The 56,387-nt window shown below is 60.7% G+C and carries 53 protein-coding genes, 2 tRNA genes and 1 pseudogene; 21 read left to right on the top strand and 35 right to left on the bottom strand.

All coding sequences use genetic code 11. The features are described 5' to 3' along the window. Positions 1 to 339 precede the first annotated feature (339 nt). Together trhP and PG879_RS14150 are read left to right on the top strand one after the other, a co-directional pair. On the top strand, positions 340 to 1,704 hold the full coding sequence (gene trhP / locus PG879_RS14155; protein ID WP_010675357.1) for a prephenate-dependent tRNA uridine(34) hydroxylase TrhP: 1,365 nt from the start codon (positions 340 to 342) through the stop codon (positions 1,702 to 1,704). Between the two features lies 1 nt (position 1,705). Then, a complete protein-coding gene (locus PG879_RS14150) occupies positions 1,706 to 1,954 on the top strand; it encodes a YfhL family 4Fe-4S dicluster ferredoxin (protein ID WP_010675358.1) in 249 nt (82 codons plus the stop codon). Between the two features lie 205 nt (positions 1,955 to 2,159). Here the strand turns inward: PG879_RS14150 and PG879_RS14145 are convergent, their stop codons facing one another. Further along, complete coding sequence (locus PG879_RS14145; protein ID WP_039041125.1) at positions 2,160 to 2,552, bottom strand: DUF1090 domain-containing protein; 393 nt, start codon at positions 2,550 to 2,552, stop codon at positions 2,160 to 2,162. 160 nt (positions 2,553 to 2,712) lie between these two features. Here PG879_RS14145 and PG879_RS14140 point away from each other — a divergent pair, with 160 nt between their 5' ends. After that, positions 2,713 to 3,066: a DsrE/DsrF/TusD sulfur relay family protein gene (locus PG879_RS14140; RefSeq protein ID WP_010675361.1), complete on the top strand. Its 354-nt coding sequence runs from the start codon at positions 2,713 to 2,715 to the stop codon at positions 3,064 to 3,066. 3 nt (positions 3,067 to 3,069) lie between these two features. Here PG879_RS14140 and PG879_RS14135 read toward each other — a convergent pair whose 3' ends face one another. The 16 genes from PG879_RS14135 to rlmE all read right to left on the bottom strand — a co-directional run bounded on the left by PG879_RS14135 (position 3,070) and on the right by rlmE (position 19,848). Then, positions 3,070 to 4,281 (bottom strand): MDR family MFS transporter, encoded by a 1,212-nt coding sequence (locus tag PG879_RS14135; protein ID WP_270830345.1) that lies wholly within the window; start codon positions 4,279 to 4,281, stop codon positions 3,070 to 3,072. 142 nt (positions 4,282 to 4,423) lie between these two features. Then, the gene (pnp, locus tag PG879_RS14130; RefSeq protein WP_270830344.1) at positions 4,424 to 6,562 is read right to left on the bottom strand and encodes a polyribonucleotide nucleotidyltransferase; all 2,139 of its coding nucleotides are present in this window, start codon (positions 6,560 to 6,562) and stop codon (positions 4,424 to 4,426) included. A gap of 180 nt (positions 6,563 to 6,742) precedes the next feature. Then, on the bottom strand, positions 6,743 to 7,012 hold the full coding sequence (gene rpsO, locus PG879_RS14125; RefSeq protein ID WP_010675364.1) for a 30S ribosomal protein S15: 270 nt from the start codon (positions 7,010 to 7,012) through the stop codon (positions 6,743 to 6,745). Positions 7,013 to 7,147: 135 nt separating this feature from the next. Beyond that, entirely contained in the window at positions 7,148 to 8,098 is a 951-nt protein-coding gene (gene truB, locus PG879_RS14120) for a tRNA pseudouridine(55) synthase TruB (RefSeq protein ID WP_010675365.1), read from the bottom strand. Position 8,099: 1 nt separating this feature from the next. Beyond that, positions 8,100 to 8,534 (bottom strand): 30S ribosome-binding factor RbfA, encoded by a 435-nt coding sequence (gene rbfA / locus PG879_RS14115; protein ID WP_010675366.1) that lies wholly within the window; start codon positions 8,532 to 8,534, stop codon positions 8,100 to 8,102. A 55-nt stretch (positions 8,535 to 8,589) separates the two neighbouring features. Next, complete coding sequence (gene infB, locus PG879_RS14110; protein ID WP_029314767.1) at positions 8,590 to 11,292, bottom strand: translation initiation factor IF-2; 2,703 nt, start codon at positions 11,290 to 11,292, stop codon at positions 8,590 to 8,592. 20 nt (positions 11,293 to 11,312) lie between these two features. Beyond that, on the bottom strand, positions 11,313 to 12,815 hold the full coding sequence (gene nusA, locus PG879_RS14105) for a transcription termination factor NusA (protein WP_010675369.1): 1,503 nt from the start codon (positions 12,813 to 12,815) through the stop codon (positions 11,313 to 11,315). 14 nt (positions 12,816 to 12,829) lie between these two features. Next, entirely contained in the window at positions 12,830 to 13,288 is a 459-nt protein-coding gene (rimP, locus tag PG879_RS14100; RefSeq protein WP_010675370.1) for a ribosome maturation factor RimP, read from the bottom strand. A 166-nt stretch (positions 13,289 to 13,454) separates the two neighbouring features. Next, a tRNA-Met gene (locus tag PG879_RS14095) sits at positions 13,455 to 13,531 on the bottom strand. 91 nt (positions 13,532 to 13,622) lie between these two features. Beyond that, positions 13,623 to 13,707: transfer RNA gene (locus PG879_RS14090), tRNA-Leu, on the bottom strand. Between the two features lie 7 nt (positions 13,708 to 13,714). Then, the gene (secG, locus tag PG879_RS14085) at positions 13,715 to 14,041 is read right to left on the bottom strand and encodes a preprotein translocase subunit SecG (RefSeq protein WP_010633113.1); all 327 of its coding nucleotides are present in this window, start codon (positions 14,039 to 14,041) and stop codon (positions 13,715 to 13,717) included. After that, positions 14,042 to 14,806, bottom strand: a complete 765-nt coding sequence (gene tpiA / locus PG879_RS14080) for a triose-phosphate isomerase (RefSeq protein ID WP_202040775.1) — start codon at positions 14,804 to 14,806, stop codon at positions 14,042 to 14,044. A gap of 131 nt (positions 14,807 to 14,937) precedes the next feature. Next, positions 14,938 to 16,272 carry a phosphoglucosamine mutase gene (glmM, locus tag PG879_RS14075; RefSeq protein ID WP_270830343.1) on the bottom strand — a complete coding sequence of 445 codons (1,335 nt, stop codon included), beginning with the start codon at positions 16,270 to 16,272 and terminating at the stop codon, positions 14,938 to 14,940. Between the two features lie 18 nt (positions 16,273 to 16,290). Further along, positions 16,291 to 17,136: a dihydropteroate synthase gene (gene folP / locus PG879_RS14070; RefSeq protein WP_113977507.1), complete on the bottom strand. Its 846-nt coding sequence runs from the start codon at positions 17,134 to 17,136 to the stop codon at positions 16,291 to 16,293. A gap of 84 nt (positions 17,137 to 17,220) precedes the next feature. Further along, positions 17,221 to 19,173, bottom strand: a complete 1,953-nt coding sequence (gene ftsH, locus PG879_RS14065; protein WP_104455437.1) for an ATP-dependent zinc metalloprotease FtsH — start codon at positions 19,171 to 19,173, stop codon at positions 17,221 to 17,223. 45 nt (positions 19,174 to 19,218) lie between these two features. Next, the gene (gene rlmE, locus PG879_RS14060; protein WP_010675375.1) at positions 19,219 to 19,848 is read right to left on the bottom strand and encodes a 23S rRNA (uridine(2552)-2'-O)-methyltransferase RlmE; all 630 of its coding nucleotides are present in this window, start codon (positions 19,846 to 19,848) and stop codon (positions 19,219 to 19,221) included. Positions 19,849 to 19,945: 97 nt separating this feature from the next. On the opposite strand from rlmE, the gene yhbY reads away from it, so the two are divergent. Together yhbY and PG879_RS14050 are read left to right on the top strand one after the other, a co-directional pair. Continuing rightward, positions 19,946 to 20,242: a ribosome assembly RNA-binding protein YhbY gene (gene yhbY, locus PG879_RS14055; protein WP_010675376.1), complete on the top strand. Its 297-nt coding sequence runs from the start codon at positions 19,946 to 19,948 to the stop codon at positions 20,240 to 20,242. A 105-nt stretch (positions 20,243 to 20,347) separates the two neighbouring features. Beyond that, entirely contained in the window at positions 20,348 to 20,941 is a 594-nt protein-coding gene (locus tag PG879_RS14050; RefSeq protein ID WP_113977459.1) for a PilZ domain-containing protein, read from the top strand. A 47-nt stretch (positions 20,942 to 20,988) separates the two neighbouring features. Here PG879_RS14050 and greA read toward each other — a convergent pair whose 3' ends face one another. The 3 genes from greA to pomA form a co-directional block, all read right to left on the bottom strand. Beyond that, the gene (gene greA / locus PG879_RS14045; RefSeq protein ID WP_010675378.1) at positions 20,989 to 21,465 is read right to left on the bottom strand and encodes a transcription elongation factor GreA; all 477 of its coding nucleotides are present in this window, start codon (positions 21,463 to 21,465) and stop codon (positions 20,989 to 20,991) included. A 145-nt stretch (positions 21,466 to 21,610) separates the two neighbouring features. Further along, positions 21,611 to 22,504 (bottom strand): flagellar motor protein MotB, encoded by an 894-nt coding sequence (locus tag PG879_RS14040; RefSeq protein ID WP_042878323.1) that lies wholly within the window; start codon positions 22,502 to 22,504, stop codon positions 21,611 to 21,613. A gap of 10 nt (positions 22,505 to 22,514) precedes the next feature. After that, a complete protein-coding gene (gene pomA, locus PG879_RS14035) occupies positions 22,515 to 23,273 on the bottom strand; it encodes a flagellar motor protein PomA (protein ID WP_029314770.1) in 759 nt (252 codons plus the stop codon). Positions 23,274 to 23,506: 233 nt separating this feature from the next. On the opposite strand from pomA, the gene xseB reads away from it, so the two are divergent. Genes xseB through dxs form a run of 3 tightly spaced genes read left to right on the top strand, consistent with a single transcriptional unit; the run spans position 23,507 to position 26,536 of the window. Then, on the top strand, positions 23,507 to 23,758 hold the full coding sequence (gene xseB / locus PG879_RS14030; RefSeq protein WP_010675381.1) for an exodeoxyribonuclease VII small subunit: 252 nt from the start codon (positions 23,507 to 23,509) through the stop codon (positions 23,756 to 23,758). Continuing rightward, positions 23,759 to 24,649, top strand: a complete 891-nt coding sequence (ispA, locus tag PG879_RS14025) for a (2E,6E)-farnesyl diphosphate synthase (protein ID WP_042014467.1) — start codon at positions 23,759 to 23,761, stop codon at positions 24,647 to 24,649. It abuts the gene before it with no gap. A gap of 21 nt (positions 24,650 to 24,670) precedes the next feature. Then, a complete protein-coding gene (gene dxs, locus PG879_RS14020; RefSeq protein WP_270830340.1) occupies positions 24,671 to 26,536 on the top strand; it encodes a 1-deoxy-D-xylulose-5-phosphate synthase in 1,866 nt (621 codons plus the stop codon). A gap of 220 nt (positions 26,537 to 26,756) precedes the next feature. Here dxs and PG879_RS14015 read toward each other — a convergent pair whose 3' ends face one another. From PG879_RS14015 to glyA, 14 genes and pseudogenes are all read right to left on the bottom strand, one after another. Beyond that, entirely contained in the window at positions 26,757 to 27,698 is a 942-nt protein-coding gene (locus PG879_RS14015; protein WP_043153239.1) for an ABC transporter permease, read from the bottom strand. A 4-nt stretch (positions 27,699 to 27,702) separates the two neighbouring features. Further along, positions 27,703 to 28,677 (bottom strand): ABC transporter permease, encoded by a 975-nt coding sequence (locus tag PG879_RS14010; protein WP_010675385.1) that lies wholly within the window; start codon positions 28,675 to 28,677, stop codon positions 27,703 to 27,705. A 96-nt stretch (positions 28,678 to 28,773) separates the two neighbouring features. Beyond that, the gene (locus tag PG879_RS14005; RefSeq protein WP_010675386.1) at positions 28,774 to 30,330 is read right to left on the bottom strand and encodes an ABC transporter substrate-binding protein; all 1,557 of its coding nucleotides are present in this window, start codon (positions 30,328 to 30,330) and stop codon (positions 28,774 to 28,776) included. A 58-nt stretch (positions 30,331 to 30,388) separates the two neighbouring features. Next, the gene (locus PG879_RS14000; RefSeq protein ID WP_010675387.1) at positions 30,389 to 32,113 is read right to left on the bottom strand and encodes a dipeptide ABC transporter ATP-binding protein; all 1,725 of its coding nucleotides are present in this window, start codon (positions 32,111 to 32,113) and stop codon (positions 30,389 to 30,391) included. Positions 32,114 to 32,760: 647 nt separating this feature from the next. Further along, a complete protein-coding gene (locus PG879_RS13995) occupies positions 32,761 to 33,249 on the bottom strand; it encodes a phosphatidylglycerophosphatase A family protein (protein WP_109112127.1) in 489 nt (162 codons plus the stop codon). Further along, entirely contained in the window at positions 33,246 to 34,205 is a 960-nt protein-coding gene (gene thiL, locus PG879_RS13990) for a thiamine-phosphate kinase (protein ID WP_109112126.1), read from the bottom strand. The genes PG879_RS13995 and thiL overlap by 4 nt, the downstream gene beginning before the upstream one ends. 57 nt (positions 34,206 to 34,262) lie before the next feature. Beyond that, the gene (gene nusB / locus PG879_RS13985) at positions 34,263 to 34,676 is read right to left on the bottom strand and encodes a transcription antitermination factor NusB (protein ID WP_010675390.1); all 414 of its coding nucleotides are present in this window, start codon (positions 34,674 to 34,676) and stop codon (positions 34,263 to 34,265) included. A gap of 14 nt (positions 34,677 to 34,690) precedes the next feature. Further along, positions 34,691 to 35,161, bottom strand: coding sequence for a 6,7-dimethyl-8-ribityllumazine synthase (gene ribH / locus PG879_RS13980; RefSeq protein WP_010675391.1), 471 nt, complete (start codon positions 35,159 to 35,161; stop codon positions 34,691 to 34,693). Between the two features lie 133 nt (positions 35,162 to 35,294). Further along, positions 35,295 to 36,404 (bottom strand): bifunctional 3,4-dihydroxy-2-butanone-4-phosphate synthase/GTP cyclohydrolase II, encoded by a 1,110-nt coding sequence (gene ribBA / locus PG879_RS13975; protein WP_039040299.1) that lies wholly within the window; start codon positions 36,402 to 36,404, stop codon positions 35,295 to 35,297. Between the two features lie 137 nt (positions 36,405 to 36,541). Beyond that, positions 36,542 to 37,195 carry a riboflavin synthase gene (locus PG879_RS13970; protein ID WP_039040359.1) on the bottom strand — a complete coding sequence of 218 codons (654 nt, stop codon included), beginning with the start codon at positions 37,193 to 37,195 and terminating at the stop codon, positions 36,542 to 36,544. A 55-nt stretch (positions 37,196 to 37,250) separates the two neighbouring features. Continuing rightward, positions 37,251 to 38,360, bottom strand: a complete 1,110-nt coding sequence (ribD, locus tag PG879_RS13965) for a bifunctional diaminohydroxyphosphoribosylaminopyrimidine deaminase/5-amino-6-(5-phosphoribosylamino)uracil reductase RibD (protein ID WP_139738039.1) — start codon at positions 38,358 to 38,360, stop codon at positions 37,251 to 37,253. Between the two features lie 277 nt (positions 38,361 to 38,637). Beyond that, positions 38,638 to 39,087 carry a transcriptional regulator NrdR gene (gene nrdR / locus PG879_RS13960; protein ID WP_010675395.1) on the bottom strand — a complete coding sequence of 150 codons (450 nt, stop codon included), beginning with the start codon at positions 39,085 to 39,087 and terminating at the stop codon, positions 38,638 to 38,640. Positions 39,088 to 39,221: 134 nt separating this feature from the next. Further along, positions 39,222 to 39,644 (bottom strand): annotated as a pseudogene (locus PG879_RS13955) (hypothetical protein). Positions 39,645 to 39,743: 99 nt separating this feature from the next. Then, entirely contained in the window at positions 39,744 to 40,997 is a 1,254-nt protein-coding gene (glyA, locus tag PG879_RS13950; RefSeq protein WP_010675397.1) for a serine hydroxymethyltransferase, read from the bottom strand. A gap of 341 nt (positions 40,998 to 41,338) precedes the next feature. On the opposite strand from glyA, the gene PG879_RS13945 reads away from it, so the two are divergent. The 11 genes from PG879_RS13945 (at position 41,339) to PG879_RS13895 (ending at position 52,901) form a co-directional block, all read left to right on the top strand. Next, entirely contained in the window at positions 41,339 to 41,626 is a 288-nt protein-coding gene (locus PG879_RS13945) for a hypothetical protein (RefSeq protein ID WP_041215679.1), read from the top strand. 150 nt (positions 41,627 to 41,776) lie between these two features. Next, entirely contained in the window at positions 41,777 to 42,445 is a 669-nt protein-coding gene (gene torD, locus PG879_RS13940; RefSeq protein WP_103857882.1) for a molecular chaperone TorD, read from the top strand. Between the two features lie 7 nt (positions 42,446 to 42,452). Continuing rightward, on the top strand, positions 42,453 to 42,821 hold the full coding sequence (locus tag PG879_RS13935) for a hypothetical protein (protein WP_257711284.1): 369 nt from the start codon (positions 42,453 to 42,455) through the stop codon (positions 42,819 to 42,821). Positions 42,822 to 42,927: 106 nt separating this feature from the next. After that, entirely contained in the window at positions 42,928 to 44,715 is a 1,788-nt protein-coding gene (locus PG879_RS13930) for an EAL domain-containing protein (RefSeq protein WP_270830337.1), read from the top strand. 175 nt (positions 44,716 to 44,890) lie between these two features. Beyond that, the gene (gene acs, locus PG879_RS13925; protein ID WP_039040306.1) at positions 44,891 to 46,837 is read left to right on the top strand and encodes an acetate--CoA ligase; all 1,947 of its coding nucleotides are present in this window, start codon (positions 44,891 to 44,893) and stop codon (positions 46,835 to 46,837) included. Between the two features lie 283 nt (positions 46,838 to 47,120). After that, a complete protein-coding gene (gene aroQ / locus PG879_RS13920; protein WP_039040307.1) occupies positions 47,121 to 47,570 on the top strand; it encodes a type II 3-dehydroquinate dehydratase in 450 nt (149 codons plus the stop codon). Positions 47,571 to 47,606: 36 nt separating this feature from the next. Next, positions 47,607 to 48,068, top strand: a complete 462-nt coding sequence (accB, locus tag PG879_RS13915) for an acetyl-CoA carboxylase biotin carboxyl carrier protein (RefSeq protein ID WP_201872017.1) — start codon at positions 47,607 to 47,609, stop codon at positions 48,066 to 48,068. Between the two features lie 15 nt (positions 48,069 to 48,083). Next, positions 48,084 to 49,424, top strand: coding sequence for an acetyl-CoA carboxylase biotin carboxylase subunit (gene accC, locus PG879_RS13910; RefSeq protein ID WP_010675406.1), 1,341 nt, complete (start codon positions 48,084 to 48,086; stop codon positions 49,422 to 49,424). Between the two features lie 269 nt (positions 49,425 to 49,693). Further along, positions 49,694 to 49,942 carry a YhdT family protein gene (locus PG879_RS13905; protein WP_270830336.1) on the top strand — a complete coding sequence of 83 codons (249 nt, stop codon included), beginning with the start codon at positions 49,694 to 49,696 and terminating at the stop codon, positions 49,940 to 49,942. After that, positions 49,932 to 51,389, top strand: coding sequence for a sodium/pantothenate symporter (gene panF / locus PG879_RS13900; protein WP_216987637.1), 1,458 nt, complete (start codon positions 49,932 to 49,934; stop codon positions 51,387 to 51,389). Before PG879_RS13905 ends, panF begins: the two co-directional genes overlap by 11 nt. Before the next feature lie 87 nt (positions 51,390 to 51,476). Then, complete coding sequence (locus PG879_RS13895; RefSeq protein WP_270830335.1) at positions 51,477 to 52,901, top strand: PTS transporter subunit EIIC; 1,425 nt, start codon at positions 51,477 to 51,479, stop codon at positions 52,899 to 52,901. Here the strand turns inward: PG879_RS13895 and PG879_RS13890 are convergent, their stop codons facing one another. After that, complete coding sequence (locus tag PG879_RS13890) at positions 52,902 to 53,774, bottom strand: LysR family transcriptional regulator (protein ID WP_042014452.1); 873 nt, start codon at positions 53,772 to 53,774, stop codon at positions 52,902 to 52,904. 100 nt (positions 53,775 to 53,874) lie between these two features. On the opposite strand from PG879_RS13890, the gene PG879_RS13885 reads away from it, so the two are divergent. After that, entirely contained in the window at positions 53,875 to 54,891 is a 1,017-nt protein-coding gene (locus PG879_RS13885) for a zinc-binding alcohol dehydrogenase family protein (protein ID WP_161469840.1), read from the top strand. Between the two features lie 531 nt (positions 54,892 to 55,422). Continuing rightward, positions 55,423 to 56,301: a 50S ribosomal protein L11 methyltransferase gene (prmA, locus tag PG879_RS13880; RefSeq protein WP_128273909.1), complete on the top strand. Its 879-nt coding sequence runs from the start codon at positions 55,423 to 55,425 to the stop codon at positions 56,299 to 56,301. Positions 56,302 to 56,387: the final 86 nt, after the last annotated feature.

Raw genomic sequence — 56,387 nt, 5'->3', positions numbered from 1 at the left:
GGATACCGTGTCTCCTTTCCCGGGGAATGGCTATGGCACAGCGAAGGTGTAGCACTATTGGGATCAGTTATTTAGTAGTTCCCTTCTAGCAAGCTCCGGATGAGTTCGACACAAGTCATATGTTGCGACCTACCGCTCTGCTAGCACGGATGCATCCGAAATCAACTCAGCCAAGCTGTGTGCGTGGCTGGCAGCTGGGTTTGGTGGTAAAATATTAGGGTGTTGGGAGATCCCAACTATACACGACTATACACACCAAAAAAATCAATGTAAGTCATTGATTATTCGGCGCTATTAGGTAGTGCCTTCCTGATTTGCAATCAGATAAAAGAGTCCAACATGTTCAGACCAGAATTGCTCTCCCCTGCCGGGACCCTCAAGAACATGCGCTACGCCTATGCCTATGGCGCAGACGCCGTCTATGCGGGCCAGCCGCGCTACAGCCTGCGGGTACGCAACAACGAATTCGATCACGAGAATCTGCAGCTCGGCATCAACGAGGCCCATGCCCTCGGCAAGCAGTTCTATGTGGTGGCCAACATTCAGCCCCACAACTCCAAGCTCAAGACCTTCATCCGCGACATGCGCCCTGTAGTGGATATGAAGCCGGATGCACTCATCATGTCCGATCCCGGTCTCATCATGATGATGCGCGAAGCCTTCCCCGACATGCCTATCCATCTCTCGGTGCAGGCCAACGCGGTCAACTGGGCCACGGTGAAGTTCTGGCATCAGATGGGACTGACCCGTGCCATCCTATCCCGCGAGCTGTCTCTCGACGAGATCGAGGAGATCCGCATGCAGGTGCCGGAGATGGAACTGGAAGTCTTCGTCCACGGGGCGCTGTGCATGGCCTACTCCGGCCGCTGCCTGCTCTCCGGCTACATCAACAAGCGTGACCCCAATCAGGGCACCTGCACCAACTCCTGCCGCTGGGAGTACAAGGTGCACGAGGGCAAGGAAGATGACGTGGGCCAGATCGTCCACCGCCAGGAGCCCATCGCCGTGCAAAAGGTGGATCCGACCCTGGGCGCAGGCAAGCCGACCGATGCCCTGGTGCTGCTGGAAGAGTCCAACCGCCCGGGCGAGTTCATGACTGCGTTTGAAGACGAGCACGGCACCTACATCATGAACTCCAAGGATCTGCGCGCCGTCGAGCACGTCGAGCGCCTGACCAAAATGGGCGTTCATTCGCTGAAAATCGAAGGCCGTACCAAGTCCTTCTACTACTGCGCCCGTACCGCCCAGGTCTATCGCAAGGCCATCGACGATGCGGTGGCTGGCCGTCCGTTCGATCCGACCCTGATGGGCACCCTCGAGAACCTGGCCCACCGCGGCTACACCGAGGGCTTCCTGCGCCGTCACAACCACAGCGAATACCAGAACTACGACTACGGTTACTCCGTCTCCGACACCCAGCAGTTCGTCGGCGAGATCACCGGTCGCAACGGTGACATGGTCGAAGTCGAGGTGAAGAACAAGTTCCTGCTGGGCAACAGCCTGGAGCTGATGACCCCCCAGGGCAACCTCAGCTTCAACCTGGAGCAGATGCAGAACCGCAAGGGCGAGCTCATCGACACCGCGCCGGGCAACGGCCACGTGGTCTACGTCCCGGTTCCCAAGGAGATCGACGTGAATTACGGCATCCTGCTGCGCAACCTCGGCGAGCGCGAAGATACCCGTCAACCTCACTCGGCGGCCTGAGATGGCACTGCTCATCACCGACAAGTGCATCAACTGTGACATGTGCGATCCGGAGTGTCCGAACCAGGCCATCACCCTGGGGAGCAAGATCTACGAGATAGACCCGGATCGCTGCACCGAATGCGTCGGCCACTATGAGAAGCCCACCTGCATCAGCGTCTGCCCCATCGACTGCATCATCTGGGATCCCGCCCATGTGGAGACCGAAGATCAGCTGATGGAAAAATTCGTGCGGATGCACAGGCAGTAGCTGTAGCACCTGCACCTGCATCAGCGTCTGCGCCCCATGGACGGCATCCTCCGGGATCCCATCCATCGGGTGGGAAACCGAAGATCAGCTGATGGAGAAATTCGTGCGGATGCACAGGCAGTCAGCGTCTGACACTCGCGGGTGCATTATCCAGAAATAGAAAAAGCCGGGCATGCCCGGCTTTTTCTATTGCGCTGCCCTTCCCTCAGGGTTTGACCAGTTTTTGCAGCGCCTCGAGTTCGCGCTGGGCTTCCAGCAACTCGGCCTGGGACTCCTCCAGCTTGGACTGCTTCTTGGCAATCTTGTCCGGCTTGCCCGATACCCGTGCGCTCTGCAACTCGGCCAGCCGCTCTTCCACTTCTTCCCTCTGCTTGACCACCTTGCGTTGCTGCTCCTCAAGGAGCCCGGCATCGGTACAATGGGCCTCCAGGTTGCGCAGTGCCCGCTCAAGACCGGCTACCTGCTCCTGGTTGTTGTGCGCCCTGGCGAACGCAAGCTGATCCGTCACGGCCTGCTGTCTGGCCTTGCAGCCGATGTTTTCACTACCATAGGCTTGTCCGGCCAACAACAATAAGCCTATTCCGGCGATCTTCCACATAACAACCTCTTTGTTCTGTCATACTGGATGGCCGTCCATGAGACCTGACTCCCTGTGTGAGGTCAAGACACACGGGGCCGGGCTACGACAGAGTGTGCTCTGCATCATGCCGGGCCGCTTTCGCCGAGGCTACAATGGCCCTTTCAATCAGGAGAGTCACATGACCCAACACATTCTCATCATTGCCAACGGCGCCCCCTATGGCAGCGAGTCCCTGTTCAATGCCCTGCGCCTCGGCATCGCCCTCAAAGAGGAGGGAAAGGTAGACCTCAACCTCTTCCTGATGTCAGATGCCGTCACTGCTGCTCTGGCCGGGCAGGCTCCGGCCGAGGGCTACAACCTGCGCCAGATGCTGGAGATACTGCTGGCTCAGGGCACCCGGATCCGGCTTTGCAAGAGTTGCACCGATGCGCGCGGCATCACCCCGCTACCCCTTGTCGAGGGCATAGAGATAGGCACCCTCCCCTTGCTGGCCCAATGGACTCTGGCCGCCGACAAGGTGCTGACCTTCTAGCCGTCAGGGCCCAGCCCGGACCAGCGCAGGGCGCGAGGTCCGGGTACTCAGACCATAGAGCATCAGGATCACCAGGCAGAGCAGCGCCATCAGAGCGTAAAGCCAGCTCCCGCCCCAGTGGGCCAGCACCCAGCCTCCCAGCAAGGCCCCCATGGCCACCCCGAGTCCGGAGATGGAGGCCGCCCCGAAATAGCTCCCCTTCAAATGACCAGGCGCCATCTGATCGATCAGCACATTGAGCAAGGGGAAGAGGATGCACTCCCCGACGCTCAGGAGGATCACCGCCACTATCCAGTGCCACCAGATGGCGGTATCCCCCAGCGCAAACTGCAACTGGGCGCCGAGAAAGAGCGCCACCCCGAGTTGCAGCTTGCGCCGCGTGGACCAGCGGGCAGTCAGGTGCAGCAGGGGGAACTGCAGCATCACTATGGTCAGCGCGTTGGTCGTCACCAGCCAGCCGATGAGCCGCTCCACCTCCGGCGTCCCCGCGCGGGTCAGATACTGGATGAGGGGCGACTCGAACTGTGCATAGACCAGCATAAGCAGCAGATTGGCCATGATCAGCAGCAGAAACCCCCTGTCCTGCCAGAGCACCCGCAGCACGGCACGCATGCCGGGCCCGGCCGCCTGGCTGGTGTGGCAACCCGCCAGCCTGAACCCGATGACAAAGACGATGCCAAGCAGCAGATAGCTGGCACTGAGCAACAGGAAGGTCTCCTGACGCGCGCTCAGGCCATAGGTGACGCCGAGCAGAGGACCGATGGCCGCCCCCAGGTTGAGCAGGAAATAACGCAGGTGCAGCGCCAGCTCACGGGCTTTGGGCTCGGCCAGATTGTCGGCCATCAGTGCCTTGCCCGGTGAGTCGATGAGTCCGTAGGAGAGTCCGCTGCCGATCACCCCGAGTGCCAGCCAGCCCACCTGGTGGGAGAGGCCGAGCAGGGCGACGCTCAGGGCGGACACCAGGCAGCCGAACAGCAGGATGTTGCGCCGCCCCCATTTGTCCGAGAGCCAGCCGCCATAGAAGCTGACAAGCGTGGAAAGCGCCGCCGTGGCCCCCAGGATCAGGCCTATCAGGGTCGCCGAAAGTCCGTAGTCACGGTAGAGCAGGATGGAGAGAAAGGGCCAGACCATGAAGAAGGTGGTACGCACCATGAAAGTGCCCAGGATGACGATCCAGACCAGGGAAGGAAACTGCCTGAGGTAGGCCCATGACATGCTGCAATTCCTTTTGCCAACGAAGCGGGGTCGTCCCTTATATCAAGGGGCGCCAAAAGGAACAAGGAGACAATCTGCGCCATGCCGGGCGACAGGCACAAAAAAGCCGACCCAAGGGTCGGCTCTTTCACATACGGCAGCCTTATTCGGCAGCCGGCTCTTCGACGGCAACGGCAGCAGGAGCAGCAGCCGCTTCGGTCGGTGCGTTCGCTTCCTTGATGGAGAGACGCACACGGCCCTGACGGTCCACTTCCAGTACCTTCACCTTCACCACGTCGCCGATTTTCAGGAAGTCGGCCACGTTCTGCACGCGGGCATCGGTGATCTGGGAGATGTGCACCAGACCGTCTTTACCCGGCAGGATGTTGACGAAGGCGCCGAAGTCAGCCAAGCGCACGACCTTGCCTTCGTAGATGCGGTTCACTTCGATCTCGGCGGTGATGGCCTCGATGCGGCGGATCGCTTCCATGGCGGCTTCGTTGGCCACAGCGGAGATGCGAACGGTACCGTCATCATCCAGCTCGATGTTGGTGCCGGTCTCTTCGGTCAGGGCACGGATCACGGAACCACCCTTGCCGATCACGTCCTTGATCTTCTCAGGATTGATCTTGATGGTATGGATGCGCGGGGCGAAATCGGAGATCTGGGCACGGGGAGCCTGGATAGCTTCGTCCATCACCTTCAGGATGTGCAGACGAGCGCCACGAGCTTGCTTCAGCGCAATCTCCATGATCTCTTTGGTGATGCCTTCGATCTTGATGTCCATCTGCAGCGCGGTCACACCTTCGCTGGTACCGGCTACCTTGAAGTCCATGTCGCCCAGGTGATCTTCGTCACCCAGGATGTCGGACAGCACGACGAAACCTTCTTCTTCCTTCACCAGACCCATGGCGATACCGGCAACGGAGGCCTTGATCGGCACACCGGCATCCATCAGCGCCAGGGAGGAACCACAGACAGACGCCATGGAGGAGGAACCGTTGGATTCGGTGATTTCAGAGACTACGCGCACCACGTACGGGAACTCGGCGGCGCTCGGCATCACGGCAGCAACGCCGCGCTTGGCCAGACGACCGTGACCGATTTCACGACGCTTCGGGCTGCCCATCATGCCGGTCTCGCCGACGCAGTAGGGCGGGAAGTTGTAGTGCAGCATGAAGCGATCGGCGCGGTTGCCGGTCAGCTCGTCGATGTTCTGGGCGTCACGCTCGGTACCCAGAGTGGCCACCACGATGGCCTGGGTTTCACCACGGGTGAACAGGGCAGAACCGTGGGCACGGGGCAGGATGCCGGTACCGACGGAGAGGGCGCGGATCATTTCCGGATCGCGACCGTCGATACGCGGCTCACCACGTACGACGCGACCACGGACGATGCGGCTCTCCAGGCTGTGGAACTCTTCGCCGATCTTCTTGGCATCTTCTTCCACGCCGGATGCGATGACTTGCTCGACCACGCGGCCCTTGATGGCAGCGATGGTTTCGTAACGAACAGCCTTCTCGGTGATACGGTAGGCTTCACCCAGTTCAGCTGTGGCCAGTTCGGCAACTTTGGCTTTCAGCGCTTCGTTGATGGCAGGCGGGGTCCAGTCCCAGGGCTTGGTACCGACGTCGGCAGCGAATTCATTGATGGCGTTGATCACGGTCTGCATCTGCTCGTGACCGTAGACCACGGCGCCCAGCATCACCTCTTCGGAGAGGATGGCCGCTTCGGATTCCACCATCAGCACCGCATTGGCAGTACCGGCAACCACCAGATCCAGATCGCTCTGGGGCAGTTCGGTGGTGGTCGGGTTCAGCACGTACTGGCCGTTCATGTAACCCACGCGGGCTGCACCGATCGGGCCGCCGAACGGGATGCCGGAGATGGCCAGGGCCGCGGAGGCACCGATCATGGCAACGATGTCGGGAGAAACGGCCGGGTTCACGGACATGACGGTGGCAACCACCTGAACCTCATTGAGGAAGCCTTCCGGGAACAGCGGACGGATGGGACGGTCGATCAGACGGGAGATGAGGGTCTCACCCTCGCTCGGACGGCCTTCACGACGGAAGAAACCACCCGGGATACGACCAGCAGCATAGGTACGCTCCTGATAGTTGACGGTCAGCGGGAAGAAATCACGGCCGTGATCGGCCTCTTTCTTGCCAACGACAGTCACGAAGACACAGGTATCGTCCATGCTGACCATGACGGCCGCAGTGGCTTGACGGGCCATCACACCGGTTTCCAGTGTGACGGTGTGTTGACCGTACTGGAATGACTTTACAATAGGATTCACGTGAATTTCCTTTTAACAATTTGGCGCTTTAAATTCGCGTGCAAGTATACTTGATTCGCATCAAAAGGTAAGCGCGGACGTCAATTCTGTGAGGCAGGCAACGGCCTGCATCCTGTTTGAAACGGGCAATAAAAAAGGGGAACCTCGCGGTTCCCCTTTTTTGCGAAATCTGATGGTCGATTAACGACGCAGACCCAGCTTGGCGATCAGAGCAGCGTAGCGCTGAACGTCTTTACGCTTCAGGTAGTCCAGCAGCTTACGACGCTGGGAAACCATGCGCAGCAGACCGCGACGACCGTGGTGATCCTTGGCGTGCTCCTTGAAGTGACCTTGCAGATGGTTGATCTGGGCAGTCAGCAGGGCAACTTGCACTTCGGGGGAACCGGTGTCGTTGGCACCACGAGCGTTGTCGGCAACGATTTGAGCTTTGATCTCAGCATTTAGAGACATGGTATTACTCCAGTAGAGTGTTTAAAGGTTCACAGCCAATCTCTAATTCAGCCGTGAAATGAGGGCGGTATCATAATCGTCCCGGCCCCTTTTCGCAACGGGAAAGACGCGTGACAGACCGATACCACCTGAGGATCACTCCTCGTCGTGGTAGCGAACCAGACGCTTGGGCGCCACGCGCCCCTCGTCATCGATCTCGCCAACCCCGATGAATTCGCGCTCCGGGCCAACCGTCATGCGGACCTGGCCACTTTGGGGGCTACCTGCCACCTGCACGGCCTGACCCTGGTTCACATAGGCGGCCACGGCGACCAGCATGTTCACCTCGGGCAGAGAGGCCACAGCGGTGTCCATCGGCAGCAACAGGGGATCCAGCTGCTCCCGTGGCGGAATGCTTTCGGCCTTGGCCTGCTCGAAGATACACTCGAGCTGCTCCAGGGTCAGCATCCGCTCGTAGGGGTAGCTCGCCACCTGGGTGCGACGCAGCTGGGTGACGTGAGCGCCACAGCCCAGCACTTCCCCCAGATCGTCCACCAGGGAGCGGATATAGGTACCCTTGCTGCAATGCACTTCCAGCTTCACCTCGTCCCCCTCGAAGCCGAGCAGCTTGAGTTCGAAGATGGTGATGGGACGGGCTTCCCGCTCGATCTCGATCCCTTCACGGGCATATTCGTAGAGCGGGCGGCCGTTGTGCTTGAGGGCGGAGTACATGGACGGCACCTGCATGATGGGGCCGCGGAACTGGTCCAGCGCCTCGATCAGGGTGCCCACCGCCACGTTCACCGGGCGGGTGGAAACCACCTCGCCGTCGGAGTCACTGGTATTGGTGCGCTCGCCCAGCTTGGCGGTCACCTCATAGCGCTTGTCCGCTTCCAGCAGATACTGGGAGAACTTGGTGGCCTCCCCGAGGCAGATCGGCAACATGCCGGTGGCCAGGGGGTCCAGGGCGCCGGTATGGCCAGCCTTGGCGGCGTTGTAGATCCGCTTGACCTTCTGCAACACATCGTTGGAAGTCAGGCCGGTCGGTTTGTCCAGCAGCAGGATGCCGTGTACGTCACGGCCTTTGAAACGACGTCTACGAGACATCTCAGGCGTTATCCTCAGTCGTGTCATCCGGTGCGGATTGCTCTTCGTCACGACCGGCTTCAGTCATGCGACGCTTGTCTTCACGCACAGTGTTGGTCACCAGGTTGGAGAGGCGCATCCCCTCGACCAGGGTCTGGTCGTAGTAGAAACGCAGCTCGGGCACCACCCGCAGACGCATGGCGCTGCCCAGCAGGCTGCGGATGTAACCGGCAGCCTCGGTCAGGCCCTTGAGCCCTTCCTTGATGCGCTCGGCGTCATTCTCCAGTTGCAAGAAGGTGACGTAAACCTTGGCATAGTTGAGGTCCTTGGAGACCTCCACGTCGGAGACGGTCACCATGCCGATGCGCGGGTCTTTCACCTCGCGCTGCAGGATCAGCGCGATTTCACGCTGGATCTGCTGCCCGACCCGACGGGTCCGGCTGAATTCTCTGGCCATATTCTATCCTGCGATAAAAGGGGGCCGCGGCCCCCTATTTTGTCTAACGCTCGGCTTACAGAGTCCGCTGGATTTCAACGGTCTCGTACACCTCGATCTGGTCGCCTTCACGCACGTCGTTGTAGTTCTTGACCGCGATACCACACTCGTAGCCGTTGCGAACTTCGTTGACGTCATCCTTGAAGCGGCGCAGGGATTCCAGCTCGCCTTCATAGATAACCACGTTGTCACGCAGAACGCGAATGCGGTTGGAACGCTTGACCACACCTTCGGTAACCATACAGCCGGCAACGGCGCCGAACTTCGGCGACTTGAAGACGCTACGCACTTCAGCCAGACCGATGATCTCCTGACGATACTCAGGAGCCAGCTTGCCGCTCATGGCCTGCTTCACTTCGTCGATCAGGTCATAGATGACGGAGTAGTAACGCAGATCCAGGCTCTCGGATTCGATGACCTTGCGCGCAGAAGCGTCGGCACGGACGTTGAAGCCCACCAGGATGGCGCTGGAAGCCGCGGCCAGGGTCGCGTCGGTTTCGGTGATGCCACCTACGCCGGAACCCACGATCTTCACCTTCACTTCGTCGGTGGAGAGTTTGACCAGCGCATCGCAGATCGCTTCCACAGAGCCTTGTACATCGGCCTTGATCACCACGTTCACTTCGGACACTTCGCCCTCAGTCATGTTGGCAAACATGTTTTCCAGCTTGGCCTTCTGCTGGCGAGCCAGCTTGACTTCGCGGAACTTGCCCTGACGGTAGAGCGCCACTTCACGGGCTTTCTTCTCGTCACGCACGACCGTGGCTTCGTCACCGGCAGAGGGAACGCCGGACAGACCCAGAATTTCCACTGGCAGAGAGGGACCTGCTTCCTTGATCTCGCGACCCAGTTCGTCACGCATGGCGCGAACCCGGCCGTACTCAAGACCACACAGCACAATGTCGCCCTGACGCAGAGTGCCTTCCTGTACCAGCACGGTGGCAACCGGACCACGACCTTTATCCAGGAAGGATTCGATCACGACGCCGTTGGCCATGCCGTCAACCACCGCTTTCAGCTCCAGGACTTCGGCCTGGATCAGGATGGCTTCCAGCAGGTCGTCGATGCCTTCGCCAGACTTGGCGGAGACGTGCACGAACTGGCAATCGCCACCCCACTCTTCGGACATGACGTTGTAACGGGCCAGCTCGGTCTTGACGCGATCCGGATCCGCTTCAGGCTTGTCGATCTTGTTCACCGCAACAACCAGCGGCACACCGGCCGCCTTGGCGTGCTGGATAGCTTCGATGGTTTGCGGCATCACGCCGTCGTCAGCTGCAACAACCAGCACAACGATGTCGGTCGCCTTGGCACCACGAGCACGCATGGAGGTAAACGCCGCGTGACCCGGGGTATCCAGGAAGGTGATCATGCCGCTGTCGGTCTGTACGTGGTACGCACCGATGTGCTGGGTAATGCCACCGGCTTCGCCTGCGGCGACCTTGGCTTTACGGATATAGTCCAGCAGCGAGGTCTTGCCGTGGTCGACGTGACCCATGATGGTCACGACCGGCGCACGCGGCTTGGCTTCGGAGGTCTCGTCACGATCGCTAAGTACCGCCTCTTCCAGCTCGTTCTCACGGCGCAGCACTACCTTGTGACCCATCTCCTCGGCGACCAGCTGAGCGGTCTCCTGGTCGATCACCTGGTTGATGGTGGCCATGGCACCCATCTTCATCATCACCTTGATGACTTCAACGCCCTTGACGGCCATCTTGTTGGCGAGCTCCGCCACTGTGATGGTCTCGCCGATGACGACGTCACGGTTGACCACGGCAGCCGGCTTGTTGAAGCCGTGTTTCATGGCGTTCGGCATGGCCATCTTGCCACGCTTGCCTTTGCGGGCACGGGGATCGCGGGAGTTGCGGTCATTGCGGTCGTCTTCGCGACGGCCGACCTTCTTCGGCGCCTTGGCAGCGGCAGCCGTGCGACGGCTGGTCTCTTCCTTACGATCCAACTCATCTTCGGCCGCTTGCGCGTGCTTGTTGGTGGTCAGATGGTAATCGCTGCTCTCTTTGGCGCGAGCCGCTTCTTCTTCAGCCCAGCGGGCCGCATTCTGTTCCGCCATGATGCGAGCCTCTTCGGCTTTCTTCGCGGCGAGTTCTTCAGCTTTTTGCAAAGCTGTCTGTTCCTGTTGGCGCTTCAGTTCTTCTGCTTCGCGCTTGGCCATCTTTTCTGCCTCTTGCTGAGCTGTGCTAACGGCTGCTTTGGCGGGCTGTTGAGCCTGTCGAGCCTTCTGTTGTGCCTCGATCCGCGCCTTTTCCTCAGCTTCACGACGAGCCTGCTCAGCCTCACGGCGAGCCTTCTCTTCAGCGTCGAGGCGGGCCTTCTCTTCGGCCTCGCGACGAGCTTTTTCTTCTGCTTCCAAACGCGCTGTTTCCTCGGCTTCCGCCTGGCGCTGTTCATCTTCCAGCGCCGAGCGTCTTACATAGGTGCGAGACTTGCGCACTTCTACCTGCACTTCCTTGTTCTTGCCACCAGTCCCCTGAACACTCAGGGTGCTCTTGGTCTTGCGCTGCAAGGTCATGCGAGCAGGTGCGGTGACCTCGTCACCTCCATGCTGTTTCTTCAGATGTGCCAGCAGAGTCTGTTTCTCAGACTCGCTGACCATGTCGTCGGCCTTGCTCTTCACGATGCCGGCATCGACAAACTGCTGGAGAAGACGATCAACCGGCGTGTCGATGTCAGTGGCAAGTTGCTTAACTGATACTTCTGCCATTCATTTTCCTCCGTTTGACCTTATTCAGACTGCTCTTCTCCGAACCAACAGATATTGCGAGCAGCCATAATGAGCTCACCTGCCTTCTCGGCGGTCAACTCTTCGATGTCGGCAAGGTCATCGATACCTTGCTCTGCCAAATCTTCCAGGGTGCCGACGCCGCGAGCGGCCAGGGCATAGGCCATTTCACGACCGAGGCCGGAGAGATTGAGCAGTTCTTCGGAAGGCTCGACGCCTTCAAAGGATTCTTCTTTGGCCAGGGCCTTGGTGGTCAGGGCATCCTTGGCACGCTTGCGCAGCTCTTCGACCATGTCTTCATCCAGACCGTCGATGGCCAGCAGCTCGTTGACCGGGACGAAGGCGATCTCTTCCAGGGTGGAGAAGCCCTCTTCCATCAGCAGGCCGGCGAAATCGTCGTCGATGTCGAGGGTGCTGGTGAACAGGTTCATGATGCGGTCGTTCTCGGCCTGGTGCTTGGCACGCATGTCCTCGACGGTCATCACGTTCAGTTCCCAACCGGTCAGCTGGGAGGCCAGACGCACGTTCTGACCGTTGCGGCCGATGGCCTGGGCCAGGTTGGCGGCTTCCACGGCGATGTCCATGGTGTGGTTGTCTTCATCGACGATGATGGAGGCCACATCGGCTGGCGCCATGGCGTTGATCACGTATTGGGCCGGGTTGTCATCGTACAGCACGATGTCGGCACGCTCACCGCTCAGCTCGGCGGAGACGGCCTGAACGCGGGCACCACGCATGCCGATACAGGCACCGATCGGGTCGATACGACGATCGTTGGTCTTGACCGCGATCTTGGCGCGGGAACCCGGATCACGGGCGGCGCCCATGATTTCAATCATCTCTTCGCCGATTTCCGGCACTTCGATGCGGAACAGCTCTTTCAGGAAGTCCGGGCTGGAGCGGCTGACGAACAGCTGGGAACCACGGGCTTCCGGACGCACGGCGTAGAGCAGGCCACGGATGCGGTCGCCGGGACGGAAGGTCTCACGGGGCAACATGTCGTCACGGAAGATCACGGCTTCGGCATTGCTGCCCAGATCCAGGATCACGTTGTCGCGGTTGCTCTTCTTGACCACGCCGCTGATGATGGTGCCTTCCTTGTCCTTGAACTGGTCAACGACCTGGGAACGCTCGGCCTCGCGCACTTTCTGCACGATGACCTGCTTGGCGGTCTGGGTGGTGATACGGTCGAAGGTCACAGAGTCAATCTGGTCTTCAACATAGTCGCCGATCTGGATATCCGGCTGCTCGATCTGAGCGGCTTCGAGAGTGATTTCCCCGTACGGGTTCTCCATGGAAGCCTGATCGGCCACCACGACCCAACGGCGATAGGTGTCATAGTCACCGGTCTTGCGATCGATCTCGACACGCACTTCAATCTCGCCTTCGTATTTTTTCTTGGTCGCAGTCGCCAGCGCAGTCTCCAGAGCCTGGAAAATCTTCTCGCGGGGGACAGCCTTCTCGTTGGACACAGCGTCAACGACCAGCAAAATCTCTTTATTCATATCCGATAGCCTCGTTAACCAAAGTTCGGCACTATGTTCGCTTTTTGGATATTGGTGAAAGCCAACACCTCGTCCTTACCATCTACCGTCAGAGTGATCATGTCCCCCTGCACGGCTTTGATTACGCCTTTGAACTTGCGGCGGTTGTTTGTTGCCATCCGAAGCGTTACCGCCGCCTCCTGGCCAACGTATTTTTCGAACTGGGCGACCTTGAACAGTGGACGATCCAGACCCGGGGAAGACACCTCAAGGTAGTACTCCTCGGTGATGGGATCTTCGACATCCATGATGGCGCCGACCTGGCGGCTCACCTCGGCACAGTCTTCCACCGTCACGCCTTGCTCCGAGTCGATGAAAACGCGCAAGGTCGAGTGCTTACCCGCACGGATAAACTCGATACCCCACAGTTCAAAACCCAAGGCAACGACCGGAGCCTCGAGCAGATCGGTCAAACGTTGTTCCAACGTAGCCAAAGTCACCCTCCGAAAAACGAAAAAAGGGCATATAGCCCAGATAGAAATAGATTCAGAGTAAATTGCACATAACAAAAAGCCCCGATGTCAAATCGGGGCTTGGCGCTTTACCCTGATTGTCGCCTCGCAGCGACCGCCTTCCTGAGCGTAGGAAATGCGTGAAATTTGGTTGCGGGGGCCGGATTTGAACCGACGACCTTCGGGTTATGAGCCCGACGAGCTACCATGCTGCTCCACCCCGCGTCCGAAATCGTGCGAGATTATAGCCACTTCACTCTCGTGAGACAAGACTCAGCGGCTATAACATCCCGGTTACCCGGGTTCACTGCTTAATTGGTGCCGTGGGCGGGACTCGAACCCGCACACCCTAGAGCACTACCCCCTCAAGATAGCGTGTCTACCAATTCCACCACCACGGCAAAACTCTTACTCTGGAACGTCAGTATCTTTCTTCACTGGTGCTTTGCTCTGCTCAACTTGTTGAGTCTGTTGCAGATTTTCCCATTCACTACCCTGTTTGACCTTGTTGCTGGACATGGAACCCAGAACCAGACTAATCAAGAAAAACAGAGTAGCCAAAATCGCTGTTGTGCGGGTCAGGAAACTTCCTGAACCACCGGAGCCGAACACTGTATTCGATGCCCCTGCGCCGAAGGAGGCGCCCATATCAGCCCCTTTACCTTGCTGAATCATTACCAGACCAATCAGAGCCAGCGATACCAGCAGATAAACGACCAAAAGAATCTCGTACATTTAACTTGCACCCTTTGCCGCTTCAACTATTCCTAAAAACGCCTCGCCATCAAGACTTGCCCTGCCTATCAGACCGCCATCAATATCGGGCTGCGCAAACAAATCTTGTGCATTGGCCGGTGTCACGCTCCCACCATAGATGATTCTGACTTTCTCACCTATTACCGGAGTATCCTCCGCCAAGCGACTGCGAATAAAGGAATGAACCTCTTGTGCCTGCTCGGGTGTGGCGCATTTACCTGTACCTACAGCCCAGATTGGCTCGTAGGCGATGATAGCATTATCGAAAGCCATCGCGCCATTTTTCTCTATGACGATGTCCAGTTCCTCGGCAATCACCTCAAAGGTTCTTCTTGCCTGCCTCGCCGCGCCTGACTCACCCAGACAAAGTATGGGTATCAGACCTGCTGCTCTGACTGCCGCAAACTTCTCTGCGACGATAAAACTGGTCTCACCAAATAGACGCCTGCGCTCGGAGTGGCCAACAAGTACATATCGGCAACCTACCTCGACCAGCATCTCACACGAGATTTCACCCGTATAAGCGCCATGTCTGTGCTGACTCACGTTCTGAGCCCCCAGCTTCACTCTTCCCTGCTCACCGAGCAGTTCTGCTGTGAAACCGAGATGCACATGGGATGGACACAAGACCACATCTACGTCTTCATCAATGCGCTCTGTGCACTGACTCGTAAAGTGCTCTAACTGCGACCTACTACCGTGTAACTTCCAGTTGGCTGCTACAAACGGCTTGCGATGTCCCATCGGCAACTCCCTTGCGAAAGCGGGGCTGATAATATCCAGAGGATGCTCAGCTGACAAGTGCTATTTTCAAATTTTCGAATCGTTTGAACAAGATACAACCAAGGCGACTAAAAAGCCGCCTTGGTTGTTCATTAAAACGCCGATTCGACCTGTTTGGCGATGCGCTCTGCCATATCGCGCACCTGCTGTTCGTGTTCACCTTCGACCATGACCCGGATCAGGGGCTCGGTGCCAGATTTGCGCAACAGCACCCGGCCACGGCCGGCCAGTTCCTGCTCCACTGCCGCCACTTCCTGCTGAACGGCACCGGAGGTCAGCGGATCCTTGCCTTCGGCGAAGCGCACATTGACCAGCACTTGCGGGAACTTGCTCATGCCCGAACGCAATTTGGCCAGCGGCATCTCGGCACTGCGCATGGCCGTCAGCACCTGCAGGGCGGCGACGATACCATCCCCCGTGGTGGTCTGATCCAGGCAGATGATATGACCGGAGTTTTCGCCCCCGATGCGCCAGCCCTTCTCGTTCATCATCTCAAGCACATAGCGGTCACCCACCTTGGCACGGGCAAAGGGGATGCCCAGGGTCTGAAGCGCCAGCTCCAGCCCCATGTTGGCCATCAGGGTGCCCACCACACCGCCCTTGAGGCGGCCATGGCGCAGGGCATCCCGGGCGATGATGTAGAGGATCTCATCCCCGTCGATGATGTAACCAGTGCTGTCCACCATCACCAGACGGTCGCCGTCACCGTCGAAGGCGACGCCGAGATCTGCCTTGCATTCCTGGACCTTGGCGGCCAGCGCCTCCGGTGCTGTGGAACCGACACCGTCATTGATGTTGAGCCCATCCGGGCTGCAGCCGATGGCGATGACTTCGGCACCCAGCTCGCGGAAGACGGAAGGGGCGATGTGGTAGGTGGCACCATGACCGCAATCCACCACCATTTTCAGCCCTTCCAGGCTCAGATTGGAGGGGAAGGTGCTCTTGCAGAATTCGATGTAGCGACCAGTCGCATCATCAATGCGCTGCGCCTTGCCAAGCTCCGCGGACTCCACGCACTTGAGTTCGTTGTCGAGCTCGGCTTCGATGGCCAGCTCGACATCATCGGGCAGCTTGGTGCCGTCGGCGGAGAAGAACTTGATGCCGTTGTCGTAATAGGGGTTGTGGGATGCACTGATGACGATGCCGGCTTCGGCACGGAAGGTGCGAGTCAGGTAGGCAACCGCCGGGGTGGGCATGGGTCCCATCAGTATGGCTTTGAGACCGGCGGCGGAGAGCCCCGCCTCCAGTGCCGACTCCAGCATGTAACCGGAGATACGGGTATCCTTGCCGATCAGCACCTTCTTGGTCCCTTTCTTGGAGAGCACCTTGCCGGCGGCCCAGCCGAGTTTCATGACGAAATCCGGGGTGATCGGGTATTCACCCACCTTGCCGCGCACGCCGTCGGTGCCGAAGTACTTTCTGGTCATTGTCTGTTTCTCGTTTTTCTATTTGGATATGAAATCTTGTCCCGTCATGGTCATCCAGCCTGTACGCAAGACATCCATGGTGGCCCGCACGTCGTGCACCCGGATGATCCTGGCGCCATGTTGCAACCCGATCAGGGCACAGGCCAGACTACCAGCCAACCGCTCGGCTACCGGGCGGTCAAGCAGGTTGCCTATCATAGACTTTCGTGACATGCCCACCAAGAGCGGAAGTTGGTAATCGAGCAGTGACGCCTGCTGTGCCAGCAGCTGATAGTTGTGCGCCAGCGTCTTGCCAAAGCCATAGCCTGGATCCAGTACCAGATGCTCACGCGGGATACCAGCCCCCAGACAAGCGGCAATCCGCTCGTCAAAGAAGGCTCTCACCTCCCCCAGCAAATCGTCATAGTGCGGCTCCACCTGCATGGTACGGGGCTGCCCCTGCATGTGCATGAGGCATACCGGTACGCCAGCCTCGGCCGCCGCGCCCAGCGCTCCCGGCTCTTGCAGAGCGCGGACATCATTGATGAGGTGACCACCTGCAGCACAACCCTCCCGCATGACAATAGCCTTGGAGGTATCGAGGGAGATCATCACATCCAGCTCGGAGACCATGCGCTCCACCACGGGGATGACCCTGTCCAGCTCCTCCTGCTCGCTCACGTCGGGGGCGCCCGGGCGGGTCGACTCGCCACCTATATCGATAAGGGTGGCCCCATCGGCCACCATGTCGCGGGCATGACCCAACGCCAGATCGATCTGCTTGAAGCGGCCACCATCTGAAAAGGAGTCCGGCGTCACATTGAGAATGCCCATGACATGGGGACGGTCGAGAGAAAGGGTACGTCCCTTGCTGATTAACTGCATTGCTTCAACTACCTCCAACAAGAGCGGCAAACTCTTCGTGCAAAGAAAAACCCCGGGCAAGCCCGGGGTTTGTATCATGACAACTTATTTGGCCGGGACATCGTTCGCCTTGTCGATGTCACTCAGAGGTGCACTGCCCTCTTCAGCCGGCGCCTTGGCCTCCGGCTCGTTGTTCACGCTGGCACCACCTTGCGGGGTGTCACCGTGCTCATCATGCCAGTTGCTGGGAGCACGGACCTCGCGACGCGCCATCAGATCATCGATCTGCTTGGCATCGATGGTCTCGTACTTCATCAATGCATCTTTCATGGTGTGCAGCACATCCATGTTGTCCAGCAGGATCTGCTTGGCACGATCGTAGTTGCGATCGATGACCTGCTTGACCTCTGCATCGATGATGCGGGCGGTATCGTCAGACATGTGCTTGGCCTTGGCCATGCTGCGGCCGAGGAAGACTTCACCGTCCTCTTCTGCGTAAAGCATGGGGCCGAGACGCTCGGACATGCCCCACTGGGTCACCATCTTGCGGGCGATGTCGGTGGCACGTTCGATGTCGTTGGATGCACCGGTCGATACCTTCTCGGCACCGTAGATCAGCTCTTCCGCCAGACGACCGCCATACAGGCTGGAGATCATGGACTCCAGATGCTGCTTGGAGTGGCTCCAGCGGTCCTGTTCCGGCAGGTACATGGTCACACCCAGCGCACGGCCGCGCGGAATGATGGAGACCTTGTAGACAGGGTCATGATCCGGCACCACGCGACCAATGATGGCGTGACCCGCTTCATGATAGGCCGTCATCTCCTTCTCGGACTCTTTCATCACCATGGAGCGACGTTCCGCCCCCATCATGATCTTGTCCTTCGCCTTTTCGAACTCCAGCATGGAGACCACTCGGCGGCTCTCGCGAGCAGAGAAGAGGGCAGCCTCGTTCACCAGGTTGGCCAGATCGGCACCGGAGAAACCAGGGGTACCACGGGCAATCAGCGCCGGATTGACGTCATCCGCCAGCGGTACCTTGCGCATGTGCACTTTCAGGATCTGCTCACGACCGCGAACATCCGGCAAGCCGACCACGACCTGGCGGTCGAAACGACCTGGACGCAGCAGCGCAGGATCCAGTACGTCGGGACGGTTGGTGGCGGCGATGACGATGATGCCCTCATTACCTTCAAAACCATCCATTTCAACCAGCATCTGGTTCAGGGTCTGCTCACGTTCGTCGTGACCACCACCCAGACCGGCGCCACGCTGGCGACCGACCGCATCGATCTCATCAATGAAGATGATGCAGGGGGAGGATTTCTTGGCCTGTTCGAACATGTCACGCACCCGGGAGGCACCGACACCCACGAACATTTCCACGAAATCCGAACCTGAAATGGTAAAGAACGGCACCTTGGCCTCGCCTGCAATGGCTTTGGCCAGCAGGGTCTTACCGGTACCGGGAGGACCTACCAACAGGACGCCGGTCGGGATCTTGCCACCCAGCTTCTGGAATTTGGTCGGGTCACGCAGATAGTCGACCAGCTCCTTGACCTCTTCCTTTGCCTCGTCACAACCGGCTACGTCGGCGAAGGTAGTCTTGATCTGATCTTCGCTCATCAGGCGAGCCTTGCTCTTGCCGAACGACATGGCACCCTTGCCGCCACCGCCCTGCATCTGACGCATGAAGAAGACCCAGACACCGATCAGCAACAGCATCGGGAACCAGGAGATGAAGATGGACGTGATCAGGGACGGTTCTTCCGGCTTCTCACCCATCACCTTGACGTTATGGTTGAGCATGTCGTTGAGCAGTTGGGGATCCGGCGCAGGAATGATGGTGGTGAAACGTTCACCGGTGCGCTTGACGCCATTGATGACCTTGCCATCCATCCGCACTTCACGGATCTGCTCCTGGGTCACTTCTTTCACGAAGCTGGAATAGTCCAGCTGGCGACTGGTGGTATCGCTGGGGCTGAAGCTATTGAACACCGACATCAGCACGACGGCGATGACCAGCCACAGGATTAGGTTTTTCGCCATGTCACTCAAATCAATGACCTCGCAGACTGACAGTTAACGATGAGGGTTAGGGTACTACAGTTTAAAACCGGTAGCCACAATGTAGACTTCTCGTGAACGGGCACGGGACGAGTCTGGTTTTCGAATCTTGACGACAGAGAAAAGTCTACGTATTTCATTGAGATAGGCATCAAACCCCTCCCCCTGGAACACCTTGACTACAAAACTGCCATTACTGCTCAGGACCTGATTGCACATGTCCAGCGCCAGTTCCACCAGGTACATGGCACGGGCTTGATCCACCTGCTGGGTACCGCTCATGTTGGGCGCCATGTCCGACATGACGACATCCACCTTGTCGGGGCCGACTCGCTCCAGCAAGGCGCCGAGTACAGTTTCCTCCCGAAAGTCCCCTTGCAGGAAATCGACACCGGCAATGGAATCCATCGGCAAAATATCACACGCAATGACGCGCCCCTTGTCACCGACCTGGTCGATGGCAAATTGGGACCAGCCACCGGGAGCAGCCCCCAGGTCCACTACCGTCATCCCCGGCTTGAGCAGCCGGTCTTTGCCCTGGATCTCGTCGATCTTGAAAACGGCGCGAGAGCGCAGTCCCAACTTCTGGGCTTTCTTGACGTATTGGTCGTCGAAATGTTCTTTTAACCAGCGGGTTGAACTGGGGGAACGTTTTTTCTGGGTCATGATTGTCGACTTTAAAAAACCACAAGGGTTATTAGTATTAAGGGCTAAGTGGGGGTAGAATACGCCCCTTTCAACCCTGACTTATGAAGAAATTGCCATGATTCTCAACAATAAACAGAAACAGTACCTCAAGGGCCTGGCCCACAGTCTGAAGCCGGTCGTCCTGCTGGGACAACACGGTCTGACCGAAGGGGTGCTGGCCGAGATCGATCTGGCCCTGAACCACCACGAGCTGATCAAGGTTAAGGTTGCGTCTGAAGATCGTGAGATGAAACAGCTGGTGATGGATGCCATCGTTCGCGAGACCGGCGCCATCAAGGTACAGAGCATGGGCCATGTACTGACCATCTACCGTCAGGCCAAAGAGCCCAAGATCCAGTTGCCGCGCAAGTAACAGGAAAGAGCATTCGCTCTTTCCTTCATTTCCCTTCTTCCCAAGTCGCTTGCCAAAATAGTTGCCAGGCCCTTAACCTGCGATGAATAGCCGTGGACACCCACTATGGACAAGCATCAGCTCCTCACCGATGAAGAACTGGCCATGCTGCGGGACCTGGGAAACGATGAAGACATTGCCACCAGCCAATACCTGCGCGGCACCCTGCCCCTTCCTCTCCAAAGCCTGTTGCAGCGAGCCAAGCCTCTGACACTCGAAGCCCGCATCGCCGGCTACCAATTGCGTTTCCCGCTCCACTGCACCCAGGCAGAGGAGGGCCACGCCCAGCTGCGCATCGCCGCGCCAACCATTACCGAGTTGGGTTCGCCCCATCTGCGCGCCTGGCGACTCGACGAAAAGGCCGTGCTCTGCACCGAAGACGCGGAGTACGAGGTATACAGCCTCTCCCTTGGCGGTCTCATCGTGGCCGGCTTGCCGGACGCCTTTGCCAAGGGAGATCCACTTGGCGGATACCTTCGCATCGAGGATCTCCCTCCCCTGGCCATGACAGGCACCCTCGTCAGGCATGTGGATGCCAATCCACATCGCCATGACTGGGCCGTCCAGTTCCGACTGGGCAAGGAGGATCAGGAACAATTGCGGGACTGGCTCTTCCAGCGCCACCAGGACGCCTTCGTCCAGGCCTATCAGGGTGACTAAAGACAACAGGGGAGCCCGGCTCCCCTGTCTCTTTCCCCGACGTTCAATCAGAGATAGGCAACTTCCAGGATCTCGTACTCCACATCACCACCCGGCGTCTTGACGATGGCAACGTCATCCACTTCCTTGCCGATCAGGGCGCGGGCAATGGGGGAGTTCACGGAGATCATGTTCTGCTTGATGTCCGCCTCGTCGTCTCCCACGATGCGGTAGACCACTTCCTCTTCCGTTTCACTTTTGAGCAGGGTCACGGTTGCGCCGAAGATGACGCGGCCATTGTTGGCAATCTTGGTGACATCGATAATCTGGGCATTGGAGAGCTTGCCTTCGATTTCCTGAATGCGGCCTTCACAGAAACCCTGCTGCTCGCGGGCGGCATGGTATTCGGCATTTTCTTTCAGATCGCCATGTTCACGGGCATCAGCAATCGCTTCGATAATCTGGGGACGCAGCTCGGTCTTGAGATAATCGAGCTCTTGACGCAGCTTTTCAGCGCCGCGAACAGTCATCGGAGTATGATTCATAGTCGAAACCTGGGTTGCTTTATAAAGAGAAGCTGCGGCAATCAAAAGAGAGCCGCAGCTGTCGGTTCGGATGGGGCATCTTAATATGAAGCCGCCACAAAATCCATGTCAGCCCCTGCGAGCGGGATCCCGCTTTGGGCCAGCGTTACTTGGATTCCGAGACGCCAAGCGGAGCCGACACCGTCGGTTTGCCCTGCATGATGGCGATCTCGACACGTCGGTTCATGCGCCGATTCTCCGGGCTGTTGTTGGGCACCAGCGGCTGGGAATCCGCCATCCCTTGCACCACCAGACGATTGCCGTCAAAACCGGGCACCTTGATCATCTGGTGGGCCACCGCCACCGCCCGCTGGGATGAAAGCTCCCAGTTGGACTGGAACAACTCGTCCTCGGTGGCCACATTGTCGGTGTGGCCGGAGACGGTGATCTCCCCCGGCACATCCTTGAGCAGCGCAGCCACCTTGCGGATCACCGGCCAGAACTGGGGTTGCAGAAAGGCGGATCCCGCCGGGAACGCCGCTTTCTCACGAATGCGAATGATGATCTGCTGACCCAGCGCCTCTATCTCGATGGCCCCATCCTGGATCTGGGCCTGCATCTGCTCCGCCAGTGCCTTGGCCAGGGTGTTGGACTGTTCCTGCGCCTTCTGGGCCTCCTGGGCGGTATCGCCACCGCTCTGCTGACCTTCGGTCTTGTCATGTCCGCCCGCCTTGTCCGCATCCCCAGGCTGGAAATCCAGCTCGGTCTGGGTCATGTCGATGGTCTGCTGCATGATGGTGTCAATAGGCGTCGGCTCGGGGCGACCAGGACGAAACTCCTGGGCGATGACGGAGGTTCCCTTGGGGATATCCTTGACCTCCAGGATGTTCTGCACCCCGAACGCCTTCTCCATGGAACCGGCGATCTGCTTGAACTTCTGCACATCCATCTCGGCAAAGGAGAGCAAGAGCACGAAGAAGCACATCAGCAGAGACATGAGATCCGCGAAGGTTCCCATGTAACCGGGCAATCCGGGAGGCGGGCACTTGCACTTTGCCATCTGTGCGCTCCTATTCGGTCCCGTTGTTGCGTTTGGACTGATTCAGGTAGTTCTGCAACATGGCCTGGATCACCCTCGGGTTCTGTCCATCCTGGATCCCCATGATGGCGTCGAGGATCAGGGTGCGGCTCAACTGTTCCTCGCCGCTGCGCAGTTCTAGCTTGTCCGCGATGGGGATGGCAATCATGTTGGCCTCGATGGCGCCATACAGGGTCGTCAGCAAGGCCACCGCCATGGCCGGACCGATGGATTTGGGGTCGCTCATGTTGGCCAGCATGGCCACCAACCCCACCAGGGTACCGATCATGCCCATGGCCGGACCGAGATCCCCCAGGGAGCGGAACACCTTGATGGCCGTGGCGTGACGCTCGGACGTCAGTTCGATGTCCTTCTCCATCACCGCACGCACCACGTCGGCATCATGGCCGTCCACCAGCATGTCGATGCCCTTCTTCATGAAGGTATTGGGGATCTCCGCCGCCTCCAGGGCCAGAAAGCCCCCCTTGCGGGCCGCATCCGCCAGTTCCACCGCCTTGGTGATGAGATCGTCGAGCTTGTCCCCCTTGTACATGAAGGCCTTGCCCGCGACCTTGAAGGCCATCAGAAACTGACCGAGGTTGAATTTCATCATGCAGATGAACACGGACCCCAGTATGGTGATGTAGACCGATGGCATGTCCACATACATGCTCATGGGGCCGCCCAGCAACATGCCGTACACTACGACCCCGAACCCCAGCACTAAGCCTATCAGACTCCCTAAATCCACATCCCTACTCCTGTCGCCGAACGTGCCGTCTAATTATATTGCGTTGAATTTTCTGCTATTGCGTCCCCGGCAGCAAGTCCGGCACACCGCAATCGCCGATCGGCAATGCGTGGTTGCATGCCCGTTATTATCGGCCAGGGTCAGGATAGTTTGAGGACGCCGCGTTTTCTGCCTCCCCCCTGTGGCCGGTCGATGTTAAGATGAGCCGTTTTTTTCAATCCCCGAGGATGGACATGGCCAGTAAAAAAATCGACCGTCTGAGTTTTGATGCCACCCTGGAAGAGCTGGAAACCATAGTGCATCAACTCGAACAGGGCTCGCTCCCCCTCGAGGAGGCACTCAAACAATTCGAACAGGGCATCCATCTGGTGCGTGCCGGCCAGCAGAAGCTGGAACAGGCCGAACAGAAGATCCAGATCCTCCTGACCCAGGCCGATGGCAGCGAGCAAGCGGTCCCTTTTCGAGCAGAACAAGGAGAGGAGTGAGTGACCCTGGACGATTTCTCCCGCCTGCATCGGCGCCGCATCGACGATTGCCTCTCGGCACAGCTTGATGCCCTGCCCGCCATGGCGCCACGTCTGCGGGACGCGATGAAATACGGCCTGCTGCTCGGTGGAAAACGGGTGCGCCCCTTCCTGGTCTATGCCGTCGGCGAGATGCTGGGCGTCAAGAGCGAACTGCTGGATGGCCCCGCCGCCGCCGTGGAGTGCATTCACGCATACTCCCTCCTGCACGACGACCTGCCCGCCATGGATGACGACGACCTGCGTCGTGGTCAGCCCACCGTACACAAGGCCTTCGATGAAGGCACTGCCATCCTGGCGGGCGATGCCCTGCAGACCCTGGCGTTTTCCATTCTGGCCGACCACCCCATGCCCGATACATTGATGGCCAACCGGGTGCGGATGCTGAGTGCCCTGGCCCGCGCGTCCGGCTATCTCGGCATGTGTGGCGGTCAGGCACTGGATCTGGACGCCGAAGGGCGCCGGATCAGCCTCGCCGAGCTGGAGCAGGTGCACCGCCACAAGACCGGGGCCCTCATCGAGTGCGCCGTGACCCTCGGCGCCCTGTGCAAGGCTGACGTGGAACCCGCCACCCTCATCGCCCTGCAAACCTATGCCGCCGCCATCGGACTCGCCTTCCAGGTGCAGGACGACATCCTAGACATCACGGGCGATACCGCCACCCTGGGCAAGCCGCAAGGCTCGGATCTGGCGCTGGAAAAGAGTACCTATCCGGCCCTGCTCGGACTCGACAATGCCCGTGAGCTGGCTCGCGAACTGCATGACAAGGCCTTAACAGCCCTGCAATCCTTGCCCTACAATACCGACATTCTGGAAGCGTTTGCCGATTACATCATCGAGCGAACCCACTAAACGCTGGATAACAGTAACAATATGAGCGTTGATATTAGCGATTTCCCCAACCTGGCCCTCGCGGACACGCCGGTCGATTTGCGATCCCTCCCCTTCGAGCGGCTGCCCGTGGTGTGCAACGAGCTGCGCGAGTATCTGCTGCGCTCGGTGAGCCGCTCCAGCGGCCACTTCGCCTCCGGCCTTGGCACCGTCGAGCTGACGGTCGCCCTGCACTATGTCTACAACACCCCCTTCGATCGGCTGGTGTGGGACGTGGGCCACCAGGCCTATCCCCACAAGATCCTGACCGGAAGACGGGAGCGCATTCACACCATTCGCCAGAAAGATGGCCTGCACCCCTTCCCCTGGCGGGAAGAGAGCGAGTACGACGTGCTCAGCGTGGGCCACTCCAGCACCTCCATCGGGGCGGCGCTCGGCATGGCGGTGGCGGCCGAGAGCGAAGGGCTTGGCCGCAAGGTGGTCGCGGTCATCGGTGATGGCGCCATCACCGCCGGCATGGCCTTCGAGGCCCTCAATCACGCCGGCGACGTCCACAAGGACATGCTGGTGGTGCTCAACGACAACGAGATGTCCATCTCCGAGAACGTGGGGGCCCTGAACAATCACCTCGCCAGGCTGATGTCCGGCAAGCTCTACACCACCATTCGCGAGGGGGGCAAGAAGGTGCTGGCGGGGCTGCCGCCGGTCAAGGAGCTCGCCAAGCGGGCCGAGGAGCACCTCAAGGGCATGGTGGTGCCCGGCACCCTGTTCGAGGAGTTCGGCTTCAACTACATCGGCCCCATCGACGGTCACGACATCCATGCCCTAGTCGAAACCCTGCGCAACATGCGCAACCTCAAGGGTCCCCAGCTGCTGCACGTCAAGACCAAGAAGGGCAAGGGCTACGAGCCGGCGGAAAAAGATCCCATCGGCTATCACGCCGTCCCCAAATTCAACCCGGATGACTGTGCCCTGCCCAAGAGTGCCGGTGGCAAACCCACCTTCTCCGCCATCTTCGGTCAGTGGCTGTGCGATATCGCCGCCAGGGATGAGCGCGTGGTCGGTATCACCCCCGCCATGCGCGAAGGCTCCGGTCTGGTGAAATTCAGCCAGCAATATCCGGATCGCTACTTCGACGTGGCCATCGCCGAGCAACATGCGGTCACCTTCGCCGCCGGTCTCGCCATCGCCGACCAGAAACCCGTGGTCGCCATCTATTCGAGCTTCCTGCAGCGGGCCTATGACCAGCTGATCCACGACGTGGCGCTGCAGAACCTGCCGGTGCTGTTCGCCATCGACCGGGCCGGTCTGGTGGGGGCCGACGGCCCGACCCATCAGGGTGCGTTCGACATCAGCTTCCTGCGCACAGTGCCGAACATGGTGGTGATGACCCCGTCCGATGAGAACGAGTGCCGCCAGATGCTCTACACCGGCTATCTGTGCAACGGGCCAGCGGCGGTGCGCTACCCCCGTGGCAGCGGCACCGGTATCCAGGCTGAGAGCGAGATGCAGGCCCTGCCCCTCGGCAAGGGACGTGTCGTTCGTGAGGGCAAGGGGACCGCCATCCTGGCATTCGGCACCCTGCTGCAACAGGCCAGAGCAGCCGCAGAGGCGCTGGATGCCACCCTGGTGGACATGCGCTTCGTCAAACCCATGGACGAGGCGCTGGTGCTCTCTCTGGCCGCCTCCCACGATCAGTTCGTCACCCTCGAGGACAACGCCATCATGGGCGGTGCAGGCTCTGCGGTGAACGAGCTGCTGATGGGCTGCAAGCAGTGCAAACCGGTGCTCAACCTCGGCCTGCCGGACCGCTTCATCGAGCAGGGCACCCAGGATGAGATCTACGCCCTGCTGGGGCTGGACAGCGTGGGCATTCAGACCCGCATCGAGAGCTGGCTGCAGGCCTGACAAGGGTTATTGCAAGCAATAAAAAGGGCGCCTGATGGCGCCCTTTTTTTGTTATTCACTGTGCCAAACCAAACCTGCTCACACACTGTCGCGAGAAGGCCGTCAACAAGGTTACAAGCCGCTCAGGAACCGAGACATACATGAGCACTCCTGATTCCACATAAGTGAGCAGCACATGAACCTTGATCACGGCCTCGCAGCCAGTTCGTGGAGAGGTTTATCAGCCCTTGTAGATCTTCGGGTTGAACACATCCCGCAGCCAGTCACCCAGCAGGTTGATCACCAGCACCAGCACCACCAGGCAGAGGCCCGGGAAGGCGGTGATCCACCAGGAGCCGGAGAAGATGTAGTTGAAGCCCACGCTGATGAGCGACCCCAGGGACGGTTGATCAACCGGCATCCCCAGACCCAGGAAGGAGAGGGCCGCCTCGCTCATGATGGCGTTCGCCACCTGCACGGTGGAGATGACCAGGATGGGTGACAGGCAGTTCGGCAGAATGTGGCGGAACATGATGCGCGGGGCGCGGAACCCCATCACCTGAGCTGCTTCCACATACTCCTTCTTCTTCTCCGCCAGCACGGAGGCGCGTACCGTCCGGGCATACTGGGGCCACTCGGCGATACCGATGATCACCACCAGCATCAGGATGGCGAACTTCGAGTAGAACTCGGAGCCAAAGGTCGCCTGGAAGATGGCGGAGATGATGATCGCCACCATCATGGTGGAGAACGACAGCTGCACATCGGCAAAGCGCATCAGCAGGTTGTCGATGCGACCACCAAAGTAACCGGCCATCAGACCGATGACGATACCGAGCACCAGCTGCAGCCCCACCGCGAACAGACCAATGGTCAGCGAGATGCGGGCGCCATAGAGGATGGTGCTCCAGATGTCGCGTCCCTGGTTGTCGGTCCCGAGCCAGAAGCGGGCCTCGCCCCCTTCCAGCCAGGAGGGGGGCAGCTCCGCATCCATCAGATCGAAGCTGGTCTGGTCATAGACGTTGTGCGGTGCGATCCAGGGTGCCAGCAGAGCCGCCAGCACGAAGACCACAAACACCGCAAAGCTGAACATGGCTACCTTGTCCCGCAGGAAGTAGTAGACGATGTCGGAATTTTTGAAGCGTGCCCAACGACTCGGGCTCGCAGTCACTGCGTTACTCATGTGCTTACCCCTTGGCGGTCAGGTTGACGGTCGGGTTGATCAACCCGTAGAGCAGGTCGACCAGGGTATTGGTCACCACGAAAATGAGGCCGACGAAGATGACGTAGGCGGTGATCAGCGGCGTATCGACCCGGTGGATCGCCTCAAGGAACAGGAAGCCGGTCCCCGGCCACTGGAACACGCTCTCGGTCAGGATGGTGTAGGCCACCATAGTCCCGATCTGCACACCGCCCACCGTAATGACCGGCAGCATGGTGTTCTTCAGGGCGTGCTGGTAGTAGACCTTGTTGTTGTCCAGCCCCTTGGCACGGGCAAACTTGACGTACTCGGAGGAGAGCTGCTCCAGCATCTCCGAGCGCACCAGCCGGATGAACAGCGGCAGCATGATGGAGGAGAGGGAGACAGCTGGCAGCACCAGGTGCAGGATACCGTCCCAGGTGAAGAAGCCCGACTCCCAGCCCAGCAGGTTGTAAGTCTCGCCACGGCCATAGGCCGGCAGCCAGCCCAGCTGGATGGAGAAGAGGTACATCAGCATGATGGCGGTCAGGAAGACCGGGATCGAGATGCCGATGCTGCTCACCGCCATGATGAGCTTGGTCAGGAAACTGCGCGGTCTTATCGCCGAATAAACCCCCAGCGGAATGGAGACCACGACGATGATGAGCGCGGCGGCAAACACCAGCTCAAGGGTAGCCACCAGCTTGTCGAGGATAACCTCGAGGGCTGGTCGCTTGAAGAAATAGGAAGTGCCCAGATCCCCGTGTACCGCGTTCTTCAAGAAGCGGCTGTATTTCACGAGGAAGGGATCATTGAGTCCCATCTTGTCGCGCAGCTCCTGGCGCACGGACTCGGAGACGGATTGTCCCACCAGCTCGCGCAGCGGATCCCCCAGGTTGTCCTGGATGGAGAAGGCGACCAGGCTGATGACGAACATCACTATCACGGCCTGATAGAACCGTTTCAGCAGGAATGTAAACATGCTTGTCCTTCTACGTGGCCTGTGTCTTGGCACAGGCTTCTGTTAATGGCGGGGCAACCATGGGTGCCCCGCCGGGTCCTTCCTTAAACGCTTCGCTTACTTGTTGACCACCAGGTCACCCAGATAAGGGAAGTTCATCACGTTGACCACCGGCTTGATGTCGACGTTCTTCTTGGCACCGTAGGCCAGGTCTTCCCAGTGCAGCGGCACATAGGCAGCGTCGTCGATCAGCATGGCTTCCACCTTCTGCAGGATGGCGGCACGCTTGGCAGGATCGGTCTCGGTGTTGGCTTCCATCACCATCTTGTCAGCTTCTGCGTTGGCATAACCGCCGCAGTTGTACTGACCCATGCCGGTCTTGGCATCCTTGGTGAAGGTCAGGAACTCGAAGAAGTTCGCACTGTCTTCGGTGTCGGAGTGCCAGCCGATCAGCTGCATGTCAGCGGCGCACTTGTCAAACTCCGGCCAGTACTGGGCCACCGGCATGGTCTTCAGATCCACCTTGATGTTGATCTTGGACAGCATGGCGGAGACGGCCTGGGCAATCTTGACGTCGTTGACGTAGCGGGCAGCCGGGGAGATGAAGCTCATCTTGAAGCCCTTCTCGTAACCGGCTTCCTTCATCAGCTCCTTGGCCTTGGCCAGATCATACTGGGGCTTGAGCGCCTCGTTGTAGCCTGCGTAGCCTTTCGGGCTCAGCTGGCCGGCCGGGGTACCGAAGCCCTTGTTGATCTTGTCGACGATGCCCACCTGGTTGATGGCGTAGTTGATCGCCTGACGCACGCGCTTGTCTTTCAGCGCCGGGTTGGTGTTCTGGTTCAGCTCGATGATGATGGCACGGGTACCGGACAAGGTGACCAGCTGGGAATCCTTGCCGTTCTTCACGCGCTCCAGATCGTTCGGGGCAACCGGGTAGATCATGTCCACGTCGCCGCCCAGCAGGGCTGCGACACGAGTGGCGTCTTCCTTGATCGGTACCACGGTCAGGTTCTCGACGTTGCCCTTGGAGGCCTTGTCCCAGTAGTTGGCGTTGCGCACGTATTCCAGCTTCACGCCCTGCTCGCGGAACTTGACGCTGAACGGACCGGTACCGGAGACATTGGTGGAGGCGAAGGAGTCACCGTTCTTCACGATCTCGGCCTTGTCCTTGCCCGCCTCGGTCTTGCCGCTATAGAACTTGGAGTCCATCGGGAAGATGTAGGTGACGGTCTGCAGTACCAGCGGGAACGGCTTGGCGGTGACGAGATCCACGGTGAAATCATCCACCTTCTTGGCTTCGGCGATGGGGTCGAAGATCGCCTTGAAGTCCGGGGAGGCCTTCAGACGGTTGACGGTCCATACCACGTCATCGGCGGTGAAGTCGTTGCCGGAGTGGAACTTCACACCCTTGCGCAGGTGGAAACGGACGGTCTTGTCGTCGATGCGCTCATACTTCTCGGCCAGACGCGGCTCGAACTGCAGATCCTGGGTGTAACGCATCAGGGGGTCGAACACCAGGTGAGACATCTCCAGGGTCTGACCGGAGAGCTGCTCCTGCGGGTCCAGAGAGGTGGCGTCGGACGCGACGGCGACCTTGATGTCGGCAGCAGAAACGTTGAACGCGAGACCAGCGGCGAACAGCGCCATGGCGATCTTGGATAATCCTTTCTTCATGTCTTTCTCCATGCTTTTGGCTTTTTATTGACAGACAAACCGGCGAACCGGTGCTTTCCTAGCTTGCGATTTCCAGCCCCTCGCGGGACATTCCCTTGAATTCCGGCATGAGGGAGATCAGCTTGCGGCTGTACTCATGCTCGGCATTGGTGAACAGTTTCTCGGTCTCGGCCACTTCCACCAGATGACCGTGCTGCATCACACCGATGCGGTCGCACATCTGGCGGATGACCGGCAGATCGTGACTGATGAACAGCATGGTGAGCCCAAGCTCCTGTTGCAAGTCTTTGAGCAGGTTGAGGATCTGGGCCTGCACCGAGACATCCAGCGCCGAGGTGGGCTCGTCGCAGATGAGGAAGCGCGGGCGAGTCGCCAGGGCGCGGGCAATGGAGATGCGCTGGCGCTGACCACCGGAGAACTCGTGGGGATACTTGACCCCGGCGCCGCGGCCCAGGCCCACGTGATCCAGCAGGTCCCCGACGATCTGCTCTATCTGCCGCTCGCTCTCGGCGAGGCGGTGGAAGCGGATCGGCTCGGCGATGATGTCACGCACCTTCATGCGCGGGTTCATCGAAGAGTAGGGATTCTGGAACACCATCTGCATCTGGCGGCGCAGGGGGCGACGCTCGTGCTCCCCTTTCAGGGCGGTGAGATCGATCCCCTCGAAGACAATCTTGCCGGTGTCGGGCGGATAGAGCCCGGTGATGGCACGGGCGATGGTGGACTTGCCGGAGCCCGACTCCCCCACCAGACCGAAAGTCTCACCCTCGAAGATCTCGAAGCTGATGTTGTTGCAGGCGCGAACGTACTGGCGGCGGCTCGGGAAGATGGAATCCTTGGTGACGAACTTCAGATCCACGTTCTCCACCCGCAACAGCGCGCCTTCATAGGTGCGCTCGTCCTGACTCTGGCCGAGCCAGTGGGTCTTGAGATCGATGCTGGTATCCGCCGCACCGGCATCCTCGATATAGGAGACCAGGGGGAAGCGTACCAGCTTGACATCCGAGCGGGGAACCGCCGAGATGAGGCTGCGGGTATAGGGGTGATTGGGGCGGCCCAGCACCTGTTCCGTGGTGCCGAACTCCACCAGATCGCCGCGGTACATCACCGCCACCTTGTCGGTAACGTTGGAGACCACCCCCATGTCATGAGTCACCAGCATGCAGCCGACCTGGCGCTCTTTGCACAGGTTGCGGATGAGCTGGAGGATCTGATCCTGGATGGAGACGTCCAGCGCCGTGGTCGGCTCATCGGCGATGATGAGCTCGGGATCCCCGGAGAGGGCGATGGCGATCACTACCCGCTGGCGCATGCCACCGGAGAACTGGTGAGGATACTGCTTGATGCGCACGTCCGGGTTCGGGATCCCCACCGCCCCCATCAGCTCGAGGGCCTTGGCAAAGGCCGCCTCGCGGGACAGGTCGGTGTTGGCGAGGATGGTCTCCACCAGCTGCTGCTCCACGGTGAACAGCGGATTGAGGGAGGTCATGGGATCCTGGAAGATGAAACCGATACGCGAGCCACGAATGGCCCGCATCTCGTTCTGGCTCTTGCCGGAGATGAGCTCGCCGTTGAGGTAGATGTCACCACGGGCGATGCGACCGGGCGGGCTCAACAGATCGATGACGGCGTTGCCGATGGTGGATTTGCCAGCGCCGGACTCACCGACGACGCCGACGATCTCGCCCTTTTCAACAGAAAAAGAGAGATCCTTGACCGCGGCAAGCACCCCGTAGCGGGAGGGGTACTCGATCCGCAAGTTTTTGACTTCAAGCAAGGACATGGTTACCTCTGCGGGGGACATCCGTCCCAAATAATTCGTCCGTAAATCAGCCGCAGATGCTGGTTGTGCCTTGGTACTGCTCGAGAGCCGTTTTTGTGTAATTAACGCTCAATCCATGAGGCAGCCAAACCAGCGATCCGGGCGGGTTTTTTGCATTTTTTTGGAATAACCCGCGAGTAAGTTAGTCGGTTTGCCCGCAGGTGTAAATGATCCAGTTATACAATTTCGCAATACTTTGCCCAGAGAATGCCGACACCCTGGGGTTAAAATGTCGATAAAAGTCACATTACCAGAGATTACGCTGGCAATGCGAGACCATCAACCAATTATGTTTCAACAAAATAGCAACAAACCATCTTATTCACTATCAGCATTATGCTGACCAGCTTCGAATGAGTAGTGAATATTTATGTGAAATGATTTTTTGACGGCAGCATATCCGGAGTAAGGAAAAATAGGCAGAGCTAAATAGGGACAATGCAGAAGGATCAACCTGGGCCACAGGCCCGCCGGCACGGCAAGCCGGGAGGGATTGCATACAAAAAAACGCAGGCCCCTCAGGGCCTGCGTGTGCGGTATATCCGACCTCTTTGCAAGAGGAGAGGAGTGAAAAAACAACGAGACGGGCGTTCGGGAGCCGCCTCCCCTCACCAGTGGGCAAGCAGTTGCATGCAGGCCAGGGCGAACAGGCCGGCGATGAGATCGTCCAGCATGATGCCAAGCCCGCCGTGAATGCGGCGATCGAACCAGGAGATGGGCCAGGGCTTGAGCACGTCGAACAGGCGAAACAGCACGAAACCCGCCAGCACCCACTCCCAGCCGGCCGGGGCCGCAATCATGGTGACCCCGAATCCGATGACCTCGTCCCAGACGATAGCCCCGTGATCCGGCATCCCGATGGCGTCGGTGGCGCTCTGGCAGATGCGGATGCCCGCCACGAAACCCACCACCAGCAGGGCGATGAACCAGGAGGTCGACAGCCCGCTCACCAACAGATAGAGCGGGATGGCTGCCAGGGTCCCCATGGTGCCCGGCGCCTTGGGGGAGAGGCCGGAGCCAAACCCCACCGCAAGGAAGTGGAGCGGGTTTTTAAGGTTCAGCCGCGTCAGTTCGGGCTTTATCTTGAAAGACATCATGCGAAGTGATCCCAGCCCTTGAGGTGCAGTTCGACGGGTTGTTCGTCCTGCAGGTAGTCGATGCCAGGCTCCCCGACCAGGATGCGACCGATGCGGGTGAACTTCACGCCACAATTGGCCAGCGCCGTGTCCAGGGCGCCGTGGTGCTCCTGGGGCACGGTGAAGCAGAGCTCGTAGTCGTCGCCCCCGGCCAGAGCCAGCTGCCAGGCATCCATGGCCGGCACCGCATCCTGCAACACGGGGGAGAGGGGCAGCAGGTTGAGATCGATCTGGGCCCGCACGCCGGACGCCTTGAGGATGTGGCCGAGATCCGAGGCCAGGCCGTCTGAGAGATCCAGGGCGCTGCTGGCCAGCCCGCGCAGGGCCTGACCGGCCAGGATGCGGGGATGGGGATGGTCGAGGCGCGGCAGCACGGCCGCCAGCTGGTTCTCGTTGAGGGTGCGCTTGCCCAGCAGGTGGGAGAGCGCCAGGGCGGCATCCCCCAGGGTGCCGGTCACGTAGACCCCGTCACCGGCCTTGGCGCCGCTGCGCATCAGGGCGCGACCTGCCGGGACCGATCCTTTCACCGAGACGGTGATGGAGAGGGGCCCGCGGGTCATGTCTCCCCCCACCAGCGCCACGTTGTAGTACTCGGCGAGCTCGAGGAACCCTTCGGCGAAACCGGCGACCCAACGCTCGTTGATGGCGGGCAGGGTCAGGGCCAGGGAGACCCAGCGCGGCTCGGCCCCCATGGCGGCCAGATCGGAGAGATTGACCGCCAGCGCCTTGTAGCCGAGATCCACCGGATCCATGTCGGGGAAGAAGTGCACGCCGCTCACCAGGGTGTCCGTGCTCACCGCCAACTGGGCGTCGGGGGGCAGGGTCAGCAGGGCACAGTCATCTCCAGGGCCCATCACCACGTCCTTGCGGGCGTGGGGGACCTTGAAGTACTTCTCAATCAGCTCAAATTCACCCATACAGTAAAAAGCCAGCAATAAGCTGGCTCCTCTCTTAATTGCTGACGGACAGCAGGATCAGCGCTTGGGCAGCGTCTTGATCACCTTGTCCAGGACGCCGTTGACAAACTTGTGGCTGTCATCGGCGGCGAAGGCTTTGGCCAGCTCGATCGCTTCGTTGATCACCACGCGCGGCGGCACATCTTCACGACGGGTCAGCTCGTAGGTCGCCAGACGCAGGATCGCCTTGTCCACCATGTCCACTTCTTCCAGCGGACGGGAGAGGAAAGGCGCGAACACCTTGTCCAGCTCGTTGCAGTGGACCGCTACCCCGAACAGCAGATCGCGGAAATAGTTCAGGTCCACACCCTTGGTGTCCTGATCGATCTTGAACTGCTCTTCGATGTCGCCCACGTTGGCCTGGGTCATCTGCCACTGGTAGATGGCCTGGGTGGCGCAATGGCGGGCCTTACGGCGCTCGGACGGTTTCAATGCATTTCTCCTCGTTACACGTCCAGTTGTTTCAGGACGTTGATCATTTCGAGCGCGCTCAGTGCAGCCTCTGCACCCTTGTTACCCGCCTTGGTACCGGCGCGTTCGATGGCTTGTTCAATGTTTTCGGTGGTCAGCACGCCGAAGGCAACGGGAATGTCGTATTCCATCATCACCTGGGCCAGACCCTTGCCGTTCTCGCTCGCTACCAGTTCGAAGTGGTAGGTACCGCCGCGGATGACGGTGCCGAGTGCGACGATGGCGTCGTATTGACCGCTCTTGGCCAGCTTCTTGGCCGCCAGGGGAATTTCGACGGCCCCCGGTACGCGCACCAGGGTCAGATTGCTCTCCTGGACCTGACCTTGACGCTTCAGCACGTCCAGCGCGCCGTTCACCAGGCTGTCATTGATGAAGCTGTTGAAACGGGCAACGACAATAGCAACACGCGCCTCGGGAGCGGCGATATTTCCTTCGATAATCTTCATTGGAAATCCTGTCTCTGTGCAATCAATTAGGGGCCGGGCTCAAAAGTGCACGCATTCTAGCACAACAGAGCCGCGACAAAAAACCATGGCCGCAACGGGCGGCCATGGTGATGAATTCAACCGTACGCAGCGCTTACTCGCCGACGTACTCCACCACTTCCAGACCAAAGCCACCGAGGGCATGGTACTTCTTGGGAGAGCTCAATAGGCGCATCTTGCCGACCCCCAGCGCCTTGAGGATCTGGGAACCGACGCCGACCCGGCGCGAGGTGCCCTGCCACTTGGCCCCTTCCGGCGCCAGCCCCTTGTCGGCGGCTTCAAAACCCTTGACCCTGGCCAGCAGCTCGGCGCCATGGGCTTCCGCCCCCAGGATCACCAGCACCCCGCCCTCGTCGGCGATGCGGGCCATGGATTTGGGCAGCGGCCAGCTGCGGGCGCTGTGGCGGTCGGTGAGCAGCAGATCGCTCAGCACGTCGTGCAGGTGCACACGTACCAGGGTCGGCTGGTCGGCCTTCACGTCCCCTTTCTTCAGGGCGAAGTGGACCTGGTTGTCGATGGTGTCGCGGAAGGTGACGAGGTCGAACTCGCCGTATTCGGTGGGCAACTTGCACTCGGCCACTTTCTCTACCGTGGTCTCGTGCTGGTTGCGGTATTCGATAAGGTCGGCAATGGTGCCGAGCTTGATGCCGTGCTGCTCGGCGAAGATCTCGAGATCCGGGCGCCGGGCCATGGTGCCGTCTTCGTTGAGGATCTCGACGATGACGGAGGCAGGCTCGAAGCCGGCCAGCCGGGCCAGATCGCAGCCCGCTTCGGTGTGGCCGGCGCGGGTCAGCACACCGCCATCCTGCGCCATCAGCGGGAAGATGTGGCCGGGCTGCACCAGATCGGCGGCCTTGGCATGGGGCGCCACCGCGGCCTGTACGGTGACGGCGCGGTCGGCGGCGGAGATGCCGGTGGTCACCCCTTCCGCCGCCTCGATGGAGACGGTGAAGGCGGTGGAGAACTGGGCATTGTTGCGATCGACCATCAGCGGCAGCGCCAGCTGCTTGCAGCGATCCCGGGTCAGGGTCAGGCAGATGAGGCCCCGACCGTAGCGCGCCATGAAGTTGATGTCTTCCGGGCGGACACAGGAGGCGGCCATGATCAGGTCCCCTTCGTTCTCCCTGTCTTCGTCATCCATCAGGATCACCATCTTGCCAGCCTTGATATCGGCAATGATTTCCTGGGTCGTGCTCAGCGCCATGGGCTACTCCATCAACATGCTTGGGGATTGAGCCAGTCGGCTCGACTTGATACTGCGTATTGTGCTCTAGATGGGGGCACGCGGCCCCGTTTCAATCCGCGCGGGATCACAGAACCGCGTTTTCCCGTCAAAACGGCTCACAAGAATCCGGACTGGGCCAGCTTCTCCAGGGTCAGGGTAGAGGCACTGCTCTCCTCGCGCTTGCCCGTCATCAGCCGCTCCAGATAGCGGGCTATCTGGTCCACCTCGAGGTTGACCCGGTAGCCGGGTTTCCAGCGGGCGATGGTGGTCTCCTGGGCGGTGTGGGGCACGATGGTCAGCCGGAACAGATCCCCCTGAACCGCATTGACGGTGAGGCTGATTCCATCCACTGCAATGGAGCCCTTCTCGGCGATGTAGCGGGAGAGCTCCCCCGGCGCCTTGATCCAGTATTCGATGGCGCGGCCGCTGGACGATTTGCTCTTCACCTCGCCGATGCCGTCCACGTGGCCGGAGACCAGGTGGCCGCCGAGGCGGGAAGTGGGCATCAACGCCTTCTCGAGGTTGACCGGATCCCCCACCTTGGCGGCAGAAAAACCGGTGCGGGAGAGGGTTTCCAGGGAGACGTCGGCGGTATAGCTGTGATCCCCGAGCGCCACCACGGTGAGACAGACGCCGTTGGTGGCGATGGAGTCGCCCAGCTTGACGTCACTGAAGTCCAGGGTCGGCGCGTGCACGGTGAGGGCCATGTCCTCCCCCTGGCGACGCAGCTCGGCCAGGGTTCCCACCGCTTCGATAATTCCGGTAAACATGCAGATCACCTTGCTGATGACGGGGGAGATGGATGCCCCCGTGAACATTGAAAAATCAGGCTATTTTCGCAGTGATGCGAATATCCTGGCCAAGCATGCGCACATCCTTGAGATTGAGTTTGGGGGCCTGGAACAGCCGGGTCAGCCCCGGCAGATGGAACAGGCCGCGCCCCTCATCCCCCATCAGTTTGGGCGCCTGATAGAGCACCAGCTCGTCCACCAGCCCCTTCTCCAGCAGGGCGCCGCACAGCCGTGGCCCCGCCTCCACCAGTACCGAGTTGACGTTCTGTTTGGCCAGCAGCATGAAGAGGCTGACCAGATCCAGCTTGCCATCCAGCAGCGGCACCTCCAGCTGCTGCACCCAGGCGGGCCACTCACCGGATGCCTTGTGGCGGGCCAGCAGTACCGGGCTCTCGCTCTGGAACAGGGGCAGATCCGGGGTGAGCCGGTTTTGCGAATCCACGATGACCCGCAGTGGCTGGCGCAGGGTCTCTTTGGGATAGACCGCCTTGACCGAGGGGGGCAGCTCGTCCCAGCGCACGGTGAGGGAGGCGCCATCTGCCAGCACGGTCTCGGCGCTGGAGAGGACCGCATCGTGACGTGCCCGCAGCCGCTGCACGTCCCGGCGCGCCTCCGGAGAGGTGATCCACTGGCTCTCGCCACTCGCCATGGCGGTGCGACCATCCAGGCTCGCCCCCAGCTTGACCGTCACCAGCGGAAACGCGGTGCGCATCCGTTTGAAGAAACCGGGGTTGAGGGCCTCGGCTTCCGCGGCCAACAGGCCGAAATCGGTCTTGATCCCCGCCTCGGAGAGCATCCGCAGGCCACGCCCGCCCACCTGGGGATTGGGATCCACCATGGCGGCGACCACCCGGGTTACCCCGGCCTTGATGAGCGCCTCGGCGCAGGGGGGCGTGCGACCATGATGGGAGCAGGGCTCCAGGGTCACATAGGCGGTGGCACCGCGGGCCTCTTCCCCTGCCGCGTGCAGAGCATAGACCTCGGCATGGGGCTCACCGGCCCGCTTGTGCCAGCCCTCCCCCACCACCACGCCGGCCTTCACCAGCACGGCGCCGACGCAGGGGTTGGGGGCCGTGGTGTAACGGCCGCACCGGGCCAGTTCGAGGGCCCGGCTCATCCATTGGTAATCGTCTTGACTAAACATCCGGGCTCCTGTGTCCAGCAACCTGTCCCCGGTGGCACGGCCATCCGATGGGACAAGAAAATAGGGTGTACGCGCTTGCCGCACGCCTTCTCGGGCAGATCGGCCATGGCATCTGACGCCATGGCGACGGGCACACACATCGCAGGATGCGGCCGCACGCCTTCATATTTTTTCACCAGTGCAACGATGCGCTATCTAGATGTCTCACTGGTGTAACAACTGGCGCTGCCGCAACGGCAGCCCCTCTCTTATTCACATAGGGAGCCGCAGGCCGGCGTTACTTCTCCAGCTTGGCGATCTCTTCCCCGAATTCGCGAATGTCTTCAAAGCTGCGGTAGACGGAGGCAAAGCGGATGTAGGCCACCTTGTCCAGACTCTTGAGCTCATCCATCACCAGATTGCCCACCAGCTGGGAGGCCACCTCCCGCTCGCCGGTGGCCCGCAGGCGGGACTTGATGTGGTTGACCGCCTTCTCGATGGCCTCCATGCTCACCGGCCGCTTCTCCAGCGCCCGCAGAATGCCGGCACGCAGCTTGTCTTCGTTGAAGGGCTCGCGGGAGCCGTTGGACTTGATGACGCGGGGCATGACCAGTTCGGCCATTTCGAAGGTGGTAAAACGCTCGTGACAGAGCAGGCATTCGCGACGGCGGCGCACCTGATGGCCCTCGGCCACCAGACGGGAATCGATCACCTTGGTATCAACGGCACTACAGAAAGGGCAATGCATCTGACCTCCGGCGTGGATGAAAATGGGCGCGGGCCCCGGGGGCTGGCGCTAGGCCGGCCAGTGTAACACGGCCATCCAGAACCGGTAAAAGCCCATGAAAACAAGGGACAACCAGCCAGACCTTCGGGCAGGACTCAGTCGTCATAGGGCAACGCCTCGGGGTCGCAATCCTGGTAATCGGGGGCAGGATCCGCCGCGAACCGGCGAGCAGCCACATGGCTGTGACCCAGCATCAGCGCCTTGCCCACCCGGTGCATGCCATCCATCACCCGGCCGGCGCTGTCCAGCAGGATGGGATAGGCGAGATCCGCCGCCATCATGAGCTGGCAATGCGCCACCACGCTGCGCACCGTGGGCGTGGCGTCGCCATGGCCGTACCAGTGGTCGCGGTCAAGCTCGGCAATCTCGCCGAGTGCCACCGCCTGCACCGGCAGGTTGCGGCTCAGCCGGATCAAGCGGCGCACATCCCAGGCCAGCAGCCCCTGTTCGCTGGCGTGAAAGTGTTACTGGGCGCGAACCGTCTGCCGCAGTGACGCCTCCAGCACGTCCTCTTCCATGTCATCGCACATGATCACCTCTGTCTCATCTTGCCAGACGCTGCAAAAAACAATGCCACCCGAGGGTGGCATTGGTCTTCAACCTGAAGGTCAGGCTGATTATGCGTAGACCGGGAAGCGGCGGCAGATGTCCAGCACCTTCTCGCGCACGGTCGCCAGCACTTCTTCGTTGTCGTGGCTGTCCAGCACGTCGCAGATCCAGTTGGCCAACTGGATGGACTCGGCTTCCTTGAAGCCGCGGCGGGTGATGGCCGGGGTGCCGATACGCACGCCGGAGGTCACGAACGGGGAACGCGGGTCGTTCGGTACGGAGTTCTTGTTGACGGTGATGTTGGCCTTGCCGAGGGCTGCGTCGGCATCTTTGCCGGTCAGCTCGCGACCGATCAGGTCAACCAGCATCAGATGGTTGTCGGTACCGCCGGAGACGATCTTGTAGCCGCGCTCGATAAAGGTCGCCGCCATGGCCTTGGCGTTCTTCACGACCTGGGCCTGGTAGGTCTTGAACTCGGGCTCCAGCGCTTCCTTGAAGGCCACAGCCTTGCCGGCGATGACGTGCATCAGCGGGCCGCCCTGACCACCCGGGAAAACGGCGGAGTTCAGCTTCTTGTACAGATCTTCGTCGTCGGCGGCGGAGAGGATCAGACCACCGCGCGGACCGGCCAGGGTCTTGTGAGTGGTGGAGGTGACCACGTGAGCATGGGGCACCGGGTTCGGGTAGACGCCGGCGGCAATCAGACCGGCCACGTGGGCCATGTCCACGAACAGGTAAGCACCGATCTTGTCGGCGATTTCGCGCATGCGGGCCCAGTCGACGATGCCGGAGTAGGCGGAGAAGCCGCCGATCATCATCTTCGGCTTGTGCTCAACGGCCAGGCGCTCCATCTCGTCGTAGTCGATCTTGCCGGACTCGTCGATGCCGTAGGGGATGATGTTGTACAGCTTGCCGGAGAAGTTGACGGGGGAGCCGTGGGTCAGGTGACCGCCGTGGGCCAGGTTCATGCCGAGCACGGTGTCGCCCGGTTGCAGCAGGGCCATGTAAACGGCGCTGTTGGCCTGAGAGCCGGAGTGCGGCTGCACGTTGGCGTAGGTGGCACCGAACAGCTCTTTGGCGCGCTCGATGGCCAGGGTTTCAACCACATCCACATACTCGCAACCGCCGTAGTAACGCTTGGCCGGGTAGCCTTCGGCGTACTTGTTGGTCAACTGGGAGCCCTGGGCTTCCATGACGCGGGGGCTGGTGTAGTTCTCGGACGCAATCAGCTCGATGTGCTCTTCCTGACGACGGGTCTCGTCTGTGATGGCCTGCCACAGCTCTGGATCATAGCCGGCGATGGTCATGTCACGTTTCAACATCCGTTTATCTCCTGAAAATCGTTTGCGCGATAGGTGAAGTGGGCCCGCGCATTGTAACGTGAGCTGGATCAAAGAGACAGTCCAACCACCCAAAAAATTGTTTATAAAATGTAAAATACGTCGCAAATTTCGAATCCCGCCCCCTGGCTTCGCTCATCCCCCCGACCTCCCCACACCCGCAATCCGGCTCCAGCCATCGTCTCCGCTTTCCGGGCAAGGCGATAGAAACCAGAGCCAGATCATGGATATAGCATTTACTAACAGATAACATCTTTAGGCCATGGGACATCTGCACGAGCGGGTGTCGCTCCCTGCCATCCCGGAACACAAGGGGAAACGCCATGATGGATCATCTGATGCTGTTCGTGATTGTCGCGGTCTTCGCTCTCTTCTACTGGGTCTACTACACCGCCAGCCGCAAGGGTGCCTGCACCGCCAACTGGGAGACACTTCCCACCCGGGAGCAGTACCTGGCGGCCCATCCCGGCGCCGCCGACGGGGATCTCATTTTCTGCATCCATTGCGGTCACCATCAGCAGCGGGAGGTCGGCCTGGTGCACCAGGTGGATTATCGCCGCCAGCACATCTGCCCCCGTTGCAAGCAGGCGCTCTATCGCGTCGAGGAGTAGGTCGGTCTCCTCGTCGCCCACGGTGATCCCGCAATAGCGCCCCCCTCTCCTGGCGCTATCCGGCCAAAAGACCCCATGAGTTTCCTTTATTTTTAAAGTCGTTAGAATCGGGGGCCATCAAGGCTCCCGATTGTCATCCACGGAGGAAAAATGCAGGAATTCATGGCGACCAGCGAACGCCGGGCCGAGCTTTACTGGTGGTTTTCCACCCTGTTTGCTGCCGAACTCAGTGATGCACAGATCGCTGAATACGACACCTATGACGTGCGTAGCTTCTTGAAGAGCCTCTCTACTCTCGACCCCATGCGCGAAGCCGTGGCCGAGCTCAACGACGCCATCGCCCGCCTGCTGGTGCGCCCCGAGCGCCAGACGGCGCTGGCCGCCGACTTCGCCGGCCTGTTCCTGAGCGCTCCCGGGCAGGGTGCCCTGCCCTACGAATCCCTCTACCGGGGCGAAGGCAAGCAGCTGATGCAGGCCCCCATGACCGAGATGCAGGCACGCCTCGCTCGCCTCGGCATCAATGTCAGCGACAAGTACAATGAGCCTGCCGATCATCTGGCCATCGAGCTGGATCTGATGGGCAGCCTCATCATCCGCGCCGCCGAGTCGACCACCGCCGACCAGCGCGAGGCGTGGCTTGGCGAGCAGGAGTCCCTGCTGCACGGTCACCTGCTGGGCTGGTTCGAGCGCTTCGAGCAGGCCTGCCGGGCCGCCGACACGTTTGGCTTCTACGGTGCCAGTGCCCGCCTGCTGGGGGTGTTCCTCAAGATGGACGCCAACTACCTCTCCCTGGTCAAACCGGCACCGTCCGCCGACTGAGCCCGGCATGAAGACAGCCCTGCTTCTTATCGCATGCTGGCTGCTGGCCCTGATCCCGCTGGATCAGGGTCTCACTCCCCTCGTGACGCTGCTGTTCAACCCGGACCGCGCGCTCTACGGCACCGCCCAGCTCACCGGCTTTACCGGCATCCTGCTGACCCTCTACCTCGCCAATCTCGGGGTGGAAGTGGTGCTGCGTCGCCGCTTCCAGATAGCGGGCATGCTGGCCCTGCTCGCCGCCTGGACAGATTTCATCAACAGCAGCGGCACCGAGAGCCACTGGCTGGTGCTCTACGCCATGGCGTTGCCGTTTCATCTGGTGGGCTGGCTGGTATTTGTTCGCGGGATCCAGGCGTTTGGCCGCCAGAAAGGCTGACATCTCGTTGATTTCACACCCTTCTCACACTTTCTTTCTCTCCTGACACTTCCTGCCATACTGACACAGTCGTCCAAATGACAAAGCAATCAATTCAGGAGCCTCCATGGAAAAAGTGCTACCCGAATCGGTTCCGACACGGCATTTGTCAGGCCCGCTCTCTCCCTACGAGTTGCAACAACTGTTCGCCCAGGCGCCCGTCGGGATTGGAGTCTTCGATCACGAATTCAGGTGCCGCGACGTCAACGGACGCTTTGCCGAACTGACCGGCCTCGCGCGGGCAGAGCACCCGGGCAAGACGCTGTTCGACATTGTCCCTGCCCAGACTCCCCAGCTGCTCCCGCTGTTTCAACAACTGCGACAAGGGGCCCCCCGATGCGCATTTGAGGTGGAGACGGTCGGTCTCTCCCGCGCGGCCTCCCCCGCACGCTGGCAAGTGAGCGTCAGCTCCGTGCTGGATGAGGACGGCTCCTTCAGCGGCATCTTCCTCGTGATGAGGGAATCCGCGCAGACAGGCCCCCACCTCGACGCACCCGCGTCACCCGGCCTGCAGGAGATGACCCACCGCCATGCACTGCGTCTCTATCAGGCCGAAGCCCGCTTGCAGCACCTCTCCTATTACGATCCCCTCACCGATCTCGGCAATCGCCATCTGCTGCAAGAGCGCCTCACCCTGGAGATAGAGACGGCCAGGGTGAACCACCACGTCCTGGCGCTGCTGTTCATCGATCTCGACGGCTTCAAGCTCATCAACGACAACCTGGGGCACAGTGCCGGCGATCTGCTGCTCAAGCTGTCGGCAGACCGCATTCGCCACTGTCTGCGCCCCGGAGACATCGCCATCCGGCTGGGGGCAGACGAATTTCTGGTGTTGCTGCCCGCCATCAGGGAGACCCAGGATCTGCTGGGTCTCATCGAGGGGTTGCAACGCAGGCTGCACGATCCCGCCGACATCGGCCAGGAGCGGGTGAGGCTCTCCGCCAGCATCGGCGTCTCCCTCTATCCGGAGCATGGCCAGACCCCGGACAGCCTCATCAGCGCGGCGGACAACGCCATGCATGAAGCCAAGCGCCGTGGCCGCAACGGCTATCTGTTCCACTCCCCCGACATCACGGCACAGACCAGGGAGCGGGTGCTGCTGGAGCAGGGACTGCTCAAGGCCATTGAGCAGCAACAGTTCCGCCTGCTCTACCAACCCATGACGGATCTGGCGGATGGTCATCTCAGCGGCCTGGAGGCCCTGATCCGCTGGCAGCATCCCAGCCTTGGCATGATATCCCCGGACCGTTTCATTCCGGTGGCAGAGGAGTGCGGTCTCATCGAACCGCTGGGCGAATGGGTGATGCGCACCGCCTGCCGGCAAGGGCAGCAGTGGCTGGCCGAAGAGCTCGCCGTGCCCAGGCTCTCGGTCAATGTGTCGGTCAGGGAGATGCGCTCCCACGACTACGTGGAGCGGGTGACAGCCATTCTGGCCGATACCTGTTTTCCTGCCGAGCGGCTGGAGATCGAGGTGACCGAGAGCATCATCCAGAGCGTGGATCACAGTCTGCGGCTCTTCACCCGCCTCAAGGCGCTGGGGGTACAGATCGCCATCGACGACTTCGGCACCGGTTTCTCTTCCCTGAGCCTGCTCAGGAGCCTGCCCATCGATCGCATCAAGATAGACAGGGCCTTCGTCCAGGCGTTGCCCGACGACAAGCACAGCCGCGAGCTGTGCCGTACCATAGTCCAGCTGGCCACCTCCCTCGGCATGGCCGTTACGGCGGAAGGGATAGAAACCCAGCCCCAGCGCCAGTTCCTGCAATCCCTGCGTTGCGAAGAGGGACAGGGCTACCTGTTCAGCCATCCCCTGCCAGAACCCAGCCTGCCTCCCCTGCTCCCCCTCCGCCATTGAGCCTTGGCCGCGCCACCACGAAAGCAAAGAAGGGAGCCCATGGCTCCCTTCTTTGCCCTCAACGTGTCCTCTCACCTGCTAACTTCGTCGCTATCCAAAAGTCTAATTGCCCTCGGGAACCAAAGGTATAAGTTGTTACTCAATCATTAAGAAAATGTATTCACAGGAGTGAGAGATGAGCGAGAGCAAGGTCTACCCGGTCAAGGCCCACATCGGCAACGGCGCCCTGCTGGACAAGGAAGGTTATGAAGCCATGTATCAAGCGTCGGTGCAGGATCCGGACGCCTTCTGGGGGGAGCAGGGCAAGATCCTTGACTGGATGACCCCCTACACCCGCGTCAAGAACACCTCCTACGATCCGGGCCACGTCTCCATCAAGTGGTATGAGGATGGTCTGCTCAACGTCTCGGCCAACTGCCTGGATCGTCATCTGAGCGAGCGCGGCGACAAGGTCGCCATCATCTGGGAAGGGGACAACCCAGCTGAAGATCGCAAGATCACCTATCGCGAACTGCACGCCGAAGTGTGCAAGTTTGCCAACGTGCTCAAAGCCCAGGGGGTCAAGCGTGGCCACATGGTCTGCCTTTATATGCCCATGGTGCCGGAGGCGGCCATCGCCATGCTGGCCTGTACCCGCATCGGGGCCGTGCACAGCATCGTCTTCGGCGGCTTCTCGCCGGAGGCGCTCTCGGGCCGCATCATCGACTCCGGCGCCTCCGTCGTCATCACCGCCGATGAGGGGTTGCGAGGCGGTCGCCCCATCCCCCTCAAGAAGAACGTGGATGAGGCCCTTACCCACCCGGATACCAAGGTCAGCAAGGTGATCGTCCTCAAGCGCACCGGTGGCAACGTGGCCTGGCACGAGCACAGAGACATCTGGTGGCATGATGCGGTCAACGCCGCCAGCCCGGATTGTCCGCCCGAAGCCATGGGCGCCGAAGATCCCCTGTTCGTGCTCTACACCTCCGGCTCCACCGGCAAACCCAAGGGTGTGCTGCACACCACGGGCGGCTATCTGGTCTATGCCGCCCTCACCTTCAAATACGTGTTCGACTACCACGAAGAGGACATCTACTGGTGTACCGCCGATGTGGGCTGGGTCACCGGTCACTCCTATCTGGTCTACGGGCCGCTGGCCAACGGCGCCACCACCGTCATGTTCGAAGGGGTGCCCAACTACCCGGCTACCAACCGCATGAGCCAGGTGGTGGACAAACACCAGGTCACCATCCTCTATACCGCCCCCACCGCCATTCGCGCACTGATGGCCAAGGGCAAGGAGGCTGTCGAAGGCACTTCCCGCACCAGCTTGCGCATCATGGGGTCGGTGGGTGAACCCATCAACCCGGAAGCCTGGGAGTGGTACTACCGCACCATCGGCGACGAGCGCTGCCCCATCGTCGACACCTGGTGGCAGACCGAGACCGGCGGCATCCTCATCACTCCGCTGCCCGGCGTCACCGCGCTCAAGCCCGGCTCGGCCACTCGTCCCTTCTTCGGAGTACAGCCTGCTCTGGTGGACAACCTGGGTGAGCCGCTGGAAGGCGCCACCGAGGGCAACCTGGTGATCACCGACTCCTGGCCCGGCCAGATGCGTACCGTGTTCGGCGATCACGAGCGCTTCGAGCAGACCTACTTCTCCACCTTCCCGGGTCGCTACTTCACCGGCGACGGTGCCCGTCGCGACGAGGACGGCTACTACTGGATCACCGGCCGGGTGGATGATGTACTCAACGTCTCCGGCCACCGCATGGGTACCGCCGAAATCGAGTCCGCTCTGGTGGCCCATCCGAAAATCGCCGAAGCGGCGGTGGTGGGCGTTCCCCACGAGATCAAGGGACAGGGCATCTACGCCTATGTCACCCTGATCGCCGGGGAGGAGCCGAGCCGCGAGCTGCACAAGGAAGTGAAGGAGTGGGTGCGCAAGGAGATTGGCGCCATCGCGACCCCGGACGTGATCCACTGGGCCGAGGGGCTGCCCAAGACCCGTTCCGGCAAGATCATGCGGCGTATCTTGCGCAAGATCGCCACCGGCGAAACCGACAGCCTGGGGGATATCTCCACCCTGGCGGATCCGGGGGTCGTGGACAAGCTGATCCGCGAGAAGTCGGAAGCGGCGTGAGTCTCTTCCCCACGTCAACAGAGCCGGCCACGTGCCGGCTTTGTTGTCTTCGGGATCCGGACAGAGCAGAGTTCGGTGGCAGGCAGGGCTTGCGGGCAAACCAGGCCAATAAATAGCCAGATGTAGAGATTAGACCAGTAAAATGCTGCTAATTTTCACGAAATCAATATAATTGCGAAATCTGTGTGTCAGGGCACACCGATTTGTGCAAAAATTGGCTAGATTTTTGGTAGTCCAAAGATAGCTGATAGATAGCAGCATAATCATCGAGGATGTACTCAATATGTCGCAACATCACCGAATCCTCCTGCTTAACGGCCCCAATCTGAATCTGCTGGGCAAGCGGGAACCGGGAATCTACGGCAGCAAGACGCTCGATGAGATCGTCGCCGATCTGACGCGCAGCGCCAGCGAACTCGGTGTGACCCTGGAACATCTGCAATCCAATGCCGAGCACGAGCTGATCGGCCGCATCCATCAGGCCATGGGCCAGGTGGATTTCATCATCATCAATCCCGCCGCCTTCACCCATACCAGCGTTGCCCTGCGCGATGCCCTGCTGGGTGTGGCCATCCCCTTTATCGAGGTTCACCTGTCAAACGTTCATGCCAGGGAGCCCTTCCGTCATCACTCCTATCTGTCTGATGTCGCCAAGGGGGTGATCTGCGGGTTGGGTGCCGATGGTTACCAATTCGCTTTAACCGCGGCCGTGCATCAGTTGCGCGCGGCTTGATAATCACTGATCAGATAAAGAAGAAAGAGAATGCTAATGGATATCCGCAAAATCAAGAAGCTGATTGAACTGGTTGAAGAGTCCGGCATCGCCGAGCTGGAAATCTCCGAAGGGGAAGAGTCCGTTCGCATCAGCCGTAATTTCTCCGGCCAGGTTAGCGTTGCCCCGCAGATGATCATGCCCCAGGCCGCGGCTCAGGTTGCCGCACCGGTTGCCGCTGCTCCGGCAGCCGCCGCTGCACCTGCTGCCGATGCCGCCCCGAGCGGTCATCTGATGCGCTCCCCCATGGTGGGCTCCTTCTACCGCTCCTCCAGCCCGGAAGCCAAGCCGTTCGTGGAAGTCGGTCAGCACGTCAATGTCGGCGACACCCTTTGCATCGTCGAAGCCATGAAAATGATGAACCAAATCGAGTCTGACAAGGTCGGCGTGATCAAAGCAATCCTGGTTGAAAATGGTCAGGCCGTCGAGTTTGACGAGCCGCTGTTCATCATCGAATAAGGGAAAATGCCACCCATGTTGGACAAAGTAGTCATCGCCAACCGCGGTGAAATTGCCCTGCGGATCCTGCGCGCCTGCAAAGAGCTCGGGATCAAGACAGTGGCCGTTCACTCCACTGCCGATCGGGAGCTCAAGCATGTGCTCCTGGCGGACGAAACCATCTGCATCGGCAAGCCTGCCAGCGGTGAGTCCTACCTAAATGTGCCGGCCATCATCGCCGCCGCCGAGGTGACCGGTGCCGTCGCCATCCACCCGGGCTACGGCTTCCTCTCCGAGAATGCCGACTTCGCCGAAGTGGTCGAGAAATCCGGCTTCATCTTCATCGGCCCGCGCGCCGAGACCATTCGCCTGATGGGTGACAAGGTCTCCGCCATCGAGGCGATGAAGAAGGCGGGCGTGCCCTGCGTACCCGGCTCCGACGGCCCGGTGGACAACGATGCCAAGCGCAACGCCGCCATCGCCAAGCGGATCGGGTATCCGGTGATCATCAAGGCCGCCGGTGGCGGTGGTGGTCGCGGCATGCGCGTGGTGCGCAACGAGGCCGAACTGGCCTCCGCCATCGCGCTGACCAAATCCGAAGCGGGCCAGTTCTTCAAGAACGACATGGTCTACATGGAGAAGTACCTGGAGAACCCGCGCCACATCGAGATCCAGGTGCTGGCTGACGGTCAGGGTACCGCCCTCTATCTGGGTGAGCGGGACTGCTCCATGCAGCGCCGTCACCAGAAGGTCGTGGAAGAGGCGCCGGCCCCCGGCATCACCGACGAGATGCGCAAGTTCATCGGTGAGCGCTGTGTGCGCGCCTGTCTCGAGATCGGCTACCGCGGTGCGGGTACCTTCGAGTTCCTGTACGAGAACGGCGAGTTCTATTTCATCGAGATGAACACCCGTATCCAGGTGGAGCATCCGGTCACCGAGATGGTCACCGGCGTCGACCTCATCAAGGAGCAGCTGCGCATTGCCGCCGGTCAGCCCCTGTCGATCACCCAGCAGGACATCCGCATCCGTGGCCACGCCATCGAGTGCCGGATCAATGCCGAAGATCCGGCCACCTTCCTGCCCTCTCCCGGTCTCATCCAGCGCTTCCACGCGCCGGGCGGCCTGGGCGTGCGCTGGGAATCCCACATCTATGCGGGTTACAAGGTCCCCCCCTACTACGACTCCATGATCGGCAAGCTGATCTGCTACGGGGAGAACCGCGACGTGGCCATCGCCCGCATGCGCCACTCCCTCGACGAGCTGGTGGTGGAAGGGATCAAGACCAACATCGCCCTGCAAAAAGAGATCATGAAGGACGAAAACTTCCAGCACGGTGGCACCAACATCCACTACCTGCACAAGAAGTTGGGTCTGTAATGGCTTGAGGCCCGACCCATTGAGCACGGTGGCAGCACAGAACAGCCACCACCTGCACAAGAAGTCGGGTCTGTAATGGCTTGAGGCCCGACCCATTGAGCAATGGTGGCCGCATGAGCAGCCACTCCCAGCACAAGAAGTCGGGTCTGCAAAGACCCCTTTCATCGGGATATTGCGCGATCCACCCGGATCGCCAACGTAAAAAAGGGCCATGGCGACATGGCCCTTTTTTGTTATTCTTGCGCCCCGCTCACTCGTCGGAGGCCACAGTGAACCGTTTCGCACTCGCCCGTCGGGAAGCAGCCTTCTGCCTGCTGCTGACCCTGCTCTACTTTGTCGCCTGGTATGGCTCGGCTTATTTCATACCCGAGGATCTCGAGCTGTGGGAGCTGCCCCTCTGGTTCCTGCTCAGTTGCATCCTGATGCCCCTGCTGTTCATCGGCCTCTGCGCCCTCATGGTGGATCGCCTGTTCGTCGATATTCCCCTGGATAGCGAGGTACCGCCCCATGAATCTTGAGCTGATGCTGCCGCTCTGCATCTATCTTGTGCTGGTACTGGGGGTCGGTTTCTGGGCCAGTCGCCACCGGACCGGCGGCAACTTCATGCAGGAGTACTTCATCGGCAACCGCAGCATGGGGGGGCTGGTGCTGGCCATGACCCTGGTGGCCACTTATACCTCTGCATCGTCCTTCATCGGCGGGCCGGGGGCCGCCTACAAGGTCGGCCTCGGCTGGGTGCTACTGGCGATGATCCAGCTGCCCACTGTCTGGCTCACCCTGGGGGTGCTTGGCAAGAAGTTCGCCATCATCGCCCGCCGGGTCAATGCGGTGACCATCAACGACATGCTGTGGGCCCGCTACCAGAGCAGGGCGGTGGTCGTGCTGGGTTCAGTCACCATCATCCTCGCCTTCATCGCCACCATGGTGGTGCAGTTCATCGGCGGCGCCCGCCTCCTGGAAACGGCGACCGGCCTCAGCTATCAGCAGGGGCTCTTCCTGTTTGCCAGTTGCGTGCTGCTCTACACGGTGATCGGCGGCTTTCGCGCCGTGGTGATGACGGATGCCCTGCAGGGCATTGTGATGCTCATCGGCACTGGCGCCCTGCTGGCGGGCATCCTCATCGCCGGTGGCGGGTTGCCGAATCTTGTCCACCAGCTCAAGGAGATAGATCCCAAGCTGGTGAGCCCCCAGGGGGCCGGCGACATGCTGACCCAGCCCTTCATGCTGAGCTTCTGGGTGCTGGTCTGCATCGGGGTGGTGGGCTTGCCCCACTCGGCGCTGCGCTGCTTTGGCTACCGGGACAGCAAGGCGCTGCACCGGGGCATCCTCATCGGCACCATCGTCTGCGCCCTGCTGATGTTCGGCATGCACCTGGCCGGGGCACTGGGCCGCGCCATCCTGCCCGGCATGGACAGCCCTGACAAGATCATGCCCTCCCTGATGATGGAGGTGCTCCCCCCCTGGCTGGCCGGGGTCTTCCTGGCGGCCCCCATGGCGGCCATCATGTCCACTATCGACTCCCAGCTGATCCAGGCCTCCGCCACCCTGGTGAAAGATCTCTACCTCAATTACCTCAATCCCAGGCAGGAGAAGCTGGAGGTCCGGGTGCCGCGCCTCTCCCTGCTCTGCACCCTGATCCTGGGTACCCTGGTACTGCTGGCGGCGCTCCAGCCCCCCGAGATGATCATCTGGCTCAACCTGCTCGCCTTCGGCGGCCTGCAGGCGGTCTTCCTCTGGCCCCTGGTGCTCGGCCTCTACTGGTCCAGGGCCAACGGCCCGGGAGCCCTGGCCAGCATGGTCTGCGGCATCCTCTGTTACGGCACCTTGAGCCAGTGGGGGATCAAGCTGGCCGGTCTGCACGCCATCGTCCCGAGCCTGGCCCTTGGCCTGGCGGCCTTTGTCCTGGTCAGCCTGCTCACTCCTGCCCCGGATCAGCGTGTCCGTCGATTGTTTGATCAAAATTAAGAAAAGGATCAATAAAGGAAGGCTCGCCTATTCCCAAATGGGGGCTCACGGGTAAAATGTGCGCCACGTCACAAATACCGTGCCCCCATGCCAGTCCAGAACGCCAGAAAGATCCTGACCCAGTCCCTGCAGCGCCTCGGCTATGCCCTGTTGCTGCCCGTCTCCATCCTGCCCCTGGCCGCCCTGCTCCACCGGCTCGGCCAACCGGACGTGCTGGATCTCGCCGTGCTCTCCCTCGCCGGTCGCGCCCTCTTCAGCCAGATGCCGCTCATCTATGCGGTGGCCATCGCCTTCGGGTTGAGTCGCCAGGGGCAAGGAGCCGAGGCGCTCGCCGGTGCGGTCAACTTCCTGCTGCTGAGCTCGGCGCTGGGCACCCTGGTGCCCGGGCTGCATGCGGACATGATCTGCGGCCTGCTGGCCGGGCTCGTCACCGCCATGGTCTGCTCCCGGGCCCGCACTCTGCGGCTGCCGGGCTGGTTGCGCCCCCTGCAGGAAGATCTGCCGGGCATGTTGCTCTCGGCGCTGGCCTGCCTGCTGCTGGTGCTCCCCCTCTCCATCCTCTGGCCGCTGCTGGAACAGGGGCTCACCCTGCTCGCCTCCGATCTGCTCACCACGCCCTTTGGCGCCTTCTGCTACGGCGTGCTGAACCGACTGCTGATCCCCCTCGGCCTGCACCAGGTGCTGGGCAGCCTCATCGGGCTCGGGGAGAGCAATCTGCAAGCCCTCTCGACCGCCCAGCCGCTTCATGAAGGCTATGTGGCCGGGCTCTATCCGGTCATCATGTTCGGCCTGCCCGGTGCCTGTTTTGCCATCTGGATCCATCGCCAGCGGATGCAGCAACTGCCCCAGGGGGGGCTGCTGCTCACCTTGGCGCTCACCTCGGCACTGGTGGGCATCACGGAGCCCATCGAGTTCCTGTTTGCCTTCACCGCACCCTGGCTGTTTCTGGCCCATGCCCTGCTGACCGGGCTGTCGCTGGCCATCTGCAGCGGGCTCGACATCCAGGTGGGCAGCTACTTTTCCGCCGGATTGCTGGATCTGGTGCTGAGCTACCACGCCGGTCTGCACAGCTTCTGGCTCATCCCCCTGGGCATCCTCTTCTTCGTCGTCTATGCCCTGCTCTTCTCCCGGCTGCTGGAATACGCTCCCCTCAGTCTGCCGGGCAAGCCCATCGCCGAGGATCTCTCCCGGCTCGCGACCGTGGCCCCCACCGATCCCCAGATGCTGGCTATCCAGTACCTCAAGATGCTGGGGGGCATGGACAACCTGCAGGCCATGAGCGTCTGCCTGACCCGCCTCAGCCTGCGGGTTCGCGACATGGCCCTGGTGGATCAATCCTGCCTGGCCAGACTGGGCTGCCTCTCCTGGGTCGTGCTCAACGAACATCAGCTGGTGCTGGTGCTCGGCCCCCATGCCGGCCTCATCGAAGGGCAGATCCGCATGCTGGCGGAACGCCAGTCGGTCCCGCTCGGTCTCGAACCGGCCCAGGCTCCCCTTGGCCAGCACCAGTGATCAGGCGAAGGGAAGACGTTCGGCCACGAAGTCCATCAGGCTGCGAAGGGCGGGGGCCAGGTGTTCCCGGCTCGGGTAGATGAGATAGAAGGGGTTCACCGGGACCAGGAGATCCGGCAGCACCTTGAGCAGTCGCCCCGCCGCCAGATCGTCGCCGCAGACATGGGCCGGCAGCAGGGCAATCCCCCCGTCATGGAGTGCCAGCTCCCGCAGCGCCAACAGGCTGTTGCTCTGGCAGGCCCCGCGAGGGCGCCAGCCCCCCTCCTGCAATGGCCACACCGGCAAGGAGCCATGTACCAGGCAGGCGTGTCCGGCCAGCTCCGAGAGTTGGAGCGGCGTCCCGTTGGCCGCCAGGTAACCGGGAGATGCCACCAGATGGCGCGCCACCTGGCCGATGCGCCGGCAGATGAGGCTGGAATCTTTCAGCGGCGCCGCCCGCAGCGCCAGATCGTAACCTTCCCCCACCAGATCCAGCTGTTCATCGCAAAGGGTCAGCTCCAGCACCACCTCGGGGTAGAGGGCGCGAAATTCGGCCAGTATCCGACCAAGCAGCAAGGTTCCCGTGGCTTCGGGAGCAGTGATCCGCACCCGCCCTCCAGGAGCCGCGCGCAACCGCGCCATCGCCAGATTGGCGCTGCGCGCCAGTGCCAGCAGCTCCTGACAATGGGCCACATAGACCTCCCCCTGGGGCGTCAGACTGAGCCTGCGGGTGGTGCGTTGCAGCAACCTCACCCCGAGCCGGGATTCGAGGCGCGAGATCTTCTGGCTCACCGAGGACTTGGGCATGCCGAGCACCTCGGCCGCCCCGGTGAAGCTCCCCTGCTCCACCACGGTGGCGAACAGCCCCATCAACTCCAGTTCGACATTGTTCATATATTCAAACAGTCTTTACCAATTACCCATCTTAATCTTGATAATCATCCAGACTAGAGTGAGTGGCAATCCCGAACACTGCTATTTGAAAGGAAAAGCCATGAAAGCCATCGCCCTGACTCACTATCTGCCAAGCAACCACCCCCACTGCTTCATCGAGAGCGATCTGCCCGATCCGACACCGGGCCCGCGGGATCTGCTGGTACGGGTCAACGCCACCTCCATCAATCCGGTCGACACCAAGGTACGCGCCCCCAAGGACAAGGTCGAAAACAGCCCCCGCGTGCTGGGCTGGGACGCCGTGGGCGAAGTGATCGCCGTCGGTAGCGACGTCACCCTGTTCAAGGCCGGTGACAGGGTCTGGTATGCCGGCGACATCAGCCGCCCGGGCAGCAACAGCGCCCTGCAACTGGTGGATGAGCGCATTGCCGCCATCGCCCCAGTCACCCTGACCGATCTGGAAGCCGCCGCCCTGCCGCTCACCGCCATCACCGCCTGGGAAACCCTGTTCGAGCGCATGAGCCTTACCCGAGAAAGCACCGGGCGACTGCTGATCATCGGGGGCGCCGGCGGGGTCGGTTCCATCGCCATCCAGCTCGCCCGCCAGCTCACCGGCATGGAGGTGATCGCCACCGCGTCGCGCCCAGAAACCCGGGAATGGTGCCTGGACATGGGAGCCCACCAGGTGGTGAGCCATCACCATCTGCAGGCGGAGCTCAAGGCACTCGGCATCAGCGAGGTGGATGCCATCTTCTGCACCAACGCCACCGAGCAGCACTGGAACACCATGGCCAGCCTCATCCGTCCGTTTGGTCACATCTGCACCATCGCCGAGTCCAGTGAACCCTGGGATCTGGGTCTGCTCAAACCAAAGAGCGTCACCTTCAGCCAGGAGTTCATGTTTACCCGCTCCCTGTTCCAGACCCCGGACATGATCGAGCAGCACAACCTGCTCGGCCGGGTCGCGGCCCTGATCGATGAAGGGGTGCTCAAGACCACCCTCAGCAAGGTGGTGCCCGAACTGACGCCCCTCACCCTGGCCCGGGCTCATGCCGAGCTGGAAGCGGGTCGCATGGTGGGCAAGCTGGTGATCGACATGAGCGGCTTCCATCGCTGAGGCACAGCCCAAGCGGGCCTTACCGTCCAGCCTATTCCCTTGTAGGTAAATAAATGCACCATCATGGGGTGAAATCACCAGTGACAAGCCCCAAGAGTGCACAGCCCCGCAGGTGACCTTTGTCCCTGACGGGGCATCTCCCCCGAAAAAACCATAAAAAAGAGGCCATCCCGTCGGGATGGCCCTAAAAACCTGAACGTTGGGGTAACAATCACACACATATCCTTATGCAGGACATCTGTAACTTTGCAGATAGCGTGCCAATCTCTGCTTTTCCCTCCCAATTAACCGCTTTTCAGCGCACCGGCATAAAAAAAGCCACCCGAAGGTGGCTGAAAAAAGATGACGGAACTTCATAGAGCAAAGCATTCAGCGGGAACAAGTTGCTTCCCGTCACCCATGAAGGAATACATTAACCGTGCCAACTTGGCAGAGTTACCTCCCTTCCCCATGAGGCCATGGTCAAACCACGACAGCACGGGCCCATGATGATAGAATCCCGCGGTTTCACATTTATGAAGAGCCGACGCCATGCCCTGGATACAAATTCGAATCAACGCCACTGCCAAGACCGCAGACAAGGTGAGCAACATGCTGCTGGGGCGTGGGGCCCAGGCGGTGACCTTTATGGATGCCAAGGATGTGCCCGTCTATGAGCCCATGCCCGGTGAAACCCCGCTCTGGGGCGAGACCGAAGTAATGGGACTGTTCGACGCCGAAACCGATCCGGCTCCCACCATCGCCTTCTTCCAGCAGATCTTCGGTGAAGACGTGGGCTACAAGGTGGAGCTGCTGGAAGACAAGGACTGGGTGCGCGAGTGGATGGATCACTTCCACCCCATGCAGTTCGGCGAGCGGCTCTGGATCTGCCCGAGCTGGCGCGACGTGCCGAACCCCGATGCGGTCAACGTCATGCTGGACCCGGGCCTGGCCTTTGGCACCGGTACCCACCCCACCACGGCACTCTGCCTGCAGTGGCTGGACGGGCTGGATCTGGCCGGCAAAACCGTGGTCGACTTTGGTTGCGGCTCAGGCATCCTCGGCATCGCCGCCCTGAAACTGGGGGCCGCCCGGGTCATCGGCATCGACATCGATCCTCAGGCCATCCAGGCCAGCCGTGACAACGCCGAGCGAAATGGCGTTGCCGACCAGATCGAACTCTACCTGCCGGCGGATCAGCCTCAAGACGTCGAAGCGGACGTGGTGGTCGCCAACATCCTGGCCGGCCCGCTGCGGGAACTGGCGCCGCTTATCGCCGGCCACGGCAAGGCGGGCAGCCTGATGGCCCTCTCCGGCGTGCTGGAAAGCCAGGCGCCAGAGCTGGAGACCATCTATGGCCAGTGGTTCGAGATGGACCCGACCGCCGTGAAAGAGGAGTGGTGCCGCCTCTCCGGCCGCAAACTGGGCTGATAAACAACAAGCCACGGCAGTTGCCAACCCATCAGCCGCACACTCGGCTGATAAACAACAAGCCACGGCAGTTGCCAACCCATCAG

The sequence above is a fragment of the Aeromonas sp. QDB63 genome (assembly GCF_027707425.1).
GTDB classification, from domain to species: domain Bacteria; phylum Pseudomonadota; class Gammaproteobacteria; order Enterobacterales; family Aeromonadaceae; genus Aeromonas; species Aeromonas caviae.
The sequence above is the reverse complement of the archived record's forward strand: the minus strand, read 5'-3'. Positions and strand labels throughout refer to the sequence as shown.

Excerpts from the sequence above, each read along its gene's own strand:
- PG879_RS14150 (WP_010675358.1), top strand. The coding sequence starts at position 1,706 with ATGGCACTGCTCATCACCGACAAGTGCATCAACTGTGACATGTGCGAT.
- PG879_RS14145 (WP_039041125.1), bottom strand. The coding sequence starts at position 2,552 with ATGTGGAAGATCGCCGGAATAGGCTTATTGTTGTTGGCCGGACAAGCC.
- acs (WP_039040306.1), top strand. The coding sequence starts at position 44,891 with ATGAGCGAGAGCAAGGTCTACCCGGTCAAGGCCCACATCGGCAACGGC.
- PG879_RS14050 (WP_113977459.1), top strand. The coding sequence starts at position 20,348 with ATGGACAAGCATCAGCTCCTCACCGATGAAGAACTGGCCATGCTGCGG.
- ribH (WP_010675391.1), bottom strand. The coding sequence starts at position 35,161 with ATGAAGATTATCGAAGGAAATATCGCCGCTCCCGAGGCGCGTGTTGCT.
- ribD (WP_139738039.1), bottom strand. The coding sequence starts at position 38,360 with ATGTTTAGTCAAGACGATTACCAATGGATGAGCCGGGCCCTCGAACTG.
- torD (WP_103857882.1), top strand. The coding sequence starts at position 41,777 with ATGCAGGAATTCATGGCGACCAGCGAACGCCGGGCCGAGCTTTACTGG.
- ribBA (WP_039040299.1), bottom strand. The coding sequence starts at position 36,404 with ATGGCGCTGAGCACGACCCAGGAAATCATTGCCGATATCAAGGCTGGC.
- trhP (WP_010675357.1), top strand. The coding sequence starts at position 340 with ATGTTCAGACCAGAATTGCTCTCCCCTGCCGGGACCCTCAAGAACATG.
- glmM (WP_270830343.1), bottom strand. The coding sequence starts at position 16,272 with ATGACCAGAAAGTACTTCGGCACCGACGGCGTGCGCGGCAAGGTGGGT.
- PG879_RS13945 (WP_041215679.1), top strand. The coding sequence starts at position 41,339 with ATGATGGATCATCTGATGCTGTTCGTGATTGTCGCGGTCTTCGCTCTC.
- PG879_RS13930 (WP_270830337.1), top strand. The coding sequence starts at position 42,928 with ATGGAAAAAGTGCTACCCGAATCGGTTCCGACACGGCATTTGTCAGGC.
- PG879_RS13890 (WP_042014452.1), bottom strand. The coding sequence starts at position 53,774 with ATGAACAATGTCGAACTGGAGTTGATGGGGCTGTTCGCCACCGTGGTG.
- rbfA (WP_010675366.1), bottom strand. The coding sequence starts at position 8,534 with ATGGCCAGAGAATTCAGCCGGACCCGTCGGGTCGGGCAGCAGATCCAG.
- folP (WP_113977507.1), bottom strand. The coding sequence starts at position 17,136 with ATGCAGTTAATCAGCAAGGGACGTACCCTTTCTCTCGACCGTCCCCAT.
- prmA (WP_128273909.1), top strand. The coding sequence starts at position 55,423 with ATGCCCTGGATACAAATTCGAATCAACGCCACTGCCAAGACCGCAGAC.
- glyA (WP_010675397.1), bottom strand. The coding sequence starts at position 40,997 with ATGTTGAAACGTGACATGACCATCGCCGGCTATGATCCAGAGCTGTGG.
- dxs (WP_270830340.1), top strand. The coding sequence starts at position 24,671 with ATGAGCGTTGATATTAGCGATTTCCCCAACCTGGCCCTCGCGGACACG.
- PG879_RS14040 (WP_042878323.1), bottom strand. The coding sequence starts at position 22,504 with ATGGCAAAGTGCAAGTGCCCGCCTCCCGGATTGCCCGGTTACATGGGA.
- PG879_RS14005 (WP_010675386.1), bottom strand. The coding sequence starts at position 30,330 with ATGAAGAAAGGATTATCCAAGATCGCCATGGCGCTGTTCGCCGCTGGT.
- thiL (WP_109112126.1), bottom strand. The coding sequence starts at position 34,205 with ATGGGTGAATTTGAGCTGATTGAGAAGTACTTCAAGGTCCCCCACGCC.
- PG879_RS14010 (WP_010675385.1), bottom strand. The coding sequence starts at position 28,677 with ATGTTTACATTCCTGCTGAAACGGTTCTATCAGGCCGTGATAGTGATG.
- accB (WP_201872017.1), top strand. The coding sequence starts at position 47,607 with ATGGATATCCGCAAAATCAAGAAGCTGATTGAACTGGTTGAAGAGTCC.
- yhbY (WP_010675376.1), top strand. The coding sequence starts at position 19,946 with ATGATTCTCAACAATAAACAGAAACAGTACCTCAAGGGCCTGGCCCAC.
- nusA (WP_010675369.1), bottom strand. The coding sequence starts at position 12,815 with ATGAATAAAGAGATTTTGCTGGTCGTTGACGCTGTGTCCAACGAGAAG.
- xseB (WP_010675381.1), top strand. The coding sequence starts at position 23,507 with ATGGCCAGTAAAAAAATCGACCGTCTGAGTTTTGATGCCACCCTGGAA.
- infB (WP_029314767.1), bottom strand. The coding sequence starts at position 11,292 with ATGGCAGAAGTATCAGTTAAGCAACTTGCCACTGACATCGACACGCCG.
- greA (WP_010675378.1), bottom strand. The coding sequence starts at position 21,465 with ATGAATCATACTCCGATGACTGTTCGCGGCGCTGAAAAGCTGCGTCAA.
- PG879_RS13885 (WP_161469840.1), top strand. The coding sequence starts at position 53,875 with ATGAAAGCCATCGCCCTGACTCACTATCTGCCAAGCAACCACCCCCAC.
- truB (WP_010675365.1), bottom strand. The coding sequence starts at position 8,098 with ATGTCTCGTAGACGTCGTTTCAAAGGCCGTGACGTACACGGCATCCTG.
- PG879_RS14140 (WP_010675361.1), top strand. The coding sequence starts at position 2,713 with ATGACCCAACACATTCTCATCATTGCCAACGGCGCCCCCTATGGCAGC.
- PG879_RS13970 (WP_039040359.1), bottom strand. The coding sequence starts at position 37,195 with ATGTTTACCGGAATTATCGAAGCGGTGGGAACCCTGGCCGAGCTGCGT.
- PG879_RS13935 (WP_257711284.1), top strand. The coding sequence starts at position 42,453 with ATGAAGACAGCCCTGCTTCTTATCGCATGCTGGCTGCTGGCCCTGATC.
- rpsO (WP_010675364.1), bottom strand. The coding sequence starts at position 7,012 with ATGTCTCTAAATGCTGAGATCAAAGCTCAAATCGTTGCCGACAACGCT.
- PG879_RS14015 (WP_043153239.1), bottom strand. The coding sequence starts at position 27,698 with ATGAGTAACGCAGTGACTGCGAGCCCGAGTCGTTGGGCACGCTTCAAA.
- nrdR (WP_010675395.1), bottom strand. The coding sequence starts at position 39,087 with ATGCATTGCCCTTTCTGTAGTGCCGTTGATACCAAGGTGATCGATTCC.
- panF (WP_216987637.1), top strand. The coding sequence starts at position 49,932 with ATGAATCTTGAGCTGATGCTGCCGCTCTGCATCTATCTTGTGCTGGTA.
- PG879_RS14000 (WP_010675387.1), bottom strand. The coding sequence starts at position 32,113 with ATGTCCTTGCTTGAAGTCAAAAACTTGCGGATCGAGTACCCCTCCCGC.
- tpiA (WP_202040775.1), bottom strand. The coding sequence starts at position 14,806 with ATGGGACATCGCAAGCCGTTTGTAGCAGCCAACTGGAAGTTACACGGT.
- PG879_RS13995 (WP_109112127.1), bottom strand. The coding sequence starts at position 33,249 with ATGATGTCTTTCAAGATAAAGCCCGAACTGACGCGGCTGAACCTTAAA.
- PG879_RS13895 (WP_270830335.1), top strand. The coding sequence starts at position 51,477 with ATGCCAGTCCAGAACGCCAGAAAGATCCTGACCCAGTCCCTGCAGCGC.
- PG879_RS14135 (WP_270830345.1), bottom strand. The coding sequence starts at position 4,281 with ATGTCATGGGCCTACCTCAGGCAGTTTCCTTCCCTGGTCTGGATCGTC.
- secG (WP_010633113.1), bottom strand. The coding sequence starts at position 14,041 with ATGTACGAGATTCTTTTGGTCGTTTATCTGCTGGTATCGCTGGCTCTG.
- rlmE (WP_010675375.1), bottom strand. The coding sequence starts at position 19,848 with ATGACCCAGAAAAAACGTTCCCCCAGTTCAACCCGCTGGTTAAAAGAA.
- aroQ (WP_039040307.1), top strand. The coding sequence starts at position 47,121 with ATGTCGCAACATCACCGAATCCTCCTGCTTAACGGCCCCAATCTGAAT.
- accC (WP_010675406.1), top strand. The coding sequence starts at position 48,084 with ATGTTGGACAAAGTAGTCATCGCCAACCGCGGTGAAATTGCCCTGCGG.